Raw genomic sequence first — 54,610 nt, 5'->3', positions numbered from 1 at the left:
CGCCGACATGATGGCCGGCCGGACCAAGTTCTTCGACGACTTCTTCACTGCGGCCGCGGCCGGCGGAGTCCGCCAGGCCGTCATCCTGGCCTCTGGTCTCGACGCCCGCGGGTACCGCCTGAACTGGCCTGCCGACATGGTGGTCTTCGAGATCGACCAGCCCGACGTGATCGCGTTCAAGCGGCAGACGCTGGCCGGTCTCGGCGTGGAGCCCACCGCCGACCTGAGGGCCGTCGCGATCGATCTGCGTCAGGACTGGCCGCGGGCGCTGGCCGAGGCGGGCTTCGACGCAAGCCGTCCCACGGCGTGGATCGCCGAGGGACTGATGGGTTACCTGCCCCCCGAGGCGCAGGACCGGCTGCTGGATCAGATCAGCGAGCTGAGCGCGCCGGGCAGCCGGGTGGCGGTCGAGGCGGTGCCGTCGCAACAACAGGCCGATCAGGAGGAGACGCGTGAGCGCATGCAGGCCTCTACCGACCAGTGGCGCGAACACGGCTTCGACCTCGAGTTCTCCGATCTGGTGTTCTTCGGGGAGCGCGCCGATGTCGCCGAGTACCTGACCGGCCGCGGGTGGACTGCGCAGGGCACGCCGGCCAACGACCTGCTCCGCCGGTACGGGTTGGCCCCGATCGACGCGGACCAAGGTTTCGGCGACGTCTCCTACGTCAGCGCCGAGAAGTAGGGCAGCCCGCATGGCGAGCGGCGCGAGGACCGACAATGATCAGTGGGATCTGGCGTCGAGCGTCGGCGCCACCGCGACCATGGTCGCGGCCGCTCGCGCGGTCGCCAGCCGGGAACCCGATCCGCTGATCGACGACCCGTTCGCCGCACCGCTGGTGCGGGCAGTCGGTGTCGATTTCTTCACCAAGCTCGTCGACGGTGAAGTGTCGTTGGAGGACGGCGACCAATCCGGGGTCGCGCGGGTGATGACCGACGTGATGGCCGTACGCACGAAGTTCTTCGACGACTTCTTCGCCGGCGCGACGGCCGCGGGAGTGCGCCAGGCGGTGATCCTGGCTTCCGGCCTGGATGCGCGCGCCTACCGGCTGGACTGGCCCGACGGCACCGTCGTGTTCGAGATCGACCAGCCGCAGGTGCTGGATTTCAAGGACGCCACGCTGGCCGCGATCGGGGCCCGTCCGTCCGCGGACCGGCGCGCGGTGGCCGTCGACCTGCGCGACGACTGGCCCGCCGCGCTGCGCGAGCACGGCTTCGACCCGACCGCACCGACTGCGTGGACCGCCGAAGGCCTGCTCGTGTACCTGCCCCCGGACGCGCAGGACCGGCTCTTCGACGCCATCACCGAACTGTCGGCGCCCGGCAGCCGGCTGGCCACCGAATACCACCCCGACGCCGGCGCATCCCTCGGGGAACGTTCCCGCGCGCTGCGGGAGCAGTGGAAAGCACACGACAAGGACGGCAACATCCCCGATCTCGGAGAGCTCTTCTACCCCGGTGAGCGGACTCCCCCGGCCGACTACCTTGCGGGACTGGGGTGGGAGGTCAGCACGCGGTCGCGCCCCGAGGTGTTCGCCTCCTACGGGCGGACGTTCGGCAGCGGAGAGTTCCTCGACACGTTGAAGAACTCGCTGGCGCTCACGGCGGTGAAAGCGTGAGCCGCACCGACGGAGACTCCTGGGATCTCGCCTCCAGCGTCGGGACGACGGCGACACTCGTCGCCGCCGGACGGGCGATGGCCACCGCCGCGCCCGAGGCCCTCATCGACGACCCGTTCGCCGCTCCCCTGGTGCGCGCGGTCGGCGTCGACTTCTTCACCGCGATGGTCGACGGCACGCTGGACACGGCAGCCCTGAGCGCGCTGTCCCCGGCGCGGGCCGAGGCGATGATCGACGGGATGGCGGTCCGCACCCGCTTTTTCGACGACTGCATCCTGGCGGCGACGGCCGCCGGCATCCGCCAGGTGGTGATCCTGGCGTCTGGTCTCGACGCCCGCGCCTACCGGCTCGCCTGGCCCGACGAGACCACCGTGTTCGAACTCGACCAACCCGAGGTGATCGCGTTCAAGTCCTCGACACTGGCCGCACTCGGCGCCCAACCCACGACGGAGAGGCGCGCGATCGCCGTCGACCTGCGTGAGGATTGGCCGAAGGTCTTGCGCGACAACGGTTTCGATGCAGGCGCCCGCACGGCATGGGTGGCCGAAGGTCTGCTGATCTATCTGCCGCCGCAGGCGCAGGATCAGCTGTTCGATCGCATCACCGCGCTCTCGGCACCGGGCAGCACGATCACCACCGAGTACGTGCCCGGCATCGTCGACCTCGACGAAGAGAAAGCACGCACTGCGACGGCACCGCTACGCGAGCACGGTCTCGACGTCGACATGCCCTCGCTGGTCTACACCGGGCCGCGGACCCCGGTCCCCGACTACCTGCAGTCGGCAGGCTGGCACGTCACCGCGGCAGCGCGCGAAGAGTTGTTCACTCGCTACGGCAGGCCGCAGCCCCCAGATGGCGACGCCGTCGACCCGTTGGGCGAGATCATCTACATCAGTGCCGAATTGCACGCCGGGCTCAGTACCGTGACGCCCCCAGCCACAGCACGTTGACGCCGGTCAGCGACCGCTGAGACTGCTCGACCACCTCGGTCAGCGAACGCACCGCCACCACGCTGAACAGTTCCGACAGCGACGCCGCTGCGGGTTGCGATGATGCCTTGGGCCGCAACATGTCTCGCAGCGACGAGCCGGGCAGCTGCAGAATGTCGACCTTGGTGCCCTCGGCGATACCTGCCAGGGCTTTGGCCCTGGTGATCGCCGTGCGCAGACCGCCGAGCTCGTCGACGAGACCACGCTCGAGCGCGTCGGCGCCCGTCCACACCCGGCCGCGGGCCACGTCGTCCACCGCTTCCGGGGTCATGCCGCGGCCGTCGGCCACGCGGTGCACGAAGTCGGTGTAGAACAGGTCGGCCTCGGCTTCCACCTGGGCCTTCTGCTCGTCGGTGAACGGCGCGTTGACCGACCACGCGTCGGCGTTGGCGTTGGTGCGCACCGTGCCCGAACCCACGCCGAGCCGGTCCTTCAGATCGCGTGCCACCAGCTTGCCGGTGACGACGCCGATCGAGCCGGTGATCGTCGCGGCGTTGGCGACGATCGCGTCGGCTGCCATCGACACGTAGTAACCACCCGAGGCGGCCACCGCGCCCATCGAGGCCACCACCGGTTTGCCGCTCTCGCGCAGGCGCACCACTTCGCGCCAGATGGTCTCCGACCCGGTGACCGAGCCCCCGGGGCTGTCGACGCGCAGCACGACCGCCGCGACGTCGTCGTCGGCGCCGGCCTGTCGCAGCGCGGCGGCGATGGTGTCCCCGCCGGCGCTCGCGCCGCCCAGCGGCGAGACCGGACGCCCCTTGCCGCTGACGATCGGTCCGGCCAGTGTCACCACGGCGATCCCGCGCCGGCCCCGGCCCGGCAGCGGCGGGGTCGGCATCGAGGGCCGGTTGGTGCGTGCGTAGCGGGACAGGAACAGCCGCGGCGCGGCCTCGCTGTCCTCGGCCGGCGCACCGGCCATCTCGGCGATGCGGGTGTACGCCTCGTCGCGGAACCCGATGCGGTCCACCAGCTTCGCGGTCACGGCGTCGTCGCGCAGCAGCGGCGCCCGGTCGGCCAGGCCGTCCAGGTCCCCGACCTCGATGCCCCGCGACGCGGCCACGGCCTCCCACACCTGCGCGCGCAAGCTGTTGACCAACGCAGTGTCGGCCTCGCGGTGCGCCTCGGTGTACCCGTCCTGGGTGAAGAGGTTTGCCGCGGACTTGTATTCGCCGCGGGCGGTGAACTGCGCCTCGACGCCGAGCTTGTCGAGTGCGTCCCGGAGGAACAGTGCGCTGGTCGCGAAACCGACCAGCCCGACGGTTCCCGACGGCTGCATCCACACCTCGCCGAATGCCGATGCGAGGTAGTACGACAGCGTGCCCGGGTAGGTCTCCGCCCACGCCAGCGACGGCTTGTGCTCGGTGAACGCCGCGATCGCGGCACGAAGCTCCTGCACGGGTCCCGGTGGGGCGGCGTCGATCTGGACGCGCGCGATCAGTCCGGAAACGCGGGGATCCTCGGCGGCGCGGTGGATCGCGGCGACGGTCTCGCGCAGAAGCAGTGGTCGACTGGAGCCGAAAATGCCCGAGACCGCCGCGATGGGGTCGAAACCGGCGGTCTCCGCCGGCGCCTGCTGCAGGTCGATCTCCAGGATGGCGCCGTCGGGCACTCCTTGATGGCGGGCGGTGTCGACCTTACGAACCAACTCGCGGACGTCGTCGAACCCGGGAACACCTGAAAGCACAGAAACCATGGCTCCGAGCGTACCGACGCCCGGAGCGACGCTCAGCGCCCGACGAAGCGGGCTTGCTGCGGGCAGTACGCCTGCACCGACAATTTCAGCAGGCTCCCGGCCTGGCCGCGATCGAGGCCCCGGCTGGACAGTTGACTGACGACCCCGCGCACCGCGGGCACCGGATTGACGCTGTTGGCGGCCAGGGAAGAGGTCAGTAGCTCGCACACCTGCTTGCCCACCGCGGGCAGATCGGTGTTCGGCGCGAACGGGATGCCCAGCTTGGTCACCGCGGCGGTGAACGCCTCGTCGGTGGTCTGCGCCTGCGCGGGTGCCGCCATACCGAGGGCGATCCCGGCGGCGACGAACGCCGCAACTGCGCGCCGGTTGATCATTGCAAGCTGCTCCTTCGTCCCCGTGTCAAACGTCTCCCCGGTCGACAACTCTGTCGTCTCCGGACGGCTCGACGTTACCGTCCACCAACCAAAAACCCCCGCCGGAGCGGGGGTCCTTGGCTGTGTATCGCCTTACAGTTCGGTCGCGCTGCCGCCGGCGGCGGTGATCGCCTCGCGGGCGCTGCCGCTGAACTTGTGAGCGGTGACGTCGACCTTGGCCGACAGCTTGCCGTCGCCGAGGACCTTCACCGGAACGTTCTTGCGGACCAGGCCCTTGGCCACCAGCTCGTCGACACCGATGGTGCCGCCCTCGGGGAACGCCTTGGCGATGTCGCCGACGTTGACCACGCCGTACTCGGTACGGAAGCGGTTGCGGAAGCCCTTGAGCTTGGGCAGGCGCATGTGGATCGGCATCTGGCCGCCCTCGAAGCCCACCGGGACGTTCTTGCGAGCGCCGGTGCCCTTGGTGCCGCGGCCCGCGGTCTTGCCCTTGGAGCCTTCACCACGACCCACGCGGGTCTTCGGCGTCTTCTCCCCGGGAGCCGGCCGCAGGTCGTGCAGTTTGATCGGAGCCATGGGTTAAACCTCCTCCACCGTGACGAGGTGGTGCACGGTCTTGATCAGTCCGCGTGTCTGCGCGTTGTCCTCGCGCACGACGGACTGGCGGATCTTGCGCAACCCGAGGGTCCGCAGGGTTTCCCGCTGCTTCCAGCGGGAACCGATGGTGCTGCGCACCTGGGTGATCTTGAGTTCTGCCATGTTCCTAAGCCGTTCCCTCACGCGCGGCGCCTGCGGCTGCAGCCTCGGCCTCACGACGAGCCCGGAGCATGCCGGCGGGTGCCACATCTTCGATCGGGAGGCCGCGGCGAGCCGCAACCTCTTCGGGGCGCTGCAACAGCTTCAGCGCGGCGACGGTCGCGTGCACCACGTTGATCGCATTGTCGCTGCCCAGCGACTTGGCCAGCACGTCGTGCACGCCGGCGCATTCCAGCACCGCGCGGCACGCACCACCGGCGATGACGCCGGTACCGGGGCTGGCCGGGCGCAGCATCACGACGCCGGCCGCGGCCTCACCCTGCACGGGATGGGTCACGGTGCCGCCGATCAGCGGGACGCGGAAGAAGTTCTTGCGTGCTTCCTCGACACCCTTGGCGATCGCGGCGGGCACCTCTTTGGCCTTGCCGTAGCCGACACCCACCATGCCCTTGCCGTCGCCGACGATCACCAGCGCGGTGAAGCTGAACCGGCGACCACCCTTGACGACCTTCGAGACGCGGTTGATCGCGACGACGCGCTCCAGGTACTGGCTCTTCTCGCGGTCGTCGCGTCCGCCCCGGCCACCGCGATCATCGCGGCGGCCCCGGCCACCGTCACGGCCACCGCCGCGATTGTCCTGCGCCGAACCGGCGCCAGCCTGCTCGGCCATCATGCAGTCCTCTCGTTGTACGTCATCAGAACTTCAACCCGCCTTCGCGCGCCGCGTCGGCCAGTGCCGCGATACGTCCGCCGTAGGTGTTGCCACCGCGGTCGAACACGACCTGATCGATGCCGGCGGCCTTGGCGCGCTCGGCGATCAGCTGACCCACCCGCGTGCTGGCGGCCTTCTTGTCACCCTCGAGCGCACGCACGTCGGCCTCGATGGAGGAGGCCGCCGCCAGCGTGACGCCCTGGGCGTCGTCGACCAGCTGCACGTGGATGTGCCGCGACGAGCGGTTGACCACGAGGCGCGGCCGCTCGGCGGTGCCGGCGACCTTCTTGCGCAGCCGCGCATGCCGGCGCGTGCGCGCCGTACGGCGAACCTGGGACACGTTCTTGCCGACCGGGGTGTGCCCGGTCGCTGCTGGGGTTTTGGTGTTGGTAGCCATCTACTACTTACCTGTCTTTCCGACCTTGCGGCGGATCTGCTCGCCTTCGTAGCGAATGCCCTTGCCCTTGTAGGGATCGCTCTTACGGAGACGACGGATGTTGGCCGCGACCTGGCCGACGGCCTGCTTGTCGATGCCCGAGATCGAGAACTTCGTGGGCGTCTCGACCGCGAAGGTCACGCCGTCGGGGGCGTTGATCAGCACCGGGTGGCTGTAACCCAGGGCGAACTCGAGGTCGCTGCCCTTGGCCACCACGCGGTAACCGACGCCGAAGATCTCCATCTTGGTGGTGTAGCCCTGCGTCACGCCGGTCACCAGGTTGGCGATCAGCGTGCGGGACAGTCCGTGCAGAGAGCGGTTGCGCCGCTCGTCGTTGGGCCGGGTCACCACGATGGCGCCTTCGTCGTCGCGCGACACCTCGATCGGCTCCGCGACGTCCAGGGTCAGCGTGCCCTTGGGGCCCTTGACCTCGACGTTGCGTCCGTTGATGGTGACGTCGACACCGGCGGGAACCGGGACCGGCTGCTTTCCAATGCGAGACATGTGACTAGTCCTCCCTCACCACACGTAGGCGAGGACTTCGCCGCCGACGCCCTCACGGGCGGCCTGGCGATCGGTCCTCAGACCGGACGACGTGGAAATGATGGCCACACCCAGCCCGCCGAGCACGCGCGGCAGGTTGGTGGACTTGGCGTACACGCGCAGACCGGGCTTGCTCACCCGGCGCAGGCCGGCGATGCTGCGTTCCCGGCTGGGCCCGTACTTGAGTTGCACGACGAGGGCCTTGCCCACGCGGGCGTCCTCGGTGCGGTAGTCGCTGATGTATCCCTCGGACTTCAGGATCTCGGCGATGTTCGCCTTGATCTTGCTGTGCGGAAGGGTCACTTCATCGTGGTACGCCGAATTGGCGTTGCGCAGACGTGTCAGGAAGTCTGCGATCGGATCCGTCATGGTCATGACAGCCGGTTCACCTTTCTCGCGGCGGTTCCCCTCTTGAATGACTCAAGCGGGGCCTGCCGCAACATGTTCTGGTTGGGTCTGGGATTACCAGCTGGACTTCTGGACACCGGGCAGTTCGCCGGCGTGTGCCATCTCGCGAAGGCAGATACGGCACAGGCCGAACTTGCGGAACACCGCGTGCGGGCGACCGCAACGGTTGCAGCGCGTGTAGCCCCGCACCTTGAACTTGGGCTTCTTGTTGGCCTTGTTGACCAGAGCCTTCTTTGCCATTGCTCAGTTCTCCTTGAACGGGAAGCCCAGCGCCCGCAGCAGCGCCCGACCTTCGTCGTCGTTGGTCGCCGTGGTGACGACGGTGATGTCCATGCCACGCGGGCGGTCGATGCTGTCCACGTCGATCTCGTGGAACACCGACTGCTCGGTCAGGCCGAAGGTGTAGTTGCCGGTGCCGTCGAACTGCTTGCCGCTGAGGCCGCGGAAGTCGCGGATACGCGGCAGCGAGATCGAGATGAGCCGATCCAGGAACTCCCACATGCGGTCGCCGCGCAGCGTGACGCGGGCACCGATGGGCATGCCTTCGCGCAGCTTGAACTGGGCGATGGACTTACGGGCCCGGCGGATCTCAGGCTTCTGACCGGTGATCAGCGCGAGATCGTTGACCGCGCCGTTGATCAGCTTCGCGTCGCGGGCGGCGTCACCGACACCCATGTTGACGACGACCTTGACCACGCCCGGGATCTGCATCACGTTGGCGTAGCCGAATTCCTTCTGCAGCGACTCGCGGATCTCTTCGCGGTAGCGCTGCTTCAGGCGGGGCAGGGTCTTCTCTGCGTTCTCTACAGTGGTCATCTCGCTCAGATGTCCTTGCCGTTGGTCTTGGCGATGCGGACCTTCTTGCCGGTCTCGTCATCGATGCGGTAGCCGACGCGGGTCGGCTTGCCGTCGGAATCGAGCAGCATCACGTTGGACACCGCGATCGCGGCTTCCTGGGTGACGATGCCGCCGGAGGAGGCGCCCCGCTCGTTGGCGGACTGCGCGGTGTGCTTCTTGATCCGGTTCACGCCCTCGACCAGGATCTTGTTGCGCTCGGGGTAGGCCACGAGGACCTTGCCCTTGGCGCCCTTGTCCTTGCCCGAGATGACGAGCACCGTGTCGCCCTTGCGAACCTTCATCACAACACCTCCGGGGCGAGCGAAACGATCTTCATGAACTTCTTCTCGCGCAGTTCGCGACCGACCGGCCCGAAGATGCGGGTGCCGCGCGGGTCGTTGTCGGCCTTGATGATGACGGCGGCGTTCTCGTCGAACTTGATGTAGCTGCCGTCGGCGCGGCGGCGCTCCTTGACGGTGCGCACGACGACGGCCTTGACGACATCGCCGCGCTTGACGTTGCCGCCGGGGATGGCGTCTTTGACGGTGGCCACGATGACATCACCGATGCCGGCGTAGCGCCGCGACGAGCCACCGAGAACGCGGATGCACAAGATCTCCTTGGCGCCCGTGTTGTCGGCGACCTTGAGCCGCGATTCCTGCTGAATCACTCGATCTCCTCGACCTGGGTTTTCGTATGCACGCAGGATTACCGACCCTGACGTGCGCGGTCTGTGTCACCTAAAGAGCACGCAGGGTTTTCCCGCACGCGAGATAACCGAGGTCTGCCCTAGGCAACCCCTACATACTAGGTGCGCTCGGCGAATGCACCAAATCGCTGGTCAGTCGGGGCGATCAGTCCTTGTTGAAAGCTCGGGCGAAGTCGCGTTCGAGGTCGGTGTACGGCGCACCGGACACGTCGATTCTCACCTGCGCGATGGCGCCGCCGGTGAACGGGAACGGCGCGGCGAACGCACGCGACACGGGCGAACCGCTGTTCGCACCGACGCTCAGGCTGGCACTGGCCAGACCGAACGTGCCCGGGTGTACGCGCATCTCGCGGTACTCGGCCACCTGCGCATCACCGATGTAGAGCGCTGCGTCGCCGATCGGAGTGTGGGAGCCTTGCGCCGTTCCCGTCAGCGTGAACGCGACACCGAAGGTGTGCTGTCCGGGCGTCAGCGGCTCCGTCGACGACAGGGTCTGTTCCTGCTCGCCGAGGAAGTTGTAGCAGAAGTGCAGTCGGTCGTCCTGCACGTACATCACGTAACCACCATGTGCGCCGCCGTGTTTGACGATCACACCGTCGGCACCGCCTGAGTCGACGCTGACCTCCGCGAGCACGGCGAACGACCGTCCCCGCAGTTCCACCACCGCGCCGATGCCGACGTCCGCGGTCCCGGGATAGTAGGTGTAGGACTGGCGCTCACCGGCGATGTAGGGCCGCCACCGCGACATCGTCTCGAGGATGTTCAGATCGGACAGCGGGAGCCCGTTGTATTTCGCCGCCTCGGCGAACCACAGATCGACCATCTCCGAGAGCTTCTCGGGATGTTCGGCGGCCAGATCGTGACACTGGCTGCGGTCGGCCTCGATGTGGAACAGCTCCCAGCGGTCGTCGTCGAAGTGCGACCAGCCCGCAGGCGATGCGGCGTGCACCGTGTTGGCGAACCAGCCCTTGTGCCAGACGCCACGCGTGCCGAGCATCGTGTAGAACTGTGTCTCCTTGCCCGTCGGGGCATGCGGATTCTCCAGAGCCACTTTGAAACTCACGCCATCGAGCGGCTTCTGTGGCACCCCGCGCACGAGCGCGGGCGGGGTGATGTCGAGCAGGTCGTAGATCGTGGGCGTGACGTCGGAGACGTTGACGTAGTTGTCCCTCACCTCGCCGTGCGCGGCAATTCCCTTGGGCCAGGACACAATCGCGGTGTCGGCGATCCCGCCCTCATGGGAGGCGTAGCGCTTGTAGAGCTTGTAGGGGGTGTTGAACGCCATCGCCCAGCCGATCGGGTAATGGTTGTAGGTCTGCGGGCCGCCCAGATCGTCGAAGTGTTTGAGGCTCTCCTCGACTGAGTCGATGTAGCCGTTGAAGAACTTGACCTCGTTGACCGATCCGTTGGGTCCGCCTTCGCCGCTCGCGCCGTTGTCGGAGATCACGACGATGATCGTGTTGTCGAGCTGGCCTGATTCCTCGAGATAGTCGAGGACGCGGCCGATCTGGTCGTCGGTGTAGGACAGGAACCCGGCGAACACCTCCGCCATCCGGCTGAACAACCGCTTCTCGTCATCGGTGAGGTCATCCCACGGCCGCACGGTGTCCTGGGCGGGCCACGCCTGGCCGTCCGGGCCGGTGACATCCGAATACGGGTTCATCGGAGAGAGTTCGGTGTCGGGCGGCACGATTCCGAGTCTCTTCTGGTTCTCCAGCACGACCTCGCGGTAACGCTCGTAGCCCATGTCGAACGCGCCGGCGTACCGGTCGGCCCACTCGGCGAACACGTGGTGCGGCGCATGTCCGGCGCCCGGGCAGAGGTAGGTGAACCACGGCTTGTCCGGGGCGATCACCTTGGCGTCCCTGACGAACTCGATCGTTTTGTCGGCCAGGTCTTTCGACAGGTGGTAGCCCTCTTCGGGCGTCGCCGGCGGCGGGACCGGATGGTTGTCGTAGACCAGCTCCGGATACCACTGGTCGGTCTCCCCGCCCATGAACCCGTAGAACCGTTCGAACCCACGGCCCAACGGCCAATGACGTTTGGTCGAGGCGAGATTGGACTCCTCGAGCGGGGTGAGGTGCCACTTGCCGACGCAGTAGGTGTTGTAGCCGTTCTCGGCGAGCACCTCAGGAAGCAGCGCGGTGTCGAACGGAATTCGGCCGTTGCAGTTGGGGAAGCCGTCGGTGAACTCCTCGATGGTGGCCATCCCCACCGTCGTGGCGTTGCGACCGGTCAGCAGCGAGGCGCGCGTCGGGCTGCACAGCGCGGTGGTGTGAAATTGGGACAGGCGCACTCCCCGTTCGGCGATGCGGCTCATCGCGGGCATGTTGACCAGCCCGCCGAAGCAGTCCCACGTGGCGATGCCGGTGTCGTCCCAGACAAGGTAGAGGACGTTGGGCGCCTCGGGCTGAGCGACAGGGGCCGCGTACGGGGCCCAGTCGGGTTCGGAATCCCGGATGTCGAGTTCGATCTTGCCGTTGAATTCCGAGGCCATAGCGCCGGACAGTACACCCAGCGAAGGTCACCAGCAGGCAAAACCCCCGCCGCCTGGTGGCGTACGGGGGTTTTGACAGGCTGTGCCGCTTTGCGTTACTTGGCCTTTTCGAGGACCTCGACGAGCCGCCAGCGCTTCGTCGCCGACGTCGGCCGGGTCTCCATCAGCGAGACGCGGTCGCCGACACCGGCATCGCCGTTCTCGTCGTGCGCCTTGACCTTGGTCGTGGTCCGAATGATCTTGCCGTACAACGGGTGCGACTTGCGGGACTCGAGCTCGACGACAATCGTCTTCTGCATCTTGTCCGACACGACGTAACCGATGGCGGTCTTGCGACGGCCGCGCGGCTGCTCGGTCCGAGGGGTGTTCTTCTCACCCTTCACGGTGTCTGGCTGCGTTTCTGCCATTAGGAATCCTCACCTCCGGGTCCGGCGGCCAGACCCAACTCACGTTCGCGCAGCACGGTGTACACCCGTGCGATCTCCTGCCGGACGACACGCAGCCGGCGGTTGTTGGCAAGCTGGCCGGTCGCCATCTGGAAGCGCAGGTTGAACAGCTCTTCCTTCGACTCGCGCAGCTTGTCGGTCAATTCGTCGTCGGTGAGCTCACGGAGCTCTCCCGTCGAAACTCCTACTGCCATCAGAAGGTCTCCTCTCTGGTGACGATGCGAGCCTTGATCGGCAGCTTGTGGATGGCACGGGTCAGGGCGGCCCGTGCGGTCGCCTCGTCGGGGTAGCTCAGCTCGAACAGCACGCGGCCCGGCTTGACGTTGGCCACCCACCACTCCGGCGAACCCTTACCGGAACCCATGCGGGTCTCGGCGGGCTTCTTGGTCAGCGGGCGGTCGGGGAAGATGTTGATCCACACCTTGCCGCCACGCTTGATGTGCCGGTTGATGGCGATACGAGCGGACTCGATCTGCCGGTTGGTGATGTAGGCGTGCTCCAGTGCCTGGATGCCGTAGTCACCGAAGCTGACCGTCGTGCCGCCGCTGGCGACGCCGCGCTGCCGCGGGTGATGCTGCTTGCGGTGCTTGACCTTGCGGGGAATCAGCATGACTAGCTCTCCGTGTTTTCCGGGGCGGATGCACCCGCAGCAGCGGTGACCTCAGCGGGTGCTTCTGCCGGGCTCTCGGTGGCGGCCCGACCGGCGTCGGTGCTCGTCGCCGTGGTGCCCGATGCGCCGCTGCGGCGCGGCCGGGTGCCCGACGGACGCTCGCGACGCGGGCGGTCCGCAGCGGGTGCGGCGGCGGACAGCTCGCGCTTGCCTCCGACGATGTCGCCCTTGTAGATCCACACCTTCACGCCGATCCGGCCGAAGGTGGTCTTGGCCTCGTAGAGGCCATAGTCGATGTCGGCGCGCAGCGTGTGCAGCGGCACTCGACCTTCGCGGTAGAACTCCGAGCGGCTCATCTCGGCGCCACCCAGGCGACCCGAGCACTGCACCCGGATGCCCTTGACGTTGGGCTGACGCATCGCCGACTGGATCGCCTTGCGCATCGCACGGCGGAACGCCACGCGGTTGCTCAGCTGTTCGGCAACACCCTGGGCCACCAGCTGCGCCACCGACTCGGGGTTCTTGACCTCGAGGATGTTCAGCTGGACCTGCTTACCGGTGAGCTTCTCCAGGTCGGCGCGGATGCGGTCGGCCTCGGTGCCGCGGCGACCGATCACGATGCCGGGGCGCGCGGTGTGGATGTCCACCCGAACGCGGTCACGCGTGCGCTCGATCTCGACGTCGGCGATACCGGCGCGCTCCAGGCCCGTGGCCAGCAGCTTGCGGATCGCCACATCTTCCTTGATGTAGTCCGCGTACTGCTTGTCGGCGAACCACCGCGACTTCCACTCGGTCGTGATGCCGAGACGGAAACCGTGCGGATTGATCTTCTGACCCACTACTCCGAGCCTCCCTTGTTGCTGGCGGCCTTGCTGGCCTGCGCGCGGCGAGCGCGTGCTGCGGACGCAGACGCACCCTGCCTGCCTGCGTTCTTGGCCGGTCGGCTCTCCACGATCACGGTGATGTGGCTGGTGCGCTTACGAATCCGGTACGCACGACCCTGCGCGCGCGGCCGGATGCGCTTGGCCGTCGGCCCCTCGTCGGCCATGATGGCCGCGACCACCAGCGTGGTCGGGTCCAGCCCGTCGTTGTTCTGCGCGTTGGCAGCAGCGCTCGCGATCACCTTGGCGACCGGCTCGCTGGCGGCCTGCGGCGCCCAGCGGAGGATGTCGAGGGCTTCCTCGACGCTCTTCCCGCGGACCAGGTCGATGACGCGGCGGGCCTTGGTGGCCGAGACGCGCACGAAGCGCGCCTTCGCCGACGCGGACGGATATTCGATGGCTGTAGTCATGATTAGCGCCTCTTGGCCTTCCGGTCATCCTTGATGTGACCCTTGAAGGTGCGGGTGGGGGCGAATTCGCCCAGCTTGTGCCCGACCATCGACTCGGTGACGAACACCGGCACGTGCTTGCGACCGTCGTGGACGGCGAAGGTGTGGCCGATGAAATCCGGGATGATGGTGGACCGGCGCGACCAGGTCTTGATGACCTGCTTGGTGTTCTTCTCGTTCTGCACGTCGACCTTCTTGAGCAGATGGTCGTCGACGAACGGGCCCTTTTTGAGGCTGCGTGGCATCGCTTTACTCCCTAGCGCTTATTCTTGCCGGTGCGCCGGCGACGGACGATGAGCTTGTCGCTCGCCTTGTTCGGCTTGCGGGTGCGGCCCTCGGGCTTGCCCCACGGGCTGACCGGGTGGCGGCCGCCGGAGGTCTTGCCCTCGCCACCGCCATGCGGGTGGTCGACCGGGTTCATCACGACACCACGGACTGTGGGGCGCTTGCCCTTCCAGCGCATACGGCCGGCCTTGCCCCAGTTGATGTTGGCTTGCTCGGCATTGCCGACCTCACCGACGGTGGCGCGGCAGCGCACGTCGACGCGGCGGATCTCACCGCTGGGCATACGCAGCGAGGCGTAGGTGCCCTCCTTGCCGAGCAGCTGGATGCTGACACCGGCTGAGCGGGCGAGCTTCGCGCCGCCGCCGGGCCGCAGCTCCACAGCGTGGATCACGGTGCCGGCGGGGATGTTTCGCAGCGGCAGGTTGTTGCCGGGCTTGATGTCGGCGTTGGCGCCCGACTCGATGACCGCACCCTGCTTCAGACCCTGCGGCGCGATGATGTAGCGCTTCTCGCCGTCCAGGTAGTGCAGCAGCGCGATGTTCGCGGTGCGGTTCGGGTCGTACTCGATGTGCGCGACCTTGGCGTTGACGCCGTCCTTGTCGTGGCGACGGAAGTCGATGACGCGGTAGGCACGCTTGTGGCCACCGCCCTTGTGGCGGGTGGTGATACGGCCGTGTGCGTTGCGACCGCCCTTGCCGTGCAGCGGACGAACCAGCGACTTCTCCGGATGGTCACGCGTGATCTCGGCGAAATCGGAGACGCTCGAACCGCGGCGACCGGGGGTCGTCGGCTTGTACTTGCGAATTGCCATGATTCTCTAGTTCTCCCTGCCGGCTAGGCCGGCGCTCCGAACAGGTCGATGGGCTTGCTGCCCGCGGCGAGCGTCACGATCGCGCGCTTGGTGTCCTTGCGCTTACCGAAGCCGGTGCGGGTGCGCTTGCGCTTGCCCTGCCGGTTGGCGGTGTTCACCGAGGCGACCTTGACGTTGAAGATCTTCTCGATGGCGATCTTGATCTGCGTCTTGTTCGAGTCCGGGTGCACGACGAACGTGTACACGTTGTCCTCGATGAGCCCGTAGGACTTCTCCGAGATCACCGGGGACAGGATGATGTCGCGGGGATCGGTCACGGTAGCCATCAGGCCGACACCTCCTCAGTCTTCTTCGTCGCGCCTGCGATGTAGGCGTTGAGCGCCTCGACGCTGAAGACCACGTCGTCGGCCTTGAGCACGTCATAGGTGTTCAGCTGATCCGGCGAGATCACGTGCACGCCAGGCAGATTGCGCACGCTCAGCGCACTGGTCTCGTCGGTGCGGCCGATGACCACGAGCACCTGCTTGCGATCCGTCAGCGTCGCCAGGAACGACTTCGCGCTCTTGGTCGACGGCGCCTGGCCCTCGACGATCTCGGTGATCGCGTGGATCCGGTCGTTGCGCGCCCGGTCCGAGAGCGCGCTACGCAGGGCAGCCGCGATCATCTTCTTCGGGGTGCGCTGGCTGTAGTCGCGCGGCTGCGGACCGTGCACGACACCGCCACCGGTGAACTGCGGAGCGCGCGTCGAACCCTGGCGGGCGCGACCGGTGCCCTTCTGGCGGTACGGCTTCTTGCCGCCGCCGGAAACCTGTCCGCGCGTCTTGGTCGCGTGGGTGCCCTGGCGCTTGGCGGCGAGCTGCGCCGTCACCACCTGGTGCATCAGCGCGATGTTGGGCTCGACATCGAACAGCTCTGCGGGCAGCTCGATCGAGCCGTCCTTCTTGCCGGCCGGAGTCTGAACATCAATTTTGAGTGTCATGCCTTCTCGCCTCGCTTGATTGCGCTGCGGACAACGACCAGTCCACCGTTACGCCCGGGGACGGCACCTTTGATCAGCAGCACGCCGTTCTCGGCGTCCACCTTGTGCACCTTCAGGTTCTGCGTGGTCACGCGGTCGCTACCCATGCGGCCCGACATGCGCGTGCCCTTGAACACACGGCCCGGGGTGGCGCAGCCACCGATCGAGCCGGGCCGACGGTGCACGGCCTGCGCGCCGTGGCTGGCGCCCTGGCCCTTGAAGCCGTGGCGCTTCATGGTGCCCGCGAATCCCTTGCCCTTGCTGGTGCCGGTCACGTCGACGTACGCGCCGTCGACGAAGATCTCGGCGGTCAGTTCCTGGCCCACCTCGTACTCGGCGGCCGCTGCCTCGTCCTCGAGCCGCAGCTCGGCGAGGTGCCGGCGCGGGTTGACGCCCGCAGCGGCGAACTGACCGGTCACCGGCTTGGTGACCTTGCGGGGGCTGATCTCGCCGTAGGCGAGCTGCACGGCGCTGTAGCCGTCGCGCTCCGGGGTACGGATGCGCGTCACGACGTTGGGCCCGGCCTTGACGACCGTCACCGGCACGACCTTGTTGTTCTCGTCGAACACCTGCGTCATGCCCAGCTTGGTGCCCAGAATGCCTTTTCTAGCCATTGCTCTGGAATTCCTTTACTGGATGTTGACGTCGACGCTGGCCGGCAGGTCGATACGCATCAGCGCGTCGACCGTCTTCGGCGTGGGGTCGAGGATGTCGATCAACCGCTTGTGGGTGCGCATCTCGAAGTGCTCCCGCGAGTCCTTGTACTTGTGCGGGGACCGAATGACGCAATACACGTTCTTCTCGGTCGGCAGCGGCACCGGGCCGACCACGCTTGCGCCCGTCCGGGTGACCGTCTCGACGATCTTGCGCGCCGAGGCATCGATGGCCTCATGGTCGTAGGCCTTGAGCCTGATGCGGATCTTTTGTCCCGCCACGCTTCTCCTACCTCACTACTAACGGGCCCTCGAAAGGGCCTGGCTGTGCCGCCGCTGTTTACCTGTCTGTGGTTCACCGGTCCCCGCGGTCGGGTGTGTCGCCCGTAGAACCGGGTGGGACCGGAGGCGCCCCGCAAGGGGCGCCAGTCGCATGCCGAGGCCAGGCGAACCCGGCTCAAGGCAACCCGAACAGTATGCCTCAGATCGGCGCGTGCTCCAAATCCCTGGTCAGACCGAACTTACCGGCGAGTAAGGTTCCGGTGATGACGAGTTCTCCGACGTATCGCGCATGGCAGCGGCTCGATCGTGTGCCCGGCGGATCGAGGGTCTTTTCTCTGGCCGCGATGGCCAGAGTGCCGTACTTCGCGTCGATCCTCCCCCATGTCCGGCGCATGGAGCCCGGCGTGGCCGAGGTGTCGGTCCCCAAGTGGTTCTTCCTCTACAACCACCTCGGCACGGTGCACGCGATCGCGTCGTGCAACGCAGCGGAGGCCGCGATGGGGATGGTGATGGAGGCGACGGTGCCGACGACGCACCGCTGGATTCCGAAGTCGATGACCGTCGCCTACCTGCACAAGGCCACGACGTCACTGCGCGCGACGGCGCGACTGGATCCGCCGGACTTCAGCCAGATCACCGAGGGGGCGGAGCTCGTGATCCCGGTGAGCGTCGTCGACGACAACGGCACCGAGGTCGTCCACGCCGACATCACCTGCTGGGTGACGCCCGCCTGAGCTAGGAGATGCCGTCCCAGAAGTCGCACTGATGGACCGCGCGGAAGTCGCCGGTCATGCGGCTGCCGTCGGGCTGCAGCGACATCACCCGGTTGCCGTCACCGAAGTCGTCCCACTGCGGCTGGCCGCCGGTGTCCGGCGTCTGGGTCTTCACGAAGGACGCCCAGTAGTCGATCATCTGGTCGGCCAACTTCTGCTGTGCGGGATCGAGCGGCAGCGCAGACCCCACGTCGAACAGGTACCGCAGTTCCAGGGAGTGGCTCGCGCCGACGGGGAACGGCAGGGTCTTCAGTGGTTCCGGCGCCGGGGCGGCCCGGTCGTTGAACTCGTAGAAGTAGACGGGCTCGTCGCGGATCGCGCGAGCCAGCCGGTCCCCGAGGCAGGAGAAGACGCCGTCGGTGACGGCTGCGGAATAGGCGAGCGGAACGTCCGGGTAGGCCGAGAGCGGGTAGCGCTCCTCGACGGCGCGAGCGTTTCGTCCGAACGCGCTGGCCAGCAGCCGCGGATAGTCCTGCGGGCCGTAGCGCACCCCGTCGCGGAGGTACTGCATGCCGACGAACAGGGTGAACTCGTCGCGGGTGGTGCCGATCAGCACCGGAACCCGCTGCGCGTCGGTGCCGCCGATCGCCCGCGCGGGGTCCACGGGGAGCGTCGCAGAGCCGGTGACCGGCCCGCTGAGCTGGTCATCGCCGATGCCGTAGAGCCACACCGGCTCCCGCAGCCTGTCGGCGGGCAGCGACCTCAGACACTGGGCGGCCGCGGCCGGATCGGCGCAGCCACGTTCGACGGCGTAGGCGAGCGAGCGGTCCTGGCCGGCGGGAAGAGTCGCCTGCGCCTGGCACGGCCCGCTCTGGATGATGGCGGCGGAGAACAGGCCCCGCGAGCCGGGCGCGACGAGGTGATCGCACACCGACATTCCGCCGGCGGACTCCCCCGCGACGGTCACGCGGTCGGGGTCACCGCCGAAGGCGGAGATGTTGTCGCGGACCCACCGCAGCGCTGCCTGCTGATCGGCCAGCCCGTAGTTGCCGACCTGCCCGGGCGGGCCTAGTGCGGGGTGGGCCAGGAAGCCGAGAGCGCCGAGCCGGTAGTTGATCGTGACGACGACGATGTCGCCACGTGCCGCGAGCCGGCGTGCGTCGTAGATGCGTCCACTGCCGTTGACGAACGCGCCGCCGTGAATCCACACCATCACCGCACGCGGCTGCGTCGTCTGCTGCGCGGGGGTCCAGACGTTGAGGCTCAGACAGTCCTCGGCGGTCTGGCGGCCCAGCTCGATGTCGCCGTCGAGGCTCTGCATGCACCGAGGACCGAAGGCCGTGGCGTCGCGAACCCCCTGCCACGGAACCGGCGGCTGCGGATCCGCGAAGCGCAACGGCCCAACGGGTGGGGCGGCGTAGGGCACGTCGGCGAACAGGCGGTGATCCGGCGCGACGACGCCGCGCAGGGTGCCGGATGCGGTCTGCACGACGGCGGGATCGGTGGGTTGCGGTGCCGCGGCAGGCTGTCCGTCGCTGCGGACGCAGCCGGCCAGCAGAACCACGGCCGTCAGAAAGGCTGTCAGGCAGGCCGGCAGCCGCGTCCATCGCACATCCGCGAGCCTAGATGGTGAAGATGGTCGACAACTCGACGAGAGGATCACCGCATGACCGCACGACACCTGCAGGCAGACCTGGTCACCATCGGCTTCGGCAAGGCGGCCAAGACCCTGGCGGCCGCGCTCGGCGCGCACGGTCGACGCGTCGTCATGATCGAGCAGTCGGACAAGATGTACGGGGGTACGTGCATCAACATCGGCTGCGTGCCCACCAAATCGCTGGTGTACCAAGCAGAGCACGCTCAGCAGACGGAGGTGGGCGATCCGCCCGATCCCGGGATCTACACCCATGCGGTGCGCGCGACGACCGACCTGACGGCCGATCTGCGCGCCAAGAACTTCGCGATGCTCGACAGTCTGCCGACCGTCGACGTGCTCACCGGATTCGCCTCCTTCACCGACGCCCACACCGTCTCGGTGCAGACCGCGGACGGAGAGGTCACGGTGACCGGTGAGAACATCGTCATCGGCACCGGATCAGAACCGGTACTGCCGGACATCCCCGGGCTACACGGCAACGATCGCGTGGTCACGAGCACCGACCTGCTCACGACCGAGGAGCTTCCGCGGCAGCTCGTGGTCCTCGGCGGCGGTTACGTGGGCCTGGAGTTCGCCGCGATGTACGCCCGGTACGGCGCGGAAGTGACTGTCCTGGAACGACATTCGTCCATCCTCGGCCAGGAGGACGACGACGTCGCGACGATGGCCGCCGCGCTGCTGGCCGCCGCGGGCGTCCGGATCGTCACGTCGGCCACCGTCACGGCCGTCGACGGCGCAACCGTGCGCTACGACGTCGACGGGACATCGGCGACGGCCCAGGGTGAGCGCATCCTCGTCGCGCTGGGCCGCAGGCCCGTCACCGCGGACTTGCGGTTGGACAGGGCCGGGGTCGACACCCGCAGCGACGGATCGGTCGTCGTCGACGAGCACCTGCGCACGAACCAGCCCCACGTCTTCGCCGTCGGCGACGTCAACGGCGGGCCCCAGTTCACCTACGTCTCCCTCGACGACTATCGCGTGGTGCTCGACCAACTCACCGGGACGGGCCGTCGCAGCACCGCCGATCGGGTGGCGGTCCCCTACGTGCTGTTCATGACGCCTCCGCTGGCGCGGGTGGGCCTGACCGAACGTGCCGCCCGCGCCGACGGGCGCCGCGTGAAAGTCGCCGCACTGCCGGTGGCGTCGATGGCCACCGTGCCGCGTGCGCGGATCGTCGGACAGCCCGAAGGGATGATGAAGGCCGTCGTCGACGCCGACACCGACGAGATCCTGGGTGCCGCACTGCTCAGTCATGACTCGCACGAGGTCATCAACACCGTCGCGCTGGCCATCCGCCACCGCATCACCGCAACGCAGTTGCGGGACGAGATCTACACGCATCCGTCGATGACCGAGGCGTTCAACCAACTCCTCGGCGCTCTGGCAGAGTCGAGGGTGGCGCCCGTCACATAAAATGCTAAATTGACGGGCGTCAAGTAGCCCCTCGAGGAGATGCGAATGAGCCACCCACGCACGATGGACGATGCCGCAAAAGTCCTGGCCGACCCGACGGCGTATGCCGACGACGCCCGACTGCACGAGGCACTGGAACATCTGCGCGCCAACGAGCCGGTGGCGTGGGTCGACAACGCTCCGTACCGGCCGTTCTGGGCGATCACCAAGCACGCCGACATCATGGCGATCGAGCGCGCCAACGATCTGTGGCTCTCCGAGCCGCGTCCCCTGCTGGCCACGGCGGCCGCCGACGACTACATGGCCCAGCAGATGGAAGCCGGTGTCGGGCTTCGCACGCTGATCCACATGGACGATCCGCACCACCGCAAGGTGCGCTCCATCGGCGCTGACTGGTTCCGACCCAAGGCGATGCGGGACCTCAAGGTGAGGGTCGACGAGCTGGCCAAGCGGTACGTCGACCGGATGCGTGACAACGGCGGTGAGTGCGACTTCGTCACCGACATCGCGGTGCAGTTCCCGCTGTACGTGATCATGTCGCTGCTCGGGTTGCCCGAGGAGGACTACGGCCGCATGCATGCGCTGACCCAGGAGATGTTCGGCGGCGACGACGACGAGTACAAGCGCGGCGTGAGCCCCGAGGAGCAGATGGCCGTGCTGCTCGACTTCTTCACCTACTTCTCCGCGCTGACCGCGTCACGCCGGGAGACCCCGACCGACGACCTGGCGTCGGCGATCGCCAACGGCCGCATCGACGGCGAGCCCCTCTCGGACATCGACACCGCGTCGTACTACGTGATCGTGGCCAGCGCGGGCCACGACACCACCAAGGACGCCATCTCGGGCGGGCTGCTCGCGCTGATCGAGAACCCCGGCGAACTGGCCCGACTGCGCGACAACATGGATCTGATGCCGACCGCGATCGAGGAGATGATCCGCTGGACCACTCCGGTCAAGGAGTTCATGCGGACCGCCGCGGAGGACACCACGGTGCGTGGCGTGCCGATCGCCAAGGGCGAATCGGTGTACCTGGCCTATGTGTCGGGCAACCGGGACGAAGAGGTGTTCGACGAACCGTTCCGCTTCGACATCTCCCGCGACCCCAACAAGCACGTGTCCTTCGGCTACGGCGTGCACTTCTGCCTCGGCGCCGCGCTGGCCCGCATGGAGATGAACAGCCTGTTCACCGAGCTGGTGCCCCGACTGGAGTCGATCGAGCTGGCCGGCGAGCCCGAACTGGCCGCGACGACGTTCGTCGGCGGACTCAAGCACCTGCCGATCCGGTACTCCGTGCGCTGACCGCGAGGAATCCGTCCACCGCCGCGACAGCTGTTGCGCGGTAATCGAATTCGGTCAACGTGCTGATCCGTCCGAACACCAGCGGGCCGATCAGCAGCGCGAACGTGGTCGTCCTGTCGACGCGTCCGAGAAGCTCCACGGCGTCGGTGCCCTCGAAGATCGCGTCGAACGGCGCCGAGTACTGCTCGGCGATCCGCTCCCGCAGCGTGCCCACCACGCCGCCGGCAGTCGGCACTTCGGCGATGTCGGGCCCCAGCGAAAGCCACGCCATGGCCGTCAACAGGGTCGGGGCGTCGGCGATGGCGTCGGCCCACTCCCCCACGACGGCGATCAGGCGCTCCCGCAGCGTGCCGTCCGTCGGCGGCATCGGCGGCGGCGGGATGAGGCTCATGAATGCCGCTGCGACAAGATCATTCGAGCTCGGGAAGTGCCGGTAGAGAGTCGCGCGCGCGACATTCGCGTGCCGGGTCACGGCGTCGATCGTGACCGCGCTCGGGCCGCCTGCGCGGAGAAGCGTTGTCGCGGCCTCCAGCAGTCGTGCGCGCGAGCGAGCCGGTCTCGGATCGCCACCGCCGGCCGTCATGGTTTCCACCACCTCGCGAAAGGGAACAAGACCGTCGGTCTCGTTCCGATACTGTTGGTCTCGAAGACCCTACGGCATTCGCACCGAACGTACCCCTCGGGAGGGACCGCATGGCTCACGACACATCCGAGCGGCGGCGGCGGTGGTTGCTGACGGTGGCCAGCATCGACGTCCTTCTCGTCGTCAGCGCCATGATCTCGCTCAATGCGGCGCTGCCCGACATCGCCGTCGAGACGGCAGCGACGCAGAGCCAGCTGACCTGGATAGTGGACGGCTACACACTCGCGCTTGCCTGCCTGTTGTTGCCGGCCGGAGCGCTCGGCGACCGGTACGGCAGGCGACGTGCCCTGCTGGTGGGCCTGGCCGTCTTCGGACTCGCCTCGCTCGCACCCATCGTGTGGAGCAGCCCGACCGCGTTGATTTCCGCGCGCGCCGTCGCCGGCGTCGGTGCCGCCCTGATCATGCCCGCAACGCTGTCTCTGCTGACCTCGGCGTTCCCTCCGGAGGGTCGTAACAAGGCAATCGGCATCTGGGCGGGGGTGGCCGGGTCCAGCGCAATCTTCGGTTTCCTCGGGACCGGCCTGCTTCTCGAGCACTACTCCTGGCAGTCGATCTTCTACGCGTTCGCGGGCTGGGCCCTCCTGATGTTCGTGTGCACGTGCACCATCGGATCGTCGCGCGACGAGACGGCGACACCGATCGACTGGCTCGGCGCCGGCCTCGTCGGATCCGCGATCGCGGTGTTCGTCCTCGGCGTCGTCGAGGCGCCGGTGCGGGGCTGGACCGACACGCTGGTGATCGCCTGTCTTGCGCTCGGCGTCGGCATCGCCGCACTGTTCGTCGTCACCCAGCTGCGTCGGCAGCACCCGTTGCTCGACGTCCGTCTCTTCGGCCGGCCCGACTTCGCCACCGGTGCCCTCGGAATCACCTTCCTGTTCCTGGCCAATTTCGGATTTTTCTTCATCGAGATGCAGTTCATGCAGCTCGTGATGGGCATGACACCCATTCAGACCGCATTCGCGCTGTCGCCGCTCGCCGTGCCCGTGCTCCTCCTCAGCGCGAGCGTGCACCTGTTCCTGCCGAGGGTCGGCCTGCGCGTCGCCGTCAGCGGCGGCTTGATGCTGATGGCGGCGGGCATGCTGTGGATGAGTCGATTGCACGTGGACTCCACGTACATGTCGATGGTCGGACCGCTGATGCTGATGGCGTCGGGCATCGGATTGTGCACCGCGCCAACGACCTCGGCCATCATGAATGCCGCTCCCCCGGAGAAACAGGGCGTCGCCTCCGCGGTCAACGACGCCACCCGTGAAATCGGCGCCGCTGTCGGCATCGCCGTGGCAGGCTCGATTCTCGCCGCGGCCTATCGCGCGTCACTGGCGCCCGCGCTGGACGCCTTTCCCGCTCGAATCCGTGACGCCGCCAACGAATCACTGGCGAACGCGATGGCCGTCGCCGAGCGAACCGGGCCGGCGGCCACCGGGCTGACCGACGCCGCGCGGACCGCCTTCATGGAGGCCTCACACGATGCGCTGGTTGCACTCGGTGCGGTGCTCCTGGTCGGAGCGGCGTTCATCGCGATCTGGTCCCCCGGGCGCGACGGCCGGCAGTGGGCCGTTCTGCGCCGATTGCGAGGGCGGACGTCGACACGCGAGACGGTCGACGCGTGACCGCGACCCCGACTCTCGAAAGGCCCCCGACACTGTCGCCGTGGCGGCGCCGATGGCTGCTGACCGTCGCCAGTCTCGACGTGCTGCTCGTCGTCGCGTCGATGGTCGCACTCAACGCGGCGCTGCCCGACATCGCGGTGGAAACCTCGGCCAGCCAGACGCAACTGACGTGGATCGTCGACAGCTACACCCTGGCACTGGCCTGTCTGCTGCTACCGGCGGGCGCGCTCGGCGATCGCTACGGCCGGCGCGGCGCCCTGCTGGTCGGCCTGGTCATCTTCACCCTGGCCTCCGCCGCGCCCATCCTCTGGAGCGACCCGGGACAGCTCATCGTCGCGCGGGCCGTGGCCGGCGTCGGCGCCGCGCTGGTCATGCCGGCGACGCTGTCGTTGCTCACGTCGGCCTTTCCCCGTGGCGAACGCAGCAAGGCCGTCGGCATCTGGGCCGGTGCGGTCGGATCGTCTGCCATCTTCGGGTTTCTCGGCGCGGGCACGATGCTGCACTTCTTCTCGTGGGGCGCCATCTTCTACGGCTTCGCCGGCGCCGGCGTGATCATGATCGCGGCGACGGTCACCGTCAGCTCCTCCCGCGACGAGCACGCCACCCCGATCGACTGGATCGGGGCATTGCTCAGCGGCATGGCCATCGCGGTGTTCGTCCTCGGTATCGTCGAGGCGCCGGCGCGGGGATGGACCGATGTCGTCGTACTCGTCTGTCTCGCAGCCGGACTCGGCCTGGCGGGCATGTTCGCCTGGACCCAGCTGCGCGCCAGCAACCCCCTGCTCGACGTGCGGTTGTTCGCCGCGGCGGATTTCGGCGCCGGGGCGGCCGCCATCACCCTGCTGTTCTTCGCGATGTTCGGGTTCTTCTTCGTCGTCATGCAGTTCATCCAGCTGGTCATGGGCTACTCGGCGCTCCAGACCGCGTTCGCGCTGGCGCCGCTCGCGGTGCCCATGTTGATCGTCAGCACCACCATTCACCTGTTCCTGCCGAAGATCGGACTGCGAGTCTCGATGACTTTCGGTCTGCTTCTCCTGTCCGCCGGTCTGCTGTGGATGGCCACGCTGTCGGCCGACGCGGTGTACGTCGATCTGATCGGTCCGATGCTCGTGAGCTCTATCGGCCTGGGGTTCGTCGCGACTCCGGCGACGGCGGCGATCATGGAGGCCGTCCCGGACGAGAAACAGGGCGTGGCGTCCGCGGTCAACGACGCGACCCGCGAGATCGGCGCCGCCGTGGGTATCGCTGCCGCGGGCTCCGTGCTGGCCGCTGCGTACAGCAACGCACTCGCTCCCTCGGTCGCCGCATTGCCGGCGCCGGTCCGCGACGCTGCCACGGACTCCCTGGCTGCAGCGCTGGCGGCCGCGCAGCAGATGGGACCCGCCGGCGAGCCGCTCACCCGCATGGCGCGGAGCGCGTTCGTCGACGCGAGCGGGCTGGCCATGACGGTGCTGGCGGCCACCGTTGTGGGCGGGGCGGTCCTCATGGCGCTCTGGGCGCCGGGTCGCGACGGCCAGCAGTGGGCATTCCTGCGCCGCGGCGACAGCGTCGTCGGTGGCGCGGCCGGAGGCCGCCATCGAAAACGATGACGACGAGCTGGTGCGGCTCAGCTGACGAACTCGGCGGCCCGGTGGCCGACCATCACGATCGTCGCGTGCGGTCCGCGGCTGGGAATCTGGGGAAGTATCGAACCGTCGACGACCCACAGATTCTCGAATCCCAACACCCGGCACCGCGCATCGACGACCTCCCCGATCTTCGCAGTGCCGCACAGGTGTTGCGACGTCGACCAGAAGGCCTCCGAATGCGCGGTGTCACCGACGATCTCGCGCGCCAGCCGGGTGGCCTCACGCAATACGTCGACATCGGACTGCGCGGTGTCGTACCGATGCTCGATCACCGGGTCGACGTCAGGGTCGGCCGAGGCCAGCGTGAGCCGCCCCCGTGAGCGGGGGCGCATCAGTGTCACACCGAGGTGCGGACGGTCCGTGGGATCGTCGCGGCGTCCGGTCGTCATCGCGCCGAATCCTGCTGTGTAAGGCCGGATCTCGACTCCGTCATCGGTGGTGAGCACCGCCTCGAGCGGCGGCACACCATGCGTCGGTGACCAGGTGACCGGCAGGACCCATTCGGGATGGTCGACGGTGTCCACCCCCACCGGCAGGTTCGCCACGATCGGCACGCCGACGTCGGTCAGCAGCGACTCGGGACCGATTCCGGACAACAGCAGCAGGTGTGCCGTGGCGATCGCACCGGCACAGAGCACGATCCGGTCCGCGGTCAGCGTCACGGGACCGTGGGGACCTGCGCACTCGACGTGCACGGCACGCCCATCGGCACAGCGGATCCGCCTGGCCCGCGTATCGGTCAGCACCGTCACGTTGGGCCTGGCCGCAGCGGGCGCCAGGAAGGCGCCGCCCGGTCCCACCCGGGTGCCGCCGTCGATGTTGAGCGGGACGGCCCCGACACCAGCCGTCATCGCCCGACCCGGCGCCGAGCCGTTGAGGTCGTCGATCCAGCAGAACCCCGCGTCCCGCGCCGCAGCCACGAACGCTGATGTGCAGCCGTCGAATTCGGCGATCCGCCGGACCTTGATGGGTCCGCTGGAGCCGTGCAGCGGACCGGTGAAGTCGAGGTCGTTCTCGATGGCACGAAAATGGGGCAGGACGTCGTCCCAGCCCCAGCCGGGCGCATCCCATCCGTCGATGTCGGAGGGCAGCGCACGACAGAAGTATCCGCCGTTGACCGCGCCCGAGCCGCCGACTACGGCGCCGCGGATGATCTCTGCGTGCCGAAGAGGGTGTTCGGTCAACCGAGCCGTGTAGCGCCGCACCACCGAACTCGCCACCCCGATGGGCAGGCGGAGACCGTCGCTGATCTGCTCCTGTACCCGCGGATCGCTCGGCGACGGACCGGCTTCGACGACGGTGACCGTGCAGCGCTCGTCGGCGGAGAGTCGCTCCGCCAGAACGGAACCGGCGCTGCCGGCCCCGATGATCAGCACATCATCCACGGCGGCGGCCAACGCGGCGTCAGGTTCTGATCTGCGGCTTGAGAGCCCCGGCGTGGCGTTCGCGGATCACTCCGGTCCACAGGCCGAGGCCGTAGGCGATGTCGTCGAGGCGTTTCAGCAGCAGGAAGGTGATGATGCCGACGCGCTTGGTGTCGTCGTCGACGCCGCTGTGGCCGCGGGTGGCCCAGTCGAACACGCCGTCGAGGACGGCGGCCACCAGGACCACCTGCCGGCACCGTCGCGAGCACACCGCGGCCACCAGCGCCACCGGCCAGTAGTGCCGACAGATCGCCGAGGCCAACTGCAGCGCAGCCGACCACAGCCCGTGGGCGGCGACGACGGCGACCTCCATCGGTTCGGTGCGCACACTCGCCAGCGACCTGGCAAGCCGGCGGCCCGTGAACACCGCCACCGCGACCGAACCCAGATAACCGAGCCGCGATCCCAGGGCGACCAGCAGCCAGACCACCAGCGTCCAACCCGAGATCACCAGCGGTGCCGTCTTGCCCGGGTGACGGATGGACAGCGGCGCAGCTGAACCACCGTAGAAAGACTTGCGTGCGAACCACTTTCGCAGTTCGACCCGGTGGTCGTGGGCCACCATCGCGATCGGTTCGTAGCGCAGCCGGGCACCGGCTTCATTGAGCCGCCAGCACAGATCGACGTCCTCGCCGGAGGTCAACGTCTCGTCGAAGCCACCCAGCTCGAGCAGTGCGCTGCGCCGGCAGATGATCGCGGCGCTGGGCACGTAGGACACGGTGCCGAACGGTACGACCGGAGCCTCCCGCAGCCCGAGATCCAGCGACGACCGGACCGCCTCGTAGCGCGCGACCACGCTGTCGGAGGGCTGCAGCGCGACGATGCGCGGCGCGGCGAGAGCGACCGCGGGATCGCAGAAATGCCCGAGCAACGCCTCCAGCCAGCCCCGCCGCGGGACGACATCGGAGTCCAGGAACGCGACGAAGTCGGTGTCGCACGCCTTGAGTCCTGCGTTACGCGCCGCAGCGGGACCGCGGTTGCGCTCCAACCGGAGCAGGCGGACGTCGCCGTGGACGTCACGAAAATCGTTTTCGCGCAGCGGAATCGTGGAGCCGTCGTCGACGACCACCACCTTTAGCCCACGTACGGCGCCGAGGAGACGGACGAGTCCGGACGGATTGTCCCGCACGGGGATCACCACGGTGACGTCGCGGTGCGACGGTCCGCTCAGCGGCCGCGGGTGAGCGACGGTCGCGTCGAGCAGCGTGCGGGCCAGCTGCGCACTGACCGCGTCGTGGACCTCGAGCCGGCCGCCGTTGAGCATCGTCTGGGCGGCGGGCGCCAGCCGCAGCAGACGCGTCGGCGAGCCGCCGAGCAGCGCCGCCCCCTCCCCGAGGACGCGCACACGTCTGTCGACTTGAACGGCGAAACCATCGGGCAGTCGCTGTCCCGTCACCTCAACATCCCCTGGCCGTCAGGCGCCCAGCGAGTGATCCGGTCAACCCCGGTGTCGACCATCCCAGCAAAGATCCTGCCCCCTTCTGCCGCCGTCGCCGTCGTCGGATCTCCGAGGATACCCAGCGAACTGACGGCGGCCACTCCCCCTCGGCGCATCTGCGGCATCAACTCCGCCAGCGACCCCTGATTACCCGGAACTCTCAGATCCTCTCGGACCACACCGGGCGAAATATGTAGCAATACAGACGTTTCGGTGTGCCCGGCGTGTGCGTCGCCGCCGGGAGCCACGCAGGAACACCAGGCGACGTCGCGGCCCTCGTAACGCAGCAGCGACACCGCGTCGCGCAGCGCGCCGACATTGCCGCCGTGGCCGTTGACGAACACGATCCGCGAGGCCCAACGACACGCCGAACGGGCGAATTCGACCAGAAGTTGTGTCACTGCCGGTGTGCCAATGGAAATGGTTCCGGCGAATCCCTCGTGCTCACCGCTGGCGCCGTAGGCGATCGCGGGAGCAACCAGCCACTGCCCCATCAGCCGGTTGACGAGAGCCTCAGCCACAGCGGTGGCGATCCGAGTATCGGTGTCCAGCGGCAGATGGGGACCGTGCTGCTCGGTGGATCCGACGGGAACGATGAGTGCGGACGCGCCATTCTGCAGCTGTCTCGACGTCGAGTTCCCGAGCTCGTGGGGTGAAGCCACGCGAGCATGGTAGGCCGAATTCACCTGTCGTGCGCCAGTTGTTGGCGCATGCGTCGCAAGAGATTTCCCCACGTGGTCAGGGCATCACCTCGCGCCCCGTCCGTCACACCCCGAGCGTGCGGGTGAAGCCGTCGGGAATCAGGACGTCCTCGCGGGTCAGATCGTGGATCGACGACTTCCCCAGGCCCATCAGGGCGGAGTCGATACCGCCGCGCATGATGTCGAGGACGTTCTCCACGCCGGCCTGCCCGTTGGCCGCCAGGCCCCACAGGTACGCGCGCCCGATCATGACGGCACGGGCGCCCAGAGCAACCGCCTTGACGACGTCGCTTCCCCGGCGGATACCGCCGTCCAGCAAAACCTCGACCTGGTCGCCGACGGCGTCGGCGATCGCGGGGAGGCAGCGGATCGCCGCGGGGGTGCCGTCGAGGTTGTTGCCGCCGTGATTGGACACCGTGATCGCCGAAACACCAGCATCCACAGCACGTTTGGCGTCGTCCACGCGCACGGTGCCCTTGAGCAGGAACGGGCCGCCCCACTGTTCGCGCAGCCAGGCCACATCCTCCCAGGTGGGGGGCGGGGTGCCCATCCACTGCCCGTAGGCCTCGAAGAACGTCGGACCGAGCTCGCCGGGCCGGCCCTGGTTGGGAACACGCAGGTCAGGTGGGCGCAGCTGTTTGGCGAAGCTGTAGAACCAGCGGGGCTTGGTGACGACCTCCGGGGACATCCGGATCATCGTCTTCAGATCCATCCGTTCCGGGATCTTCGGGCTGCCCCAGTCGCGGCCGTGCGCGAAACTCCAATCGGTGGTCAAGATCAGGCCCTTGGCCCCGGCGGCGCGGGCCCGCTCCATGCGGGCGAGGATCTCGTCGCGGCTGCCGAGCCAGTAGATCTGGAAGAAGATCTTGTCGTTGACCGCGGTGACCTCTTCCATGGGCTTGCTCGCGAACGACGACAGGCCCATCGCGGTGCCCCGGGCGGCGGCGGCACGCGCCACGGCCACCTCACCGTCGGGATCGATTGCCTGCACACCCGTCGGGGAGATGATGACGGGCAGCGAAACATCCTGGCCCATCACCGTTGTCGCCATGTCGCGCTTTTCGGTGGCGCCGATGACGTGCGGCGCGAAGCCGAGTTCGGAGAACGACTCGACGTTGTCGCCGACCGTCACCCCCTTCTCGCTGGCGGAGATCAGCGACGAGTACGCCGATTTCGGCAGGCGCTTCTTGGCGCGCTGTTGGGCGATGGCGACGGTTTCGAACCAGGTGTCACGGGCCATGGGACTACACAGGACTTTCGTTGCAGAACTTCTTCGGAGGGGCGCTGAGCAGGGTCAGCGGAATCGGACCCTTGGGGGTGCGGCCGCCGCTGCGCGAGTGGTCGACGCTGGGCTTGGGCTTGTTCCGGTCGGCGGCCAAGGCGGGTTCGCCGAAACCCTGCACGCATTCGGGATCGGGACCGTCGAGCGGAAGGCCGGTGAAGAACTTCGCCGCCATGCAGCCACCGCGGCAGGCGTCGTAGTGTCCGCAGCTGCCGCACGCACCGGCCGACTGCGGCTCCCGAAGCTCACGGAAGAGTTCGGAGTTCTGCCACACGCTCTGGAAACCGTTGTCGGTCAGGATGTTTCCGGCCAGAAAGGTGTCGTGGATCGCAAACGGGCAGGCGTAGACGTCACCGACCGGGTCGATCAGGCAGACCACCCGCCCCGCGCCGCACAGATTCAGCCCCGCCAGCGCGCCGGGCTCGCCGAGACCTGACAGGTGGAAGAACGAATCGCCGGTGAGCACGCGCTCGCCGCGGGCGACGAGCCAGTCGTAGAGCTGGACCTGCTGCGCGGCGGTGGGGTGCAGTTCGTCCCAGACATCGGCGCCGCGGCCCGAGGGGCGCAGCCGGGTGATGCGCAGGGTGGCACCGTAGCTGTCGGCGAGGGCCTTGAATTCGTCGAGCTGATCGACATTGTGGCGGGTGACGACGACGGAGATCTTGGCATCGGAGAAGCCGGCGGCGCGCAGGTTCTCCAGCGCGCGCGTGGCCATCGCGAAGCTGCCCGGGCCGCGGACCGCGTCGTTGACCTCGGCGGTGGCGCCGTCGAGGGAGATCTGCACGTCGACGTAGTCGCTGGCCGCGAGCTTGGCGGCGACCTCCTCGGTGATGCGCACGCCGTTGGTGGAGAACTTGACCCCGACGTGGTGAGCGGTCGCGTAGTCGACGAGCTCCCAGAAGTCCGATCGCACCGTCGGCTCGCCGCCGCCGATGTTGACGTAGAAGACCTGCATGCGCTCGAGCTCGTCGATGATGTCCTTGCACTGCTGGGTCGTCAGCTCGCGCGGATCGCGCTTGCCGGACGAGGACAGGCAGTGCACGCAGGACAGGTTGCACGCGTAGGTGAGTTCCCACGTCAGGCAGATCGGGGCGTCGAGGCCGCGTTCGAACTGGTCGACGAGCCGGGGCACGGGGGCGGTGACGGTCATCGGTCCTCTCCTGTGATGAGCATGTTCGACGAGACCAGCACGCCCATCGCGTGTAGGTACGGCGTCAGTTGGTCGTCTTCGAGTCCTGCTGCGCGACAAGCGGATCGAACGTCGGGGTGATCAGACAGCGAGTTGATCACCTCGACGATCGTCCGGTTCTTCAGGAACGACAGCTTGCGGGTCCCGAAGTGGTAGAGCAGCGCGCCGAACGGCTCGGGCCGGACGGCCACCTGCGGATGCAGCCGCCAGCGCTGGTCCGGATCGAAGGTCGGCGCGGTCATGATCAGTAGACCCCGCACATCCCGTCGATGGACACCTCTTCGACCAGACTCTCGGTCACGAGCTCGTCGTTCTCAGTGTGCTGACTCGGCTCCATGGCACTGCCTTTCTGTTCGGTGGGGCTCGACATTTGTGACGCAGATCGCAACAATAAGGCACTGGGTGCCTAAATGGAAGGGGGACGTCGATGCAACCCGCCAAGGCACGTGTCGGGCGCCGTCGGTCGACCAGCTGGGAGCACATCAGCGCGGTCGCGATCGACCTGTTCACTGAGCGCGGGTTCGACGACGTCAGCGTCGACGACGTCGCGACGGCCGCGGGCATCGCCCGCCGGACCCTGTTCCGCTACTACCCCTCGAAGAACGCGCTGCCGTGGGGAGACTTCGACGCCCATCTGGGCCGGATGAAGGGGTTGCTGGCGGCCACCGATCCGACAGCGCCGATTCACGAGGCGCTGCGCACCGCGCTGTTGGCCTTCAACGACTTCGACGATGCGGACCGACACCGCCAGCGCATGCGGTTGATCCTGGAAACCGAGGCGCTGCAGGCATATTCGATGACCATGTACGCCGGCTGGCGGGCCGTGGTCGCCGCCTACGTCGCGCGCCGCCTCGAGATCTCCCCCGAGGACCTGATCCCGCAGACGGTGGCGTGGACGATGCTGGCGGTGGCGCTGACGGCGTACGGGCAGTGGCTCGCCGACGAGTCGGTGTCCCTGGCCGCCGCGCTCGGCGGAGCCTTCGATCTGCTGGCCGGCGGGCTGGCCGGGCTGGAGGCTCAGAACGGGGCGTGACCGCCGCCGCCATCGCGCGGGGTGCCAGCCGCTGCGCGGACCTCTCGGTTTTGCGCGCGTTCGGCTTTCACCCGCGCGGCAATCTCCGCGCTACGCAGGCGGCGTCTCCGCGGAACCGTGACTCTCTTCGCCGCGGCGTCGGGCGGCACTGGCGGTGGCGGCGGCAGGTCGGCGGTGGCTGCAATGAAGCGCGGAAAGAACAGCGTGCTACCCGGTCTGGTGGTGTAGCTGCGGCCGTCGGGTGCCGTGAACGTCACTGTGCCGTCAGCTGATTGCACCTCGGTCCAGCCATCGGAATCGAAGAAGAAGGTCTTCATGAGATGGTGAGTCCGGCACTTTGCGTTGAGGTTCGACGCGTGAGTGGGCCCGTATGGCCATGGCACGCAATGGTCGATGTCGCAGCGATCGGCAGGCACGTCGCACCCGGGGAATCGGCAGAAGATGTCCCGCAGCCGGACGAACTGAGCCAGCTTGGCCGAGGGCCGGTAGTTCGGCTCCGGATCAGGCCCGGGCATCCCCAGAGGCGTGACCTTCGCGCCGCCGGCGATGGCGTCGGCTAGGGCAGTGGCCGGCATGACCTTGAGACCGGGCAGCAGCGCGACTCCGGTGTCAGTCAACGGGGCCGGCTCGTCGGACTCGACGGCAACATCTCCTTCAGACGCCGGCTTCGTCGCCGCGTCCAGCGCCGCCTGATCGGCGATCACGTGGACCACCACCTGCGATACGGGTGCCGGAACGTCTGCCTTCGGACATTCTGGCGATCCGCAGCGGCACGGCAGGTGCTCACGGCCGTTGAGCAGCGCGCCTGCGGCATCGGAGCGGCGCTCGCCGACGCTGCGCGGATCGTTGCCGCACACTCCGTTGATCATCGCGACGATGCGCCGTTCGGCCGCGATAGCGTCGGCAGCCATCAACCGACCCCACGCCGAGGTGGTCTCCGCGCCGTCGTCATGGGCTCCGACCCGGAAGTCCCGTTCCTGCTCAATGTCTTTCGTGAACCGCACCGCGCCGGGGTCGTAGCGGTCGATCAGAGCGTTGACGGCCCCGGTCAGCTTCTCCTCCGAGAGGGCTCCCCAGGACACCGCACGCTCGGCGAGCGCCGCGTCGATCTCCTCCAGCACTCGATCGTCGTCGACCAGATGGGTACGCCACGTCAGTTCGCTGATCACCCGGATGCTGATCCGGCCCTCGCAGAACAGCGCCGCCACCCGGGGCAGCCGGTCCCGCAGCGCCATCGCAATGCGCATCTGTGCCGACGCACGCCGCTGACCGATGGTGAGCGCAGCGCCGATTCGCGCGGCGGTCAGGGCCCACGGGTCGAAAGCCCAGCGTGCTCGCTCGTCGTCGTCATCGACACTGCGCCGGGTCAATTCGGCGATGGCGGCCAGCCGCCGCGCGCACGCCTTCCCCTCCTCCACCGCCGCCTGTTCGATCGCGCCCACCAACGCCTCGTCGGCGACATCGGCGAACATGTGTTCGAACATGCTTCGAGTATGCCGCCGTGAGCCGACGATCCGGCGTGCCGGAAGCACCCCTGACTCGCGCCTGTGGATGGATGCCGGATTGGGGACAACCCCGCGGAGGAAGCTCAGCCCAGCAGATCGCTGATCGGTGCGCCCGCGGCGATCTTGGCCCGCACCTTCATCACCTTGCCGGGGAAGCCGCCACCGACCACGCCGACCACGACACCGTCGCGCTCGTAGTAGGCCAGAAACTTGCGCCCGTCGTCCTCGACCAGGTGCACGGTGTCGGTGGCCTCCGGCTCACCCAGGGCCTGGATCTTGACGTCGTACTGGTCGCTCCAGAAATACGGCACCGACACCGCCGCCGGCGCGTCCTGGCCCAGCAGCGCCGGCACGAGCGCCCGCGCCTGATCAGCGACGTTGCTCCAATGCTCTACGCGCACTTGACCTTTCGCTTCATCACGCCAGGAGGCGACGTCGCCGATCGCCCACACATGCGGCGCGCTGGCGCGGCCGACGTGGTCGCACACCACGCCGTTGTCCACCGCGATACCGCTGCCGTCGAGCCAGTCGGTGGCCGGATGCGACCCGATGCCCACCACGACGAGGTCGGCGTCGATCTGCTCACCGTCGGACAGGGTCACCGAACGCACCCGCGTATCCCCGCTCACGGCGTCCACCCCGACGCCGCAGCGCACGTCCACCCCTTCGGCCTGGTGCAACCGCGTCACCAGGCCGCCGATCTGCTCGCCCAGCACCGACGCCAACGGCGCCGGCTGCGGCTCGACCAGCACGACCTCGACACCCCGTGCGCGCAGGCTCGCCGCCACCTCGCAGCCGATGAAACCCGCACCGATCACCACGGCGTGCCGGGCATCGGCCGACTCCTGACGCAGCGCCAGACTCTCGTCGACGTTACGCAGCACGTGAATGCCCGCCAGCTCAGGGAACGACCGAATCCGCTTGGGTACCAGACCTGTCGCGATCACGAGCTCGTCGTAGCCGAGCTGTGAACCGTCGGCCAGCGTGACCGTCTGCGCCGCGGTGTCCACTGTGCGCGCAGCGTTGCCGAGGACGAGCGTGATGTCCTTCTCGGCGTAGAAGTCGGCCGGCTTCAATGTCGTCTCGTCGAGCTCGGCCCGCAGCACCTCCTTCGACAGCGGCGGACGGTCGTACGGCAGGTGCTCCTCGTCGCTGACGATGGTCACCGGCCCCGCATACTCTGCGCGGCGCAGCTGTTCAGCTGTCCGCGCCGCCGCCAAACCGCCCCCGACGATCACCACACCAGAAGTGCTCATCTGGGTTTTCTACCTCATCAAGACAGACCGGCGAGCGCCACCCCGCACCGCGTGCTCAGCTCCGGGCCCGCTCGATGATGTTCGACAACACCACGATGCTCTCGCTGCGCTCGATGTCGGCGCTCGACCGGATGCGTTCGAGCGCCTCTTCGAGGTGGCGCATGTCGCGGGCCAGCACGTGCAGCATCGCGTCGGCCGTACCGGTCACGGTGGCGGCACTGACCACCTCGGGGATGTCCTGCCAGGCAGCACGGAGCTGATCCGGCGCGATCGTGCCGTGGCAGAACACCTGCACGTACGCCTCGGTGGTCCAGCCGAGCGCGGTGCGATCCACGACGGTGGTGAAGGTGCGGATCACCCCGGTGTCGAGCATCCGGTCGACGCGGCGTTTGACCGCGGGCGCCGAGAGATTCACGCGCTGCCCGATCTCGGCGAACGTCGCCCGGGCGTTGTCTGCCAGCTCCGCGAGGATCAGTTCGTCGGTCTCGTCCAGCCGGTCGGCCACGTTTCGCCTCCTTCGCGCAACAAATCGTTGCTCGCAGCAGTTTGGCACAACAAACCACTGGTAGACACGCAACAGGTGAAGATTGATTGCGCAGAACCCCGCCCCATATCGTGCAGGCATGACGATGGACATCGCCGCGACCGCTCTTCCCCGCCCTGTAAAGACGGTAGATCGCACCGCTCGACCGCGTCGCTTCGTGATGATCCGTCCCACTCATTTCGCCGTCGACTACGTCATCAACCCATGGATGGACCTGTCCACGCCCGTCGACACCGCACGTGCGCTCGCGCAGTGGGAAGCGCTGCGGCAGGCCTACATCGACCTCGGCCATACCGTCGAGGAAGTCGGCCCACTGCACGGTCTGCCCGACATGGTCTACGCGGCCAACGGCGCCATGATCGTCAACGGTCGCGCGGCGGTCGCGCGCTTCGCCCACCCCGAACGCGCCGGCGAGGCACCGGCGCACGAAGCCTGGCTTCTCGACCAGGGCTTCTCATGCGTCCACACCCGCCACACCAACGAGGGGCAGGGTGATCTGCTGCTCGTCGGCTCGACGATCCTGGCCGGCTACGGCTTTCGCACCGACCGACGCGCCCACCGGGAGATCGCCGACCATCTCGACATGCCGCTGGTCAGCCTGGAACTCGTCGACCCGCGGTTCTACCACCTCGACACCGCCCTGGCCGTTCTCGACGACACCACCATCGCCTACTACCCGCCCGCGTTCGCCGAGCACTCACAGGCCACGCTGCGGCAGCTGTACCCCCAGGCCATCGAGGTCGCCAGCGCCGACGCCTACGCCCTTGGCCTCAACGTCGTCTCCGATGGTCTCAACGTCGTGATGCCCGCCGCCGCCGCCGGCTTCGCCGAGCAGCTGCGTCACCACGGATTCCGGCCGGTCGGCATCGATCTGTCCGAGTTGCTCAAGGGCGGCGGCTCGGTGAAATGCTGCACCCTGGAGGTTCATTCATGACCGCGATGCACGCCCCCACCCGCACCGAGGATGCCGTCGCTCTTGACAGCCGTTGCGTCGCACGCAATTACGCGCCGCTCCCCGTCGTCGCCGCACACGCCGAGGGCGCCTGGATCACCGACGTCGAGGGCAGACGCTATTTGGACTGCCTGGCCGCGTACTCTGCCGTGAACTTCGGCCACCGGCACCCCGACATCATCGCCGCCGCCCACGCGCAACTGGACCGAGTGACATTGGTGAGCCGGGCCTTCCACGCCGAGCCACTCGCCCCGTTCTGTGCTGCGCTGGCCACGCTGGCCCGCAAGGACATGGTGCTGCCGATGAACAGCGGCGCCGAAGCCGTGGAGAGTGGCATCAAGGTGGCCCGCAAATGGGGCCACGACATCAAGGGCGTGCCCGCGAACGAGTCGAACATCATCGTGGCGCACAACAACTTCCACGGTCGCACGACCACGATCATCAGCTTCTCCGACGACGAGACCGCCCGGCGCGGATTCGGCCCGTACACCCCCGGGTTCCGGGCGGTGCCCTTCGGTGACGCCGACGCGCTGGCCGCCGCGATCGACGACCACACCGTGGCGGTCCTGCTCGAACCCATCCAGGGCGAGGCCGGCATCATCGTGCCGCCCGACGACTACCTGCCGCGGGTGCGCGCCCTGTGCACCGAACGTGAGGTGCTGATGATCGCCGACGAGATCCAGGCCGGCCTGGCCCGCACTGGTGCGACGTTCGCCTGCGACCACTGGAACGTCGTCCCGGACATGTATCTGCTGGGCAAGGCGCTCGGCGGCGGCGTGGTGCCGCTGTCGGCCGTGGTCGCCGACCGTGAGGTGCTCGCCGTGCTGCACCCGGGCGAACACGGGTCGACGTTCGGCGGTAACCCGTTGGCCGCGGCCATCGGCCACACCGTCGTGAACCTCCTCGAGACCGGCGAATTCCAGCGTCGCGCAGCCGACCTCGGCGGCCTCCTGCATGCCCGACTGGGTGACCTGCTCGGCCGCGGCGTGCTCAGCGTGCGCGGCAAGGGACTATGGGCCGGGGTGGACATCGACCCGGTGCACGGGACCGGTAAGCAGATCAGCCTGCGACTGGCCGGGCGCGGCGTCCTGGTCAAGGACACCCACGGTTCGACCCTGCGCTTCGCCCCGCCGATCGTCGTCAGCGCCGACGAGATCACCTGGGCTGTACAGCAATTGGCCGAGGTGCTGGCCTAGTACTTGGCCGTGCCCCGGTCGACGGCGATCTGCGAGCCGGAGATGGTCGCCGAACCGTCACCGGCCAGCCACGCGACCACGTCGGACACCTCCTCGGGAGTCATGAACTCCTTGAGGCCCTTCTTGCCCGCGTGGTGCATTGGCTGATACGGCATCGGCGAAAAGCTGTGCAGGAACGCGGGATACTTGCCGAAGATCTCCATCATCGCCTCCGGCTGCACCATCGGCGTGTCGATCGAGTACGGATGGATGGAGTTCACCCGGATGCCGAACTCACCGGCCTCGATCGCGAGCGCGTTCGTCAGCGCCACCAGACCGTGCTTGGACGCCGAGTAGTGGGCGTTGCCCGGGGTGGCCTTGGTCCCCGCGGACGAGCTGACGATGACGATCGATCCGCCGTTGCCCGCCTCGATCATCGCCGGGACGGCCGCCCTGATGGTGCGCCACGTCCCGTTGAGGTTGACGTCGATGACCGTGTCCCACTGCTCTTCCGACATCTCCCAGATCCGGCCCCAACTCAAGATGCCCGCGTTGGCGACCACGATGTCGAGCCTGCCGAACTGCTCGACACCGTCGGCGACGAGCTGCTGCTGGGCCGCGAGATCCCGGATGTCGACCTCCCGGGTGAGCACCTTGCGGCCGGCCTCTTCGACCAGCCGGGCCGTCTCGGCGAGATCCTCGGCGGTGGGCATCGGATAGGTGACGGTGTCGGTGACCGCCGCGCAGACGTCGATCGCGATGATGTCGGCGCCCTCGGCAGCCAACCTGACGGCATGCGCGCGGCCCTGCCCCCGCGCCGCCCCGGTGATCAGCGCGACGCGCCCTTCCAGTGATGTCACCGGCTCAGGCTAACAGCAGAACTAGAACGCGTTCTAGTCCCTAGAGTTCGGCGATGATCTGCTGACGCTTGGCGGTGTACTCCGCTTCGCTGATGGTGCCCGTGGCACGCAGCGTCTCGAGTTCCTGGAGTCGCTGCGCGACCGTCGGCGGGGCGGGCGTCATGGGCGGCGCGGACGGCGCGACCGGCACGGGGGGCGGCGCCTGCTGCTGCGCGGCTGCGCGGCGCACGATGGCCTGCACCTGCTGCCGCGCAGCCGGATTCGACCTCAGATCGACCATGCTGTTGATGCCGATCCCGTTGGCCTTGAGCACCTGCAGGATCTCCATCAACGGCTCGACCTGGCCGGTCAGGTCGTATGTCCTGTTGTCTTCGGCCACCGAGAAGGTCGCCGGCATCAGCCCGCTGATCAGGGAACTGCGCTCCCAGTCGATCTGGTACTCGTTGGTGACCGGGTCGACCAGTGCGACCAGCTTGCGACTCATGATCATCGGCTGACGGCCCATCGAGGCCACCACTTTGTCCTGCGTGGAAAACGGTGTGATGCCCGGCCCGGAGATCCGCAGGTCCAACTTCACCAGGGGCTGGTCGTTGATCTGGGTGTTCGTCTCGTGAATCCCCACGACCTGCGCCAGGGCCAGCACCCCGCTGGCCTCCAACTCCTGTGTTTTCGCGGCGGCCTTGGCCCCGAACCCGGTGATCCCGAGTGCGATGAGGATGTCGATCGCGGTGATGATCAGGCCACCCCAGAACATCCAACTCATCATCGGATCGCGGCCGCTGGCGAAGTAGATCACCAGGAAGATCGGCCCGACGATGCCGCACAGCAGCACGAACAATTGGATCTTGATGTAGCGCCAGAGGGTCGACACGGGTCAAATTATGACCCGGGCACTCAGGATCCGGGCGGGACCTGCACAGGATTGGCGTCAGGAATCGGAACAGGACGCTGCTGGACCAGCTGGAACAGCGGGGCCACCCACTCGTCGGCGGACGACGGGGTCCGCGCATAGCTGGTGTGCACGGCCACCGCCGCCGGGTTCATGTCGTCCTCGGCGTCAGGGTCGTAGTCGCAGACCGCATCGCCGAGATCACAGACGCTGATCGTGCGGGCACCCATCGCCGGGGTCAGCGGGGCAGGCGTGTGGGCCAGGATGGGCCAGTCCTGCGCGACACCCTTGCCGCGCCCCGGAACGGCCGTGACCGAGCCCAGGTTCAGCGTGGGATCGGCCGGCAGACGATCGCCGTCGGCGACCAGCAGGGCGGCCGAGAGATTGGGGCTGGTCTCCAGCGCAGCGAGGTTACGGTGCACCACCATCGCACCCTGCGAGTAACCGGCGAGCACCACCTGCGTCGTCGGGCACTGCGCGACGAACGCGGCGTACTGCGCACCCAGCGCCGCCGCACCGGTGTCGACACTGCCCATGAAGCCCAGCCACTCCATGGCGCCTCCGTCGGGCGGCACCGGGACGGCGGGATAGTTGACGGCTTCGGCCGTGATCGTGCGACCGCTGCGCTGCACCAGCTGCGCGAAGTCGCGATAGGAGGTGTTCACCACGCGGCCCATGCCGTTGTCGGCGACGATGTCGGCGGGTGTGCGCTCACCCGAGCCGGCCGCCCCGATCCAGTGCACGTCAGGGCATCCGGGCTGGGCGGCAGCTGAGCCGGTGGACAGACCGATCATGGCTGCGCCACCGACGAGGGCAGCGGCTGCAGCTGCAGCGAGCGAGCGAATACTCAAGAGATCCCAACCTTTGTACAAAGTGAAAGCGGCGGACCCCTCGACCGCCGCCGTGAAATACATCGTCGCTGCGCGCCGAAGCGTTACGGTGCACAGACAAAAGTGGCGCCCACCCGCATCGGGTGAGCGCCACTTCCGTATGGCTGAGTATCTAGATCACTTGATGATCTTCGACACGCGGCCGGCGCCGACGGTACGGCCGCCCTCGCGGATCGCGAAGCGCAGGCCCTCGTCCATGGCGACGGGCTGGATCAGCTTGACGGAGATGTCGGTGTTGTCACCGGGCATCACCATCTCGGTGCCCTCGGGGAGGGTCACAACGCCGGTCACGTCCGTGGTCCGGAAGTAGAACTGCGGACGGTAGTTGTTGAAGAACGGCGTGTGGCGGCCACCCTCGTCCTTGGACAGGATGTAGACGCTGCCCTCGAACTCGGTGTGCGGGGTGGTGGTGCCGGGCTTGACGATGACCTGGCCGCGCTCGACGTCCTCGCGCTTGATGCCACGAACCAGCAGACCGACGTTGTCACCGGCCTGGCCCTGGTCGAGCAGCTTGCGGAACATCTCGACACCGGTGACGGTGGTCTTGGTGACGCCCGGGCGGATGCCGACGATCTCGACTTCCTCGTTCACGTTGATCACGCCGCGCTCCACACGACCGGTCACCACGGTGCCGCGGCCGGTGATGGTGAAGACGTCCTCGACGGGCATCAGGAACGGCTTGTCGGTCTCGCGGACCGGATCCGGGATCGACTCGTCGACAGCAGCCATGAGCTCCTGGACCGACTTGACCCACTTCTCGTCGCCCTCGAGCGCCTTGAGCGCCGAGACGCGGACCACGGGGGCGTCCTCGTCGAAGTCCTGGGCGGCCAGCAGTTCGCGGACCTCCATCTCGACGAGCTCGAGGAGCTCCTCGTCGTCGACCATGTCGGACTTGTTCAGCGCGACCAGGATGTAGGGCACGCCGACCTGACGGGCGAGCAGTACGTGCTCGCGGGTCTGGGGCATCGGGCCGTCGGTGGCGGCGACCACGAGGATGGCGCCGTCCATCTGCGCGGCACCGGTGATCATGTTCTTGATGTAGTCAGCGTGGCCGGGGGCGTCGACGTGCGCGTAGTGACGCTTCTCGGTCTGGTACTCCACGTGGGAGATGTTGATGGTGATACCGCGCTGACGCTCCTCGGGCGCATTGTCGATCTGGTCGAATGCGCGCGACTCGTTCAAATCGGGGTACTGGTCGTGCAGCACCTTGGTGATTGCTGCGGTCAGCGTGGTCTTGCCGTGGTCAACGTGACCGATGGTCCCGATGTTGACGTGCGGCTTCGTCCGCTCGAACTTCGCCTTCGCCACTTCTGTGTCCTCCTGGACTTGTTGGTGCTTTTACTTAAGCAGGTGTGTTGATGTGTTCAGTTGTGTGGTCTGCGAACTTACCGGTTACTGGGCCGACCCTACTGGGCCGTTCACTCCGATTACTGGCCCGTAGCCTTCGCGATGATCTCCTTCGACACGGCCGCCGGAACTTCAGCGTACGAATCGAACACCATGGAGTAGTTCGCCCGGCCCTGAGTCTTCGACCGCAGGTCTCCGACGTAGCCGAACATCTCCGACAGCGGCACGTGCGCCTTGACGACACGTGCACCACTTCGCTCCTCCATGGCCTGGATCTGACCACGGCGAGAGTTCAGGTCGCCGATCACTTCACCCATGTAGTCCTCGGGTGTCGTCACCTCGACGGCCATCACGGGCTCCAGGATGACCGGCTGCGCCTGTGCGGCGGCCTTCTTCATGACCTGAGAACCGGCAACCTTGAACGCCATTTCCGACGAGTCGACCTCGTGGTAGGCGCCGTCGAGCAGCGTCAACTTGACGTTGACCAACGGATATCCGGCGAGCACGCCGTACTGCATGGCGTCCTGTGCACCGGCGTCCACCGAGGGGATGTATTCGCGAGGAATGCGTCCGCCGGTGACCTTGCTCTCGAACTCGTACGTCGCGCCGTCTTCGCCGACGAAGGGCTCGATGCTGACCAGCACCTTCGCGAACTGACCGGAACCACCCGTCTGCTTCTTGTGGGTGAACTCGACCTTTTCGACTGCGCGCTTGATGGTCTCTTTGTAAGCCACCTGCGGCTTGCCGACATTGGCTTCGACCTTGAACTCACGACGCATCCGGTCCACCAGGATGTCCAGGTGGAGCTCGCCCATGCCGCCGATGACGGTCTGGCCCGTCTCCTGGTCCAGATGCACCTTGAAGGTCGGATCCTCTTCGGCGAGCTTCTGGATCGCGGTACCCAGCTTCTCCTGGTCGCTCTTGGTCTTGGGCTCGATGGCGACCTCGATGACCGGATCCGGGAACGTCATCGACTCCAGGACGATCTGATGGTTCGGGTCGCTCAGGGTGTCACCGGTGGTGGTGTCCTTCAGCCCGATCACGGCGTAGATGTGGCCGGCAGACGCCGTCTCGACCGGGTTCTCCTTGTTGGAGTGCATCTGGAACAGCTTGCCCAGACGCTCCTTCTTCCCCTTGGTGGAGTTGACGACCTGCGAACCCGAATCCACCTTGCCGGAGTAGACGCGCACGTAGGTCAGCTTGCCGAAGAACGGGTGCGTGGCGACCTTGAACGCCAGCCCCGAGAACGGCTCGTCGGCCGACGGCTTACGAGAGATGATCTCGTCTTCCTTGCCCGGTGCATGGCCCTCGGCTGCCGCGACGTCCAGCGGGGTCGGCAGGTAGTCGATGACGGCGTCGAGCATGGGCTGCACGCCCTTGTTCTTGAACGCCGAACCACAGAGCACCGGGTAGCCGGCGCTGGTGACGGTCAGCTTTCGGAGGCCACCTTTGATCTCCTCCATGGACAGCTCTTCGCCGCCCAGATACTTCTCCATGAGATCGTCATCGGTCTCGGCGATCGCCTCGATCATGGCGGTGCGGTATTCCTCGGCCTTCTCCTGAAGGTCCGCGGGAATGTCGACGACGTCGTACTTCTCGCCGAGCTTGGTCTCACCACGCCAGACCTTGGCCTTCATCTCGACCAGGTCGACGACGCCCTCGAAGTCACCTTCGGAGCCGATCGGCAGCTGGATCGGGACGACGTTGGCGCCGAGGCGGTCCTTCATCGTCTGCACCGAGAAGTAGAAGTCGGCGCCCAGCTTGTCCATCTTGTTGACGAAGCAGATGCGCGGCACGTCGTACTTGTCGGCCTGGCGCCACACCTGCTCGGACTGCGGCTCCACGCCCTCTTTGCCGTCGAACACGGCCACGGCACCGTCGAGCACGCGAAGCGAGCGCTCCACCTCGACGGTGAAGTCGACGTGGCCGGGGGTGTCGATGATGTTGATCTGGTTGTCGTTCCAGAAACAGGTCGTGGCAGCCGAGGTGATCGTGATACCCCGCTCCTGCTCCTGTTCCATCCAGTCCATCGTGGCGGCACCGTCGTGCACCTCACCGATCTTGTAGCTGATGCCGGTGTAGAAGAGGATGCGCTCGGTCGTCGTCGTCTTGCCGGCATCGATGTGCGCCATGATGCCGATGTTGCGGACCTTCGTGAGGTCGGTCAGCACGTCCTGTGCCACGGCTAAGTTCCCACTCTTTCGCTTGCTTGGTTGCTGTCGTCTTGCACCACCCTCGGCACCACTGCCGGGGGTGCTAAATCACCAGCGGTAGTGCGCGAAGGCGCGGTTGGCCTCGGCCATCTTGTGGGTGTCCTCGCGGCGCTTGACCGCGGCACCCAGGCCGTTACTGGCATCGAGGATCTCGTTGGCCAGGCGCTCGATCATGGTCTTCTCGCGGCGAGCCTTCGAGAAGCTGACCAGCCAGCGCAGCGCCAGCGTCACCGAGCGGTCCGGACGGACCTCCACGGGAACCTGGTAGGTGGCACCACCGACACGGCGGCTGCGCACCTCGAGCGAGGGCTTGACGTTGTCCATGGCCCGCTTGAGCGTGACCACCGGATCAGTGCCGGTCTTCTCGCGAGCCTGTTCGAGCGCACCATAAACAATGCGTTCAGCCAGCGATTTCTTCCCGTCCAGCAGGACTTTGTTGACCAGCTGGGTGACCAGCTGCGACCCGTAGACCGGATCGTTGACCAACGGACGCTTGGGCGCGGGTCCCTTGCGCGGCATCAGCTCTTCTCCTTCTTCGCGCCGTAACGGCTGCGGGCCTGCTTGCGGTTCTTGACGCCCTGGGTGTCCAGCGACCCACGGATGATCTTGTAACGCACACCCGGGAGGTCCTTCACACGACCACCACGCACCAGCACCATCGAGTGCTCCTGCAGGTTGTGGCCCTCACCGGGGATGTACGCGGTGACCTCGACCGAGCTGGTGAGCCGGACGCGGGCGACCTTGCGCAGCGCGGAGTTCGGCTTCTTGGGGGTCGTGGTGTAGACGCGGGTGCACACGCCGCGACGCTGGGGGCTCCCCTTCAGCGCCGCGGTCTTCACCTTGGCGACCTTGTCGTGGCGACCCTTGCGGACCAGCTGGTTGATCGTTGGCATGTACCGGCTTCCTGTGTTGCTTTCGTCTTTTGAAGTTTCGTGTCGCGGGCTACCCCGCATCCGGGCGTGTCGCATGCGGCGACCGCGTGATCTCGGAGTATTTTCCAAGCACCGCGGCACCAGACATGCGAAGTGGCCCGGCGCGCAGGTGTGCTTGCGGCTCGAATTCAGCCGCAGGCGCCTAGTCTGCCAGGCACGACGATCCACGATACCAGGGCGCGCGACCTCGACAAAACCCGCTGACCTGCGTAAGTGACGTCACCGGTGTCGCATGCCGGCGGCCAGACGCATGACCATATCGCTGAACACCGCGTCCGTGTCGATGCCGCTCATCACCCCGGTCATCTCGAGAAGCACGAACCCGTGCATCGCCGACCAGAACTCCAGCGCCGCGAAGAACGCCGATTCCTCGGTCAGCCCGTAGGTCGACAGCACGGCGATCACCGGGGCCGCGGCGGCGTGGGTTGCTTCGGTGAACTCCGGGTCGTCGCCGCCCAGCGGCATCCGGGTGAACGCCGAATAGCGGCCCGGGTGGTGGTGGGCATAGCTGCGGTAGGCACCGGCCATCACCATCACCGCGTCGTCGGGGGTGCGCCCCTGCCCGACGGTGTTGAGCATCTCGATGATGTCGCCGACCACCCGCATCCGCACGGAGCGACGCAAATCGTCGAGGCTGTGCACGTGGTTGTACAGCGACGGCCCTTTGGTGCCGAGCTGGTTGGCCAGGGCGTTGATGGTCAACGCGTCCCAGCCTTCGCGGTCGAGGAAGGTCAGTGCGGCGTTGACGATGGCTTCACGGCTCAGCCTCGCCGTACGCGGCGGCCGAGTAGCCATGTCGTCGTTCCCCCTTCACGGCCCGTCCATCCGGGTAGACGAGAGACTCTAGTTCACGCGCTCCTGGCTGAGCTGGGCAAGCTGCTCGACGATGGTGCAGAGATCGGGCAGGGTCTCCGAGTTCAGGGTCTGGATGGACCAGGTGATGACGTCGCTCCCCTTGGCCACGTAGATGCTGCACGCCGAGTCGTCGAACGCCTTGAAGCCCTTGTTGCCGTCCAGCGACATCTCGGTCAGGGTGCGGCCGGCCTGCTGCTCGAGTTCCCGCTCGGTGTCCATGTCACTGCCGCGGTACCACCAGGTCGAGATGCCCATGCCGGCGCCGACATCGCCGATCATCGTGTTCTCCTGCCAGAAGCATCCGGTGTCGCTGACCACGGCGCGGGTGAACAGGTTCGAGCCGGCCGCCGCGGCGACGTCGGAGTCGGTGATGCCGTTGCAGTCGGCGCTGCGGAAGCCTGCCCCCCGGGCGGAGCCGGCGTCTGTGGACGACGCGGCGGGACCGGCCGGCCCGCCGCAAGCGGCCGTCGAGATGCTCAGCGCCAGGCCCAGCCCGGCGATCATGCGCGCGGTCGTCATCTCACATGTCCGAGCGCAGGGTCGCCGTCAGCAGCTTCACTGCGTCCACACACGGGTCCCCGGCCTTCTGGTTGCGGTACTGCACCCACCAGCTCAGCACCCCGGTGCCCGCGGCGGCTGTCGCCGAGCACGCCGCCCCCGTGACGTCGCGCCGGGCCGAGAACGCCTGATGCCGTTCGATCACCGTGTCTTTCACGACGGCTCCGCGTGCGGCGGCCACCTCGCGCTCCCGCGCGAGGGAGCCGGTGTCGAACCACGAGAACGTCACGTCGACCGTGACCGCCCGCGGCCGGGACAGGATGTACTGGCACACCGCGCCGCTGTAGGGCCGGATCACGTCGTCGGCGCCGAGCGTCGCCTGAACCGTGCTGTCGTCGAGCAGACCGCACCGGTCGTCGACGTATCCGTACGACCGATCGGGGTCGGGGACCGACCCCTCCTCGCGCTGCGCGGTGCCACCGACCGTGTGCGCGCAACCACCCACCGTCGCCGTCGCGAGGACACCGGCGACAGCAACGGCGAGGGCATCCATCACACGGTGGCTGACAGGCTGGTGCATCGCAGCTCACGGTACCCAGCGCAACTCGCTGTGGCGACTCGCTCGACGTCGTACGCTGCGGGGGTGACCTCTTCACCACGAGTGCTGGCCGCGGGCGTCCTCACGGTGTCCGCCATGCTGATGGTCTCGCCGAACGCGCAGGCCAAGAACGGTGACACCCACATCACCGGGCAGGGCGTGAGCAGGACCATCGACTGCAACAACGCGACGCTGATCGTGGTGGGCACAGGGAATCAGATCAACGCGCTCGGAACCTGCTGGGCGGTAACCGTGCAGGGATCGAGCAACACGATCGTCGCCGACAACGTCATCAACGACATCACCGTGTACGGATACGACCAGGCGGTGTTCTACAAGACCGGGTCGCCGGTGGTGTGGGATCGCGGCCGCGAACTGGGGATGACAAATCGCGTGGATCGGGTACCCGCCTAGCCGTGAATCGACTTCTCCTCGGCGGTGCGGCGCTGTGCGCGGCCGCGCTCGGTCTCTCGGCATGCGGCTCCACCAGCTCTGACACCGATCAGCCCACGGCGACAGCGGGTTCGTCGGGCGCGCAGGTGGAGATCGGCAACACGATCAACTACGGCTCACTGGGTACGACGGCCGACCTGGATTGCGCCGACGGAAAGTCTCTCAACGTCGGAGGGTCGAACAACACCCTCACGGTCGCGGGCACCTGCGCGAACGTGAACATCGGCGGGGCCGACAACAAGATCACCTTCGACAAGGTCGACAAAGAGTTGTCGGTGGTGGGGATCAACAACACGGTCACCTACCGCGACGGTGATCCGAAGGTCAACGACACCGGCAGCAACAACACCATCAGCAAGGGCTGACGCCGGGCTCAGGTCGCGCTGGCCCCGTGCCTGCCCGCGCCGGCGGCGAAACGCGCTGCGCCATCGAGAGATTCCGCGGCGACCCGCGACATGCTGCCGAACTCGACGTCCATCGCGTCGGCCTCCGACAGTCCCCACTGGTGCAGCGCCGAGAGCCGGTCGCTGCGCATGCACTGCTGCGGGAGGCGGGCGAGTTCGGCGGCGAGTTCCTCGGCCGCGGCACGAGCCTGCCCGGTAGGCACCACGCGGTTGGCCAACCCGATGGCCAGCGCCTCGTCGGCCTCGACCGCCCGCCCGGTCAGGATCAGGTCCATCGCCCGGCTCTGGCCGATCAGTCGGGGCAGCCGCACCGTGCCTCCGTCGATGAGTGGCACCCCCCAGCGCCGACAGAACACGCCCATCACCGCGTCCTGTTCGACCACCCGCAGATCGCACCACAGCGCCAGCTCCAGTCCCCCGGCCACCGCGTGGCCGCTCACCGCGGCGATCACCGGCTTGGACAACACCATCCGGCTCGGACCCATCGGTCCCGGACCACTGCGATGCACCGCGTTGGCCTCAGGGGTGCCGAAGGCCTTGAGATCAGCTCCGGCACAGAAGGTTCCGTTGTCACCGCAGAGCACAGCCACCGCCGCGTCATCGTCGCGGTCGAACTCGTCGAAGGCGGCGTAAAGAGCGGCCGCCGTCGGCCCGTTGACCGCGTTGCGGGCGTGCGGACGGTTCATGATCACTGTGGTGACCGGGCCGTTCTTCTCGACCCGCACTCCGTGTTCGCTCACCGTGCCTGTCATCGCGCCTCCATGATCTCGTCGTGCCGCCGTGCGGCCAGTTCCGCGGCGAAGTCCTGGTACACCGACCGCAGCGCCGCGCCGGGCCAGCCAGCCGGCAGCAGTTCCGCAGGCAGCACGGGGTCGGTGCGCAGGTGCCGCACGATACCGGCGGCCGCGGCAAAGCGGCCGGGAACGTCTGGGGCCCCCGCCATCTCGGCGAGCAGGTGCTCGCCGGAGGCCACCCAGCCGGGAAGATCCCACAGCGCCGCGGCGAGCCCTGCCGGATCGTCGTCGTGCACCCGCAGCACCCGGGTGTGCGGGCGCACGTCATCCGGCAGCGTGATGTCCAGATTGGCCGGCCGCAACCACAACCCCTCGCGGAGTTCACCGAACCTGCTGTCGTGCAACGCTGTTCGCATCGTAGATCGCGTGCGGGCATCGTTGCCGACGCTGGTCACCGCCACCCCGATCCAGGAACCGTCCCAGGACACGGTGCGCGGGTCGATCGCGTCGTCCTGCCGGCGCTGCCGGGCCAGCAACCGGTCGGACAGCCGATAGCCGTCACGGGAACGCACCAGATCACCCGCGCTGACCATCCTGGTCAACGCCACTCGTACCGTCGGCTCCTTGAGGTCGAAATCGGCTGTCAAACGCAGCAATTCACTCGCGGTCGCCCAGGCAGGATGCGCACCCAGCAGCACGCTCAGCACCACCGAGCGCGCCGTCATCCGCCTCACCGGCTGGAACATTCACACCCCCGACGTCGCGCGCCCGTGGTCGCCGAACGGTTCGTCGCGGCGGCGGACCGCGTCCCGGAATCCGTGCTCGCGGGCCTGGGCCACGAAGGCATGTCCCTCAGGGGTGTGCCGCGCGATGCCGTCGAACACCGTGGAGACCATCGCACTGGTGGCGACACCCTGGTTGATCAGCGCGCTGTTCATCGCGAGCTTCACCATGATCAGCTGGTTCACCGGCATCGCGGCGATCCGCTCGACAAGACGTTCGGTGCGCTCGTCGAGATCCTCGGGCGCGGGCGCCTCCACTGCCAGGCCCCACTCGGCGGCCTGGGCGCCGGTAATGCAATCTCCTGTCAGCAGAAGCCTTTTCGCGCGCTGGTCACCGAGGCGATGCGCCCACAAGCCCGCCGCAGGCACACCCCAGACCCGCGTGGGCGGATAGCCGATCTTCGCGTCCGCGGCGGCGATCACCTGGTCGGCGTGCAGCGCGATGTCGGTTCCGCCGGCCACGCAGTAACCGTGGATCTTCACCACGGTCGGCTTGTCGGCGTGCATCAGGCTGGCGAACCCGCGGACGAACCGGCTCATCATCTGGTAGTCGATCATCGGGTCCCACGGCTGATCCGGAAGGTGATTGATCGCCTGCGTCTTGCCGGACAGCACGGTGTCGCGGTAGGGATTGCCACCGCCGGCCGACGACGAGCCCTCGGCATAGGCCGACAGGTCGAAGCCGGCACAGAATCCTTGTCCGCGGCCCGAGACCAGGATGACGTGGACGTTCGGGTCGAGATCGGCGCGTTCGACCAGCGCCGACAACTCCAGCGGGGTGTCGGCGACGATCGCGTTGCCCTTCTCGGGCCGGTTGAACGTGATGCGGGCGACGCGATCGGTGACCTCATAGGTCATCGTCTTCAAATCGTCGAAGTCCACCGGCCTGATCGCATGTGTCATGCGCGATCCCGCTTCGCTTCTCGCTGGGAAGTCATGCCTTGACCATGGCCCGCTCGAGGATCGGCGACAGATCGAGCCCAGTGGGCATCGTGCCGAACGCGCCGCCCCACTGGCCACCCATCCGGGTGGCCAGGAAAGCCTCGGCGACCGCGGGGTGGCCGTGTCGGACCAGCAGCGCGCCCTGCAGGGCCAACGCGATGTTCTCGGCGACCTGCCGTGCCCGGTACTGGATCGTCACAGGGTCCTCCACATCGCCCAGTGCCTGCCGCAGCGCGGCGACGTGGCTGTCCAGCCGCGGGTCGTGCCCCGCCGTCGCGCCCAGTTCGTCGAACAGCACGTCGATACACTCGGGCCGAGTCATCATGGCGCGCAACGTGTCCAGCGCACTGACATTGCCCGAGCCCTCCCAGATGCCCATCAGCGGCGCTTCGCGGTAAAGCCGCGGCATGCCGGAGTCCTCGACGTAGCCGTTGCCGCCCAGGCACTCCATCGCCTCGGCGGCGTGGGGTGTCGCCCGCTTGCACACCCAGTACTTGGCCGCGGCCAAACCGATTCGGCGCAGCAGTGTCTCGCGCTCGTCGCCGCGGACCGCGTGATCGGTGGCACCGGCCATCCGCATCGCCAGCATCGTCGCCGCCTCGGCCTCCACGGAGAGATCGGCCAGCACGTTGCGCATCAGCGGCTGATCGATCAGGTAGTCGCCGAACGCCGAGCGGTGCTGGGCGTGATGGATGGCGCGCATCAGCCCGGTGCGCATGCTCGTGGCGCTGCCCAGCGTGCAGTCCAACCGCGTGAGGTTCACCATCTCGATGATGGTCGGCACGCCGCGGCCTTCCTCACCGACCAGCCACGCCGTCGCTCCGTCGTACTCGACCTCACTGGAGGCGTTGGCGTGGTTGCCCAGCTTGTCCTTGAGCCGCTGCAGGAACATCCGGTTGCGGGTGCCGTCGGGGAGCACGCGCGGCAGCAGGAAGCAGCTCAACCCCGCAGGCGCCTGCGCGAGCACGAGGAAGATGTCGCACATCGGCGCCGAGGTGAACCACTTGTGCCCGCGCAGGGAGTAGGTGCCGTCGCCGTTCGGGGTGGCCTGGGTGGTGCCGGCGCGGACGTCGGACCCGCCCTGCTTCTCGGTCATCGACATGCCGGCGGTGATACCGGCCTTGGTGGTCGGCACCTTCAGTTCGGGGTCGTAGCTGCGGCTGGTGAGCAGCGGCTCGTAGATCGCCGCCAGCTCGGGGTTGTGCCGCAGCGCGGGCACGACGGCATAGGTCATCGAGATCGGGCAGATGTGACCGGGTTCGGGGGTCCACACCGAGGTCTTGGCGGCGCGCACGACATGGGCGCCCGGCCGGTCGTCGGCCCAGGGGGCGGCGTGCAGTCCGTGGCCGATCGCCACGGTCATCAGCTGGTGGTACGCAGGGTCGAACTCGATCTCGTCGACGCGATGGCCCACCCGATCGTGTGTGTGCAGCACCGGCCGGTTGCGGTCGGCGAGCTCACCCCAGCGCTGCGCCGCAGCGGAGCCACCGAGTGCGCCCAGCTCGTGCACCTCGTCCATGCCCCACTGCCCGCCCTCCCGGATCAGCGCTTCGGCGAGGACGGGTGAGGCGGCGGGGTTGAAATCCGCCAGGGGCGGGACCTGATTGGTGACGACGTGCGTGTCCATGCGCACACTGTTACATCTTTGCGACGGTCACACAAGATCTGTAACAGCCGGACGGCGCCGCCACGCGTCGTAGCGATGCAGCCCGATCATCACCACCGCGGCCAGCGCCCACCCCAGCAGGAGGTCGACCACGTAGTGCTCGGCGCTGTAGACCAGGGTGAACGCCATGACAAGCGGATAAGCCACCAGCAGAGGACGCCAGCGCCGCTGCACCCGGGTCCACAGGAAAGCGGCCAGCGCCGCCGACATCCCGGCGTGCAGCGACGGGATCGCGGCCACCAGATTCACGCTGGCCTGCCCCTGGTCCAGCAGCGCGGTGGCCGAGTGGAGGTTCAGCTTGCCCCACCCCCGGCCGACGATGCGCTCGATCCAATCGTTGGCGCCGTCCTGGGAGAACTGCATCGAGCCGAGCAGTCCGCCGTCGGGCACACCGCGGGCCGGTCGGAACATGCAGCGCGGCCCGGACGGCCCGCCGGTCACGTCACCGGGCGTGCAGCGCGCGGCTGCCCACGGCGGGGCGGCGGGCAACAGCGCGTAGATCAGCAGCGCGATCAGGTTCAGACCGACGAACAGCCGAACGAACGCCTTCCATTCCTGCCGGTCGCGCAGCCACAGCACGGCCGCGATCACATACGGCAGGATGAAGAACGACATGTAGACCGCGCTGATCACCACCTCCCACCACGGCGGAGTAGGCATCTTGAGGCGTTCCTGCAGCCATACCGTGGGCATCGCGCCGTGGAACATCGCACGGTCGGCGTCGGCCTGCCAGTGCCACAGCGTGGGCCGGCCGATCAGCGTGGCCGCCCCCCTGCTCAGGTCGTAGGCGATGAGTACCAGCGCGAACGGCAGCCAGTCGCGGATCACCGCGATCATCCGCCGGCCCTGACCGATGCTGGCCGCGAGCAGTCCGGTGCAGATGTAGACCAGCAGCAGTTCGCGGTTGAACGCCAGACCGTCGGTCACCGTCCGGTACACGACAACGGCGGCCCAGAGTGCGACGGCGATCCACCGCAGGATGCGCAGTCGGCTGGTCCGGCGCCGCGGCGGGGTGTCGGGAGCGGGCGCGACCGCAATCGACGTCTGTTCGATTGCGGACACATGAGCCTTTCGACACGGGAAGGGCAGGGATTCCCGGCGTCAGACTAATTAACCTTGCGGCCAGCTGCCGTTCAACATGCGTTCGGCTACGAAGTTGTGACGGTCTGATGAGGTCGTCAGAGGTTGTCGCGCAGGAACGCGATGTCGTCCTTGCGGCCCTCGTCGGCGGTCTCGCAGATCACCGGCGCGCCGGCTGCGGACACGACCGCGACCAGCAGCTGGGGATCGATCTGCCCGGTGCCGAAGTTCGCGTGGCGGTCCGCACCCGAGCCTGCGGCATCCCGGGAGTCGTTGCAGTGCACCAGGTCGATGCGGCCGGTGATCGCCTTGATGCGCTCGACCGCGTCGACCAGCGCCTCGCCGGCCGCCCAGGCGTGGCAGGTGTCCAAGCAGAAGCCGATGCCCTTGTCGCCGATGTGGTCCCACAGCCGACCGATCGTGTCGAAGTGGCGGGCCATCGCGTGGTCGCCGCCCGCGGTGTTCTCGAGGTAGACGGGCACGTCGGTCTCGAGATAGTCCAGCGCCTTCACCCAGCGCTCGAAGCCGGCGTCCATGTCGTTGTCGTCGGCGTGGCCGCCGTGCACGATCACCGCGGTGGCGCCGACGTCGGCGGCCGCGTCGCAGGTGTCCTGCAGGATCTTGCGCGACGGGATGCGCACGCGATTGTTCGCCGAGGCCACGTTGATCAGGTACGGCGCGTGCACGTAGATGGGTGTGCTCGCGGCCCGCAGCACCGCGGCGTCCTCGCGCGGCTTCGGCTTCTTCCAGCTCTGCGGGTTGCCGAGGAAGAACTGGACGACGTCGGCGCCGTCAGCGGCCGCCGCGGCCAGGGGGTCGTCACCATGAACGTGGGATCCGATCAGCACCCCGCCGAGTCTAGGCGGGCGACGATCAAGCGGTGAGGCACGAGCCGCGTTGAGGAGCCGCCTACAAGGCCAGGCGGGCGACGATCAAGCGGTGAGGCACGAGCCGCGTTGAGGAGCCGCCTACAAGGCCAGGCGGGCGACGATCAAGC

General features: G+C 67.7%; 64 protein-coding genes and 1 pseudogene (1 of these 65 cut by a window edge). 13 read left to right on the top strand and 52 right to left on the bottom strand.

All coding sequences use genetic code 11. The annotated features are described in order from the left end of the window. The 3 genes and pseudogenes from ACZY1G_RS10355 to ACZY1G_RS10345 all read left to right on the top strand — a co-directional run. A protein-coding gene (locus ACZY1G_RS10355; RefSeq protein ID WP_463822330.1) for an SAM-dependent methyltransferase crosses the window boundary here: on the top strand, positions 1-682 show its 3' portion. It extends 239 nt beyond the left edge of the window; only the last 682 of its 921 coding nucleotides appear in the window; the start codon falls outside the window, past its left edge; it ends in the stop codon at positions 680-682. A 10-nt stretch (positions 683-692) separates the two neighbouring features. Further along, positions 693-1,544, top strand: a pseudogene (locus ACZY1G_RS10350) (class I SAM-dependent methyltransferase); the annotation flags it as partial. A 68-nt stretch (positions 1,545-1,612) separates the two neighbouring features. Next, positions 1,613-2,566, top strand: a complete 954-nt coding sequence (locus ACZY1G_RS10345) for a class I SAM-dependent methyltransferase (protein WP_463822329.1) — start codon at positions 1,613-1,615, stop codon at positions 2,564-2,566. Here ACZY1G_RS10345 and sppA read toward each other — a convergent pair. The 24 genes from sppA to rpsJ form a co-directional block, all read right to left on the bottom strand. Further along, positions 2,532-4,301 (bottom strand): signal peptide peptidase SppA, encoded by a 1,770-nt coding sequence (sppA, locus tag ACZY1G_RS10340; protein ID WP_463822328.1) that lies wholly within the window; start codon positions 4,299-4,301, stop codon positions 2,532-2,534. The two genes, ACZY1G_RS10345 and sppA, sit on opposite strands and share 35 nt — an antisense overlap. Positions 4,302-4,333: 32 nt before the next feature. After that, the gene (locus ACZY1G_RS10335) at positions 4,334-4,675 is read right to left on the bottom strand and encodes a DUF732 domain-containing protein (protein ID WP_463814175.1); all 342 of its coding nucleotides are present in this window, start codon (positions 4,673-4,675) and stop codon (positions 4,334-4,336) included. 132 nt (positions 4,676-4,807) lie between these two features. Continuing rightward, positions 4,808-5,251 (bottom strand): 50S ribosomal protein L15, encoded by a 444-nt coding sequence (rplO, locus tag ACZY1G_RS10330; RefSeq protein ID WP_463822327.1) that lies wholly within the window; start codon positions 5,249-5,251, stop codon positions 4,808-4,810. A 3-nt stretch (positions 5,252-5,254) separates the two neighbouring features. Continuing rightward, complete coding sequence (rpmD, locus tag ACZY1G_RS10325; RefSeq protein WP_046362692.1) at positions 5,255-5,434, bottom strand: 50S ribosomal protein L30; 180 nt, start codon at positions 5,432-5,434, stop codon at positions 5,255-5,257. A gap of 4 nt (positions 5,435-5,438) precedes the next feature. After that, positions 5,439-6,101 (bottom strand): 30S ribosomal protein S5, encoded by a 663-nt coding sequence (rpsE, locus tag ACZY1G_RS10320; protein ID WP_048425044.1) that lies wholly within the window; start codon positions 6,099-6,101, stop codon positions 5,439-5,441. A gap of 25 nt (positions 6,102-6,126) precedes the next feature. Further along, the gene (rplR, locus tag ACZY1G_RS10315; protein ID WP_463814174.1) at positions 6,127-6,540 is read right to left on the bottom strand and encodes a 50S ribosomal protein L18; all 414 of its coding nucleotides are present in this window, start codon (positions 6,538-6,540) and stop codon (positions 6,127-6,129) included. Positions 6,541-6,543: 3 nt separating this feature from the next. Next, on the bottom strand, positions 6,544-7,083 hold the full coding sequence (rplF, locus tag ACZY1G_RS10310) for a 50S ribosomal protein L6 (RefSeq protein ID WP_463814173.1): 540 nt from the start codon (positions 7,081-7,083) through the stop codon (positions 6,544-6,546). A gap of 15 nt (positions 7,084-7,098) precedes the next feature. Further along, positions 7,099-7,497, bottom strand: coding sequence for a 30S ribosomal protein S8 (gene rpsH / locus ACZY1G_RS10305; protein ID WP_463814171.1), 399 nt, complete (start codon positions 7,495-7,497; stop codon positions 7,099-7,101). Between the two features lie 87 nt (positions 7,498-7,584). Then, a complete protein-coding gene (locus tag ACZY1G_RS10300; RefSeq protein WP_011778599.1) occupies positions 7,585-7,770 on the bottom strand; it encodes a type Z 30S ribosomal protein S14 in 186 nt (61 codons plus the stop codon). A 3-nt stretch (positions 7,771-7,773) separates the two neighbouring features. Next, positions 7,774-8,346, bottom strand: a complete 573-nt coding sequence (rplE, locus tag ACZY1G_RS10295; RefSeq protein ID WP_463814170.1) for a 50S ribosomal protein L5 — start codon at positions 8,344-8,346, stop codon at positions 7,774-7,776. 5 nt (positions 8,347-8,351) lie between these two features. Beyond that, positions 8,352-8,669, bottom strand: a complete 318-nt coding sequence (gene rplX, locus ACZY1G_RS10290) for a 50S ribosomal protein L24 (protein ID WP_043405792.1) — start codon at positions 8,667-8,669, stop codon at positions 8,352-8,354. Beyond that, positions 8,669-9,037 (bottom strand): 50S ribosomal protein L14, encoded by a 369-nt coding sequence (rplN, locus tag ACZY1G_RS10285; RefSeq protein WP_024440402.1) that lies wholly within the window; start codon positions 9,035-9,037, stop codon positions 8,669-8,671. Before rplN ends, rplX begins: the two co-directional genes overlap by 1 nt. A 184-nt stretch (positions 9,038-9,221) precedes the next feature. Continuing rightward, positions 9,222-11,573, bottom strand: a complete 2,352-nt coding sequence (locus ACZY1G_RS10280) for an arylsulfatase (protein WP_463822326.1) — start codon at positions 11,571-11,573, stop codon at positions 9,222-9,224. Between the two features lie 95 nt (positions 11,574-11,668). Beyond that, positions 11,669-11,980, bottom strand: coding sequence for a 30S ribosomal protein S17 (rpsQ, locus tag ACZY1G_RS10275; protein WP_463814168.1), 312 nt, complete (start codon positions 11,978-11,980; stop codon positions 11,669-11,671). Beyond that, positions 11,980-12,213, bottom strand: a complete 234-nt coding sequence (gene rpmC, locus ACZY1G_RS10270; protein ID WP_046362683.1) for a 50S ribosomal protein L29 — start codon at positions 12,211-12,213, stop codon at positions 11,980-11,982. The genes rpsQ and rpmC overlap by 1 nt, the downstream gene beginning before the upstream one ends. Continuing rightward, positions 12,213-12,629: a 50S ribosomal protein L16 gene (gene rplP, locus ACZY1G_RS10265; RefSeq protein WP_221358061.1), complete on the bottom strand. Its 417-nt coding sequence runs from the start codon at positions 12,627-12,629 to the stop codon at positions 12,213-12,215. Before rplP ends, rpmC begins: the two co-directional genes overlap by 1 nt. A gap of 2 nt (positions 12,630-12,631) precedes the next feature. Then, positions 12,632-13,468 carry a 30S ribosomal protein S3 gene (gene rpsC, locus ACZY1G_RS10260; protein ID WP_463814167.1) on the bottom strand — a complete coding sequence of 279 codons (837 nt, stop codon included), beginning with the start codon at positions 13,466-13,468 and terminating at the stop codon, positions 12,632-12,634. Continuing rightward, positions 13,468-13,920, bottom strand: a complete 453-nt coding sequence (gene rplV, locus ACZY1G_RS10255; RefSeq protein ID WP_463822325.1) for a 50S ribosomal protein L22 — start codon at positions 13,918-13,920, stop codon at positions 13,468-13,470. Before rplV ends, rpsC begins: the two co-directional genes overlap by 1 nt. 2 nt (positions 13,921-13,922) lie before the next feature. Then, positions 13,923-14,204, bottom strand: coding sequence for a 30S ribosomal protein S19 (gene rpsS / locus ACZY1G_RS10250; RefSeq protein ID WP_006245110.1), 282 nt, complete (start codon positions 14,202-14,204; stop codon positions 13,923-13,925). Between the two features lie 11 nt (positions 14,205-14,215). Continuing rightward, entirely contained in the window at positions 14,216-15,055 is an 840-nt protein-coding gene (gene rplB, locus ACZY1G_RS10245; RefSeq protein WP_335332018.1) for a 50S ribosomal protein L2, read from the bottom strand. 23 nt (positions 15,056-15,078) lie between these two features. After that, on the bottom strand, positions 15,079-15,381 hold the full coding sequence (gene rplW / locus ACZY1G_RS10240) for a 50S ribosomal protein L23 (protein ID WP_143818599.1): 303 nt from the start codon (positions 15,379-15,381) through the stop codon (positions 15,079-15,081). Further along, a complete protein-coding gene (gene rplD / locus ACZY1G_RS10235) occupies positions 15,381-16,034 on the bottom strand; it encodes a 50S ribosomal protein L4 (protein ID WP_335332016.1) in 654 nt (217 codons plus the stop codon). The genes rplW and rplD overlap by 1 nt, the downstream gene beginning before the upstream one ends. Further along, positions 16,031-16,687 carry a 50S ribosomal protein L3 gene (rplC, locus tag ACZY1G_RS10230; RefSeq protein ID WP_463822324.1) on the bottom strand — a complete coding sequence of 219 codons (657 nt, stop codon included), beginning with the start codon at positions 16,685-16,687 and terminating at the stop codon, positions 16,031-16,033. The genes rplD and rplC overlap by 4 nt, the downstream gene beginning before the upstream one ends. Before the next feature lie 15 nt (positions 16,688-16,702). Continuing rightward, the gene (gene rpsJ / locus ACZY1G_RS10225; protein WP_003883485.1) at positions 16,703-17,008 is read right to left on the bottom strand and encodes a 30S ribosomal protein S10; all 306 of its coding nucleotides are present in this window, start codon (positions 17,006-17,008) and stop codon (positions 16,703-16,705) included. A 263-nt stretch (positions 17,009-17,271) separates the two neighbouring features. Between rpsJ and ACZY1G_RS10220 the strand changes: the two genes are divergently transcribed. Beyond that, positions 17,272-17,742, top strand: coding sequence for a hotdog fold domain-containing protein (locus ACZY1G_RS10220; protein WP_463814164.1), 471 nt, complete (start codon positions 17,272-17,274; stop codon positions 17,740-17,742). Between the two features lies 1 nt (position 17,743). Here the strand turns inward: ACZY1G_RS10220 and ACZY1G_RS10215 are convergent, their stop codons facing one another. Next, on the bottom strand, positions 17,744-19,333 hold the full coding sequence (locus ACZY1G_RS10215; protein ID WP_463814163.1) for a carboxylesterase/lipase family protein: 1,590 nt from the start codon (positions 19,331-19,333) through the stop codon (positions 17,744-17,746). Positions 19,334-19,387: 54 nt separating this feature from the next. Between ACZY1G_RS10215 and ACZY1G_RS10210 the strand changes: the two genes are divergently transcribed. Together ACZY1G_RS10210 and ACZY1G_RS10205 are read left to right on the top strand one after the other, a co-directional pair. Then, complete coding sequence (locus tag ACZY1G_RS10210; RefSeq protein ID WP_463822323.1) at positions 19,388-20,791, top strand: FAD-dependent oxidoreductase; 1,404 nt, start codon at positions 19,388-19,390, stop codon at positions 20,789-20,791. A 45-nt stretch (positions 20,792-20,836) separates the two neighbouring features. Continuing rightward, entirely contained in the window at positions 20,837-22,090 is a 1,254-nt protein-coding gene (locus ACZY1G_RS10205) for a cytochrome P450 (protein WP_463822322.1), read from the top strand. Here the strand turns inward: ACZY1G_RS10205 and ACZY1G_RS10200 are convergent. Further along, complete coding sequence (locus ACZY1G_RS10200; RefSeq protein ID WP_463814160.1) at positions 22,056-22,673, bottom strand: TetR/AcrR family transcriptional regulator; 618 nt, start codon at positions 22,671-22,673, stop codon at positions 22,056-22,058. The genes ACZY1G_RS10205 and ACZY1G_RS10200 overlap by 35 nt on opposite strands. 110 nt (positions 22,674-22,783) lie before the next feature. Here ACZY1G_RS10200 and ACZY1G_RS10195 point away from each other — a divergent pair, with 110 nt between their 5' ends. Continuing rightward, entirely contained in the window at positions 22,784-24,343 is a 1,560-nt protein-coding gene (locus ACZY1G_RS10195; RefSeq protein WP_463822321.1) for an MFS transporter, read from the top strand. Further along, positions 24,340-25,932, top strand: coding sequence for an MFS transporter (locus tag ACZY1G_RS10190; RefSeq protein ID WP_463822320.1), 1,593 nt, complete (start codon positions 24,340-24,342; stop codon positions 25,930-25,932). The genes ACZY1G_RS10195 and ACZY1G_RS10190 overlap by 4 nt, the downstream gene beginning before the upstream one ends. Positions 25,933-25,949: 17 nt before the next feature. Here ACZY1G_RS10190 and mftG read toward each other — a convergent pair whose 3' ends face one another. From mftG to mftA, 7 genes are all read right to left on the bottom strand, one after another. After that, a complete protein-coding gene (gene mftG, locus ACZY1G_RS10185) occupies positions 25,950-27,356 on the bottom strand; it encodes a mycofactocin dehydrogenase MftG (protein ID WP_463822319.1) in 1,407 nt (468 codons plus the stop codon). A gap of 19 nt (positions 27,357-27,375) precedes the next feature. After that, positions 27,376-28,791, bottom strand: a complete 1,416-nt coding sequence (gene mftF / locus ACZY1G_RS10180; protein ID WP_463814156.1) for a mycofactocin biosynthesis glycosyltransferase MftF — start codon at positions 28,789-28,791, stop codon at positions 27,376-27,378. Continuing rightward, entirely contained in the window at positions 28,788-29,519 is a 732-nt protein-coding gene (mftE, locus tag ACZY1G_RS10175) for a mycofactocin biosynthesis peptidyl-dipeptidase MftE (RefSeq protein ID WP_463814155.1), read from the bottom strand. The genes mftF and mftE overlap by 4 nt, the downstream gene beginning before the upstream one ends. A gap of 79 nt (positions 29,520-29,598) precedes the next feature. Beyond that, positions 29,599-30,774: a pre-mycofactocin synthase MftD gene (gene mftD / locus ACZY1G_RS10170; RefSeq protein WP_463814154.1), complete on the bottom strand. Its 1,176-nt coding sequence runs from the start codon at positions 30,772-30,774 to the stop codon at positions 29,599-29,601. A 4-nt stretch (positions 30,775-30,778) separates the two neighbouring features. Continuing rightward, positions 30,779-31,966, bottom strand: coding sequence for a mycofactocin radical SAM maturase (gene mftC, locus ACZY1G_RS10165; protein ID WP_463814153.1), 1,188 nt, complete (start codon positions 31,964-31,966; stop codon positions 30,779-30,781). Continuing rightward, entirely contained in the window at positions 31,963-32,247 is a 285-nt protein-coding gene (gene mftB / locus ACZY1G_RS10160) for a mycofactocin biosynthesis chaperone MftB (RefSeq protein ID WP_463814152.1), read from the bottom strand. Before mftB ends, mftC begins: the two co-directional genes overlap by 4 nt. A gap of 2 nt (positions 32,248-32,249) precedes the next feature. Beyond that, positions 32,250-32,342 carry a mycofactocin precursor MftA gene (gene mftA / locus ACZY1G_RS10155; RefSeq protein ID WP_073682527.1) on the bottom strand — a complete coding sequence of 31 codons (93 nt, stop codon included), beginning with the start codon at positions 32,340-32,342 and terminating at the stop codon, positions 32,250-32,252. 90 nt (positions 32,343-32,432) lie between these two features. Here mftA and mftR point away from each other — a divergent pair, with 90 nt between their 5' ends. Then, positions 32,433-33,038, top strand: coding sequence for a mycofactocin system transcriptional regulator (gene mftR / locus ACZY1G_RS10150; protein ID WP_463814151.1), 606 nt, complete (start codon positions 32,433-32,435; stop codon positions 33,036-33,038). Here mftR and ACZY1G_RS10145 read toward each other — a convergent pair. The 3 genes from ACZY1G_RS10145 to ACZY1G_RS10135 all read right to left on the bottom strand — a co-directional run bounded on the left by ACZY1G_RS10145 (position 33,023) and on the right by ACZY1G_RS10135 (position 36,304). Then, positions 33,023-34,522: an HNH endonuclease signature motif containing protein gene (locus tag ACZY1G_RS10145; protein ID WP_463822318.1), complete on the bottom strand. Its 1,500-nt coding sequence runs from the start codon at positions 34,520-34,522 to the stop codon at positions 33,023-33,025. The two genes, mftR and ACZY1G_RS10145, sit on opposite strands and share 16 nt — an antisense overlap. A 104-nt stretch (positions 34,523-34,626) precedes the next feature. After that, positions 34,627-35,799 carry an NAD(P)/FAD-dependent oxidoreductase gene (locus ACZY1G_RS10140; RefSeq protein ID WP_463822317.1) on the bottom strand — a complete coding sequence of 391 codons (1,173 nt, stop codon included), beginning with the start codon at positions 35,797-35,799 and terminating at the stop codon, positions 34,627-34,629. 55 nt (positions 35,800-35,854) lie between these two features. After that, positions 35,855-36,304 (bottom strand): Lrp/AsnC family transcriptional regulator, encoded by a 450-nt coding sequence (locus ACZY1G_RS10135; protein WP_463814148.1) that lies wholly within the window; start codon positions 36,302-36,304, stop codon positions 35,855-35,857. Between the two features lie 124 nt (positions 36,305-36,428). Here ACZY1G_RS10135 and ddaH point away from each other — a divergent pair, with 124 nt between their 5' ends. Both ddaH and rocD read left to right on the top strand, forming a co-directional pair. After that, complete coding sequence (ddaH, locus tag ACZY1G_RS10130; protein ID WP_463814861.1) at positions 36,429-37,277, top strand: dimethylargininase; 849 nt, start codon at positions 36,429-36,431, stop codon at positions 37,275-37,277. Continuing rightward, complete coding sequence (gene rocD, locus ACZY1G_RS10125; RefSeq protein ID WP_463822316.1) at positions 37,274-38,491, top strand: ornithine--oxo-acid transaminase; 1,218 nt, start codon at positions 37,274-37,276, stop codon at positions 38,489-38,491. The genes ddaH and rocD overlap by 4 nt, the downstream gene beginning before the upstream one ends. Here the strand turns inward: rocD and ACZY1G_RS10120 are convergent. From ACZY1G_RS10120 to ACZY1G_RS10075, 10 genes are all read right to left on the bottom strand, one after another. After that, entirely contained in the window at positions 38,488-39,321 is an 834-nt protein-coding gene (locus tag ACZY1G_RS10120) for a mycofactocin-coupled SDR family oxidoreductase (protein WP_463814860.1), read from the bottom strand. The two genes, rocD and ACZY1G_RS10120, sit on opposite strands and share 4 nt — an antisense overlap. Positions 39,322-39,370: 49 nt before the next feature. Then, positions 39,371-40,201 carry an SHOCT domain-containing protein gene (locus tag ACZY1G_RS10115; protein WP_463814146.1) on the bottom strand — a complete coding sequence of 277 codons (831 nt, stop codon included), beginning with the start codon at positions 40,199-40,201 and terminating at the stop codon, positions 39,371-39,373. A gap of 23 nt (positions 40,202-40,224) precedes the next feature. Continuing rightward, the gene (locus tag ACZY1G_RS10110) at positions 40,225-41,013 is read right to left on the bottom strand and encodes a cutinase family protein (RefSeq protein WP_463814859.1); all 789 of its coding nucleotides are present in this window, start codon (positions 41,011-41,013) and stop codon (positions 40,225-40,227) included. A 213-nt stretch (positions 41,014-41,226) separates the two neighbouring features. Beyond that, positions 41,227-42,417: an elongation factor Tu gene (tuf, locus tag ACZY1G_RS10105; protein WP_463814145.1), complete on the bottom strand. Its 1,191-nt coding sequence runs from the start codon at positions 42,415-42,417 to the stop codon at positions 41,227-41,229. A 119-nt stretch (positions 42,418-42,536) separates the two neighbouring features. After that, positions 42,537-44,639: an elongation factor G gene (fusA, locus tag ACZY1G_RS10100; protein ID WP_111508486.1), complete on the bottom strand. Its 2,103-nt coding sequence runs from the start codon at positions 44,637-44,639 to the stop codon at positions 42,537-42,539. 78 nt (positions 44,640-44,717) lie between these two features. Continuing rightward, positions 44,718-45,188, bottom strand: a complete 471-nt coding sequence (gene rpsG, locus ACZY1G_RS10095; RefSeq protein ID WP_011895901.1) for a 30S ribosomal protein S7 — start codon at positions 45,186-45,188, stop codon at positions 44,718-44,720. After that, a complete protein-coding gene (gene rpsL, locus ACZY1G_RS10090) occupies positions 45,188-45,562 on the bottom strand; it encodes a 30S ribosomal protein S12 (RefSeq protein WP_046361107.1) in 375 nt (124 codons plus the stop codon). The genes rpsG and rpsL overlap by 1 nt, the downstream gene beginning before the upstream one ends. 258 nt (positions 45,563-45,820) lie before the next feature. Then, positions 45,821-46,396, bottom strand: a complete 576-nt coding sequence (locus ACZY1G_RS10085; protein ID WP_463814144.1) for a TetR/AcrR family transcriptional regulator — start codon at positions 46,394-46,396, stop codon at positions 45,821-45,823. A 48-nt stretch (positions 46,397-46,444) separates the two neighbouring features. Further along, the gene (locus tag ACZY1G_RS10080; protein WP_463814143.1) at positions 46,445-46,975 is read right to left on the bottom strand and encodes a DUF3558 family protein; all 531 of its coding nucleotides are present in this window, start codon (positions 46,973-46,975) and stop codon (positions 46,445-46,447) included. A gap of 1 nt (position 46,976) precedes the next feature. Next, positions 46,977-47,534 (bottom strand): DUF3558 domain-containing protein, encoded by a 558-nt coding sequence (locus tag ACZY1G_RS10075; protein WP_463822315.1) that lies wholly within the window; start codon positions 47,532-47,534, stop codon positions 46,977-46,979. A 114-nt stretch (positions 47,535-47,648) separates the two neighbouring features. Between ACZY1G_RS10075 and ACZY1G_RS10070 the strand changes: the two genes are divergently transcribed. After that, on the top strand, positions 47,649-47,966 hold the full coding sequence (locus ACZY1G_RS10070) for a DUF3060 domain-containing protein (RefSeq protein ID WP_463814857.1): 318 nt from the start codon (positions 47,649-47,651) through the stop codon (positions 47,964-47,966). A gap of 2 nt (positions 47,967-47,968) precedes the next feature. Then, a complete protein-coding gene (locus ACZY1G_RS10065; protein WP_463814142.1) occupies positions 47,969-48,370 on the top strand; it encodes a DUF3060 domain-containing protein in 402 nt (133 codons plus the stop codon). An 8-nt stretch (positions 48,371-48,378) separates the two neighbouring features. Here the strand turns inward: ACZY1G_RS10065 and ACZY1G_RS10060 are convergent, their stop codons facing one another. The 6 genes from ACZY1G_RS10060 to ACZY1G_RS10035 all read right to left on the bottom strand — a co-directional run bounded on the left by ACZY1G_RS10060 (position 48,379) and on the right by ACZY1G_RS10035 (position 54,461). Further along, positions 48,379-49,161 carry a crotonase/enoyl-CoA hydratase family protein gene (locus ACZY1G_RS10060; protein WP_463814141.1) on the bottom strand — a complete coding sequence of 261 codons (783 nt, stop codon included), beginning with the start codon at positions 49,159-49,161 and terminating at the stop codon, positions 48,379-48,381. Beyond that, a complete protein-coding gene (locus tag ACZY1G_RS10055; protein WP_463814140.1) occupies positions 49,158-49,868 on the bottom strand; it encodes a PaaX family transcriptional regulator C-terminal domain-containing protein in 711 nt (236 codons plus the stop codon). The genes ACZY1G_RS10060 and ACZY1G_RS10055 overlap by 4 nt, the downstream gene beginning before the upstream one ends. A gap of 21 nt (positions 49,869-49,889) precedes the next feature. After that, positions 49,890-50,828 carry a crotonase/enoyl-CoA hydratase family protein gene (locus ACZY1G_RS10050; RefSeq protein WP_463822314.1) on the bottom strand — a complete coding sequence of 313 codons (939 nt, stop codon included), beginning with the start codon at positions 50,826-50,828 and terminating at the stop codon, positions 49,890-49,892. Between the two features lie 31 nt (positions 50,829-50,859). Further along, complete coding sequence (locus tag ACZY1G_RS10045) at positions 50,860-52,494, bottom strand: acyl-CoA dehydrogenase family protein (protein WP_463822313.1); 1,635 nt, start codon at positions 52,492-52,494, stop codon at positions 50,860-50,862. Positions 52,495-52,521: 27 nt separating this feature from the next. Next, the gene (locus ACZY1G_RS10040; protein WP_463822312.1) at positions 52,522-53,595 is read right to left on the bottom strand and encodes a phosphatase PAP2 family protein; all 1,074 of its coding nucleotides are present in this window, start codon (positions 53,593-53,595) and stop codon (positions 52,522-52,524) included. Positions 53,596-53,711: 116 nt separating this feature from the next. Next, positions 53,712-54,461, bottom strand: a complete 750-nt coding sequence (locus tag ACZY1G_RS10035; RefSeq protein WP_463814136.1) for a deoxyribonuclease IV — start codon at positions 54,459-54,461, stop codon at positions 53,712-53,714. Between the last annotated feature and the right edge of the window lie 149 nt (positions 54,462-54,610).

The organism is Mycobacterium sp. IDUB_5, assembly GCF_055419565.1.
Note: the sequence above shows the minus strand (reverse complement) of the source record. Positions and strands in the feature narration are given on the sequence as shown.

Excerpts from the sequence above, each read along its gene's own strand:
- sppA (WP_463822328.1), bottom strand. The coding sequence starts at position 4,301 with ATGGTTTCTGTGCTTTCAGGTGTTCCCGGGTTCGACGACGTCCGCGAG.
- ACZY1G_RS10335 (WP_463814175.1), bottom strand. The coding sequence starts at position 4,675 with ATGATCAACCGGCGCGCAGTTGCGGCGTTCGTCGCCGCCGGGATCGCC.
- rplO (WP_463822327.1), bottom strand. The coding sequence starts at position 5,251 with ATGGCTCCGATCAAACTGCACGACCTGCGGCCGGCTCCCGGGGAGAAG.
- rpmD (WP_046362692.1), bottom strand. The coding sequence starts at position 5,434 with ATGGCAGAACTCAAGATCACCCAGGTGCGCAGCACCATCGGTTCCCGC.
- rpsE (WP_048425044.1), bottom strand. The coding sequence starts at position 6,101 with ATGGCCGAGCAGGCTGGCGCCGGTTCGGCGCAGGACAATCGCGGCGGT.
- rplR (WP_463814174.1), bottom strand. The coding sequence starts at position 6,540 with ATGGCTACCAACACCAAAACCCCAGCAGCGACCGGGCACACCCCGGTC.
- rplF (WP_463814173.1), bottom strand. The coding sequence starts at position 7,083 with ATGTCTCGCATTGGAAAGCAGCCGGTCCCGGTTCCCGCCGGTGTCGAC.
- rpsH (WP_463814171.1), bottom strand. The coding sequence starts at position 7,497 with ATGACCATGACGGATCCGATCGCAGACTTCCTGACACGTCTGCGCAAC.
- ACZY1G_RS10300 (WP_011778599.1), bottom strand. The coding sequence starts at position 7,770 with ATGGCAAAGAAGGCTCTGGTCAACAAGGCCAACAAGAAGCCCAAGTTC.
- rplE (WP_463814170.1), bottom strand. The coding sequence starts at position 8,346 with ATGACCACTGTAGAGAACGCAGAGAAGACCCTGCCCCGCCTGAAGCAG.
- rplX (WP_043405792.1), bottom strand. The coding sequence starts at position 8,669 with ATGAAGGTTCGCAAGGGCGACACGGTGCTCGTCATCTCGGGCAAGGAC.
- ACZY1G_RS10280 (WP_463822326.1), bottom strand. The coding sequence starts at position 11,573 with ATGGCCTCGGAATTCAACGGCAAGATCGAACTCGACATCCGGGATTCC.
- rpsQ (WP_463814168.1), bottom strand. The coding sequence starts at position 11,980 with ATGGCAGAAACGCAGCCAGACACCGTGAAGGGTGAGAAGAACACCCCT.
- rpmC (WP_046362683.1), bottom strand. The coding sequence starts at position 12,213 with ATGGCAGTAGGAGTTTCGACGGGAGAGCTCCGTGAGCTCACCGACGAC.
- rplP (WP_221358061.1), bottom strand. The coding sequence starts at position 12,629 with ATGCTGATTCCCCGCAAGGTCAAGCACCGCAAGCAGCATCACCCGCGG.
- rplV (WP_463822325.1), bottom strand. The coding sequence starts at position 13,920 with ATGACTACAGCCATCGAATATCCGTCCGCGTCGGCGAAGGCGCGCTTC.
- rpsS (WP_006245110.1), bottom strand. The coding sequence starts at position 14,204 with ATGCCACGCAGCCTCAAAAAGGGCCCGTTCGTCGACGACCATCTGCTC.
- rplB (WP_335332018.1), bottom strand. The coding sequence starts at position 15,055 with ATGGCAATTCGCAAGTACAAGCCGACGACCCCCGGTCGCCGCGGTTCG.
- rplW (WP_143818599.1), bottom strand. The coding sequence starts at position 15,381 with ATGGCTACCGTGACCGATCCCCGCGACATCATCCTGTCCCCGGTGATC.
- rplD (WP_335332016.1), bottom strand. The coding sequence starts at position 16,034 with ATGACACTCAAAATTGATGTTCAGACTCCGGCCGGCAAGAAGGACGGC.
- rplC (WP_463822324.1), bottom strand. The coding sequence starts at position 16,687 with ATGGCTAGAAAAGGCATTCTGGGCACCAAGCTGGGCATGACGCAGGTG.
- ACZY1G_RS10220 (WP_463814164.1), top strand. The coding sequence starts at position 17,272 with ATGACGAGTTCTCCGACGTATCGCGCATGGCAGCGGCTCGATCGTGTG.
- ACZY1G_RS10210 (WP_463822323.1), top strand. The coding sequence starts at position 19,388 with ATGACCGCACGACACCTGCAGGCAGACCTGGTCACCATCGGCTTCGGC.
- ACZY1G_RS10205 (WP_463822322.1), top strand. The coding sequence starts at position 20,837 with ATGAGCCACCCACGCACGATGGACGATGCCGCAAAAGTCCTGGCCGAC.
- ACZY1G_RS10200 (WP_463814160.1), bottom strand. The coding sequence starts at position 22,673 with ATGACGGCCGGCGGTGGCGATCCGAGACCGGCTCGCTCGCGCGCACGA.
- ACZY1G_RS10195 (WP_463822321.1), top strand. The coding sequence starts at position 22,784 with ATGGCTCACGACACATCCGAGCGGCGGCGGCGGTGGTTGCTGACGGTG.
- mftD (WP_463814154.1), bottom strand. The coding sequence starts at position 30,774 with ATGGCCCGTGACACCTGGTTCGAAACCGTCGCCATCGCCCAACAGCGC.
- mftC (WP_463814153.1), bottom strand. The coding sequence starts at position 31,966 with ATGACCGTCACCGCCCCCGTGCCCCGGCTCGTCGACCAGTTCGAACGC.
- mftB (WP_463814152.1), bottom strand. The coding sequence starts at position 32,247 with ATGACCGCGCCGACCTTCGATCCGGACCAGCGCTGGCGGCTGCATCCG.
- mftA (WP_073682527.1), bottom strand. The coding sequence starts at position 32,342 with ATGGAGCCGAGTCAGCACACTGAGAACGACGAGCTCGTGACCGAGAGT.
- mftR (WP_463814151.1), top strand. The coding sequence starts at position 32,433 with ATGCAACCCGCCAAGGCACGTGTCGGGCGCCGTCGGTCGACCAGCTGG.
- ACZY1G_RS10145 (WP_463822318.1), bottom strand. The coding sequence starts at position 34,522 with ATGTTCGAACACATGTTCGCCGATGTCGCCGACGAGGCGTTGGTGGGC.
- ACZY1G_RS10140 (WP_463822317.1), bottom strand. The coding sequence starts at position 35,799 with ATGAGCACTTCTGGTGTGGTGATCGTCGGGGGCGGTTTGGCGGCGGCG.
- ddaH (WP_463814861.1), top strand. The coding sequence starts at position 36,429 with ATGGACATCGCCGCGACCGCTCTTCCCCGCCCTGTAAAGACGGTAGAT.
- rocD (WP_463822316.1), top strand. The coding sequence starts at position 37,274 with ATGACCGCGATGCACGCCCCCACCCGCACCGAGGATGCCGTCGCTCTT.
- ACZY1G_RS10110 (WP_463814859.1), bottom strand. The coding sequence starts at position 41,013 with ATGATCGGTCTGTCCACCGGCTCAGCTGCCGCCCAGCCCGGATGCCCT.
- rpsG (WP_011895901.1), bottom strand. The coding sequence starts at position 45,188 with ATGCCGCGCAAGGGACCCGCGCCCAAGCGTCCGTTGGTCAACGATCCG.
- rpsL (WP_046361107.1), bottom strand. The coding sequence starts at position 45,562 with ATGCCAACGATCAACCAGCTGGTCCGCAAGGGTCGCCACGACAAGGTC.
- ACZY1G_RS10085 (WP_463814144.1), bottom strand. The coding sequence starts at position 46,396 with ATGGCTACTCGGCCGCCGCGTACGGCGAGGCTGAGCCGTGAAGCCATC.
- ACZY1G_RS10080 (WP_463814143.1), bottom strand. The coding sequence starts at position 46,975 with ATGACGACCGCGCGCATGATCGCCGGGCTGGGCCTGGCGCTGAGCATC.
- ACZY1G_RS10075 (WP_463822315.1), bottom strand. The coding sequence starts at position 47,534 with ATGCACCAGCCTGTCAGCCACCGTGTGATGGATGCCCTCGCCGTTGCT.
- ACZY1G_RS10070 (WP_463814857.1), top strand. The coding sequence starts at position 47,649 with ATGCTGATGGTCTCGCCGAACGCGCAGGCCAAGAACGGTGACACCCAC.
- ACZY1G_RS10060 (WP_463814141.1), bottom strand. The coding sequence starts at position 49,161 with ATGACAGGCACGGTGAGCGAACACGGAGTGCGGGTCGAGAAGAACGGC.
- ACZY1G_RS10055 (WP_463814140.1), bottom strand. The coding sequence starts at position 49,868 with ATGACGGCGCGCTCGGTGGTGCTGAGCGTGCTGCTGGGTGCGCATCCT.
- ACZY1G_RS10050 (WP_463822314.1), bottom strand. The coding sequence starts at position 50,828 with ATGACACATGCGATCAGGCCGGTGGACTTCGACGATTTGAAGACGATG.
- ACZY1G_RS10045 (WP_463822313.1), bottom strand. The coding sequence starts at position 52,494 with ATGGACACGCACGTCGTCACCAATCAGGTCCCGCCCCTGGCGGATTTC.